We start from the raw sequence: 57,512 nt of genomic DNA, 5'->3' as shown, positions 1-57,512 counted from the left end.
CGGATCTCCTTGATCTTGCCCGTGAGGGGGTCGAAGTCATACCACTCGGCGCCGCGCAGAGCCGTGCCGAGTTTGTTTTTCCAATGGGTCCACTCGATCATGGCCTCGGGGGTGTTGTGGCTGACGATGAGTTTGTCGATGGTCCACTGCGAGCCCAGGGTTTCGACGCACCACTGCCATTTTTTTGCGATGGTGTCGGCGCTGCGCCAGGGAATCTCGGGCAGGCCTGCGGGAAAGTAGTGCACGGCATCAGGCGTGAAGCAGGAAACCAAGGCGTCATAGTCGGAAGTGTTGCAGGCGTCGAAATAACGGCGGATCAGCGCGGCGTGGTCTTCGGGGGTGAATGGGGCATGCATGGGGTGTCCTTGAGGTCCTGGGGAGGGAGCGGGCCGGGGTGTCAAACGCTGGCCGGTTTCGCTGGCGCAATGGCTGGGCGGCCATCGGCAACCCATTGCTTGTGTTGGTCCCGCGTGGCTTGGCTGGGCGGATACAGGCCCCACAGCGCTTCACCGGCCTGCACACGTAGCGCCAGATAGGCCTCGATGTCGTCGCGCTTCTCGCACAGGTCGGCCATTTCTTCGGCCAGGTGGGCCGGGATCACCGTGATGTTGTCGCCGTCTCCGTGGATCACGTCACCGGGGTAGACGGCTACACCGGCGCAGCCAATCGGTACCTGTAGGTCGGCCACGTGGTGATAGCTAAGGCGTGTGGTGGCAGTGACGCCGGTGCACCAGATCGGGAAGTCCATCGCACTGAGCTCGGTGCCGTCGCGGAACGTGCCATCGGTGATCACGCCGCGCGCGCCGCGCATCATCATGCGGGTGATGAGCATGTTGCCCATGGAAGCGGCGCGGCCGTCCTTGTTGCTGTCAATGACCAGTACGTGGCCGGGCTCGATCTGCTCCACGCCGACCCATTGCAGGTTGTCGGCGCTGGGCTCGGTGGTCAGATTACCGTAGACATCCACATCCTCACGCGCGGGAATGAAACGCATGGTGTAGGCACGGCCGGCAAAGGGTTTGATCTTCTTGTTGAGCGCGCTCAGTCCGTGCAGCACGGGCTGGCGGAACCCCTTGATGTAGAGCTGGGTGGTCAGAGAACCGCTGGTGGCCTTGGCCAGGCGGTCCAGTACGGTGTCGGAAACGAACGGCGCCGGTGCGCGCTGCGGAATCGTGGCGAGCGGAGGGACGGAAGTATGGTTCATTGGGCCTTGTCTCAAATGGTGGGAATAAAAGCCGCACCTGCCAGGCAGCAGTGGCTTCGCTCCATCGTAGCCAGCAGCACACGAAAATAGAATGATCCGCACACCGCGCCGGCATTGGAAGGCGTGCCAAGTACCATAATCTGAGACAAAAACGCATGTCGACCACAACTGGAGAAGGCACGGGCTCTTTGGAGAAGGCGCTGGACGTACTCGACGCCATCGGTGCGTCGCCCGAAGGCCTGGGCCAGAGCGAACTGGCCGAACGTTTGTCCCTGCCGCGCACCACGGTTTACCGCCTGCTGGCTACTCTGGTGGCGCGAGGCCTGGTGCGTCGCGATCCGCTGCGCAAGGTCTATTGCCTGGGCTTTCGCTGCTTCGAGATGGCACGCCAGGCTTACGCCATGCCTGACCTCGTGGTCGCGGCCGCGCTCGAACTGCGTGCCTTGCGAGACCTGACCGGCGAGACCACCTATCTCGCCACGCTCGACGGTCGCGAGGTTATCTCGCTGGAGCGCTGCGATGGCGCGCACAGCTTGCGCTCGGCCGCGGTGCTGGGCCAGCGCAAACCCGTGTACTGCACCAGCCAGGGCAAGGCCATTCTTTCCGCCATGCCCGACGAAGCGCGCGACGCCATCGTGCGCGAGGTGGTGCTGAAGCCGCTGACACCGCTCACCATCACCGATCGCCGCCGCCTGCAGGCCGAGCTGCGCATCACCCGCGCACGCGGCTACGCGATCGACGACGAGGAGATCGTGCTGGGCGTGCGCTGTGTCGGCGCGCCGGTGGTTGATGCGTCGGGCCAGGTTCGCGGCGCGATCAGCGTGGCGGGGCCGGCGTACCGGCTCACGCGCGCGCGGCTCGAGCTGCTGGGGCCGGAGGTCGCGGAGGCTGCGCGTCGTATCGGCGCGCAGATCGTTACGGAAACGGTACCCGCAGCCAAAACTGAATCTGCGGTCGTGGCGCTGCCGGGCCCATGGGCCTTCCACGGCGCCCACCCTTTGTGGTCGAGCGACGGCACCCGCATGTGGTGGGCCGATGTGCTTGCGCCATCGGTCAGATGCTGGTCCGACGGACAAGACTCTGAATTGGCCGCAGTCGAGTCGCCTGTGGTCGGTTTGCTCCGACGTGCAAGCGACACAGCGGAGGAGCTGATTGTGGTTTTCGAGAGCAGCGCGGAGCGGCTTGGGCTTGATGGGCACCGAACCCCGCTCACGCCGTGGCTCGTCCAGCCAGTGCTGGCAGTGTGCGAAGACGGTGCCCAAGGCGTGTGGGCGGCCGTGGCACTGCCGGAATCGGGCGCCGCCATCGGCCTGGTGCGCGCAGACGGCACGCTCGATGTGCGCTGGCGCATCGGCGAGCCGGTGCAGTGCCTGGCCTGGAGCGCCGTGGACCAGGCGCTCTACGCCACCGCGCCGCACTCTGGAGCCATTCTGGTGCTCGCGCCGGGGCAGGGGGTGCGCCGACTGGCTTCCGTGCCCAAGGGCTCGGGTCGCGTCAGCGGCCTGGCTTTCGACACCGAGGGCGGCATCTGGACGGCGCTGTGCGATGGTTGGTCGTTGATGCGTTTCACTTCCGATGGTCAGGTCGACCGCGTCGTCGGCCTGCCTGTACCATGCGCAACGGACCTAGCCTTCGATGCCGGTGGCAGCGGGCACCTGATAGTGACTACTGCCCGTCACAGCGTGTCGCTCGACACGCTGGCAAGTGCGCCACTTTCCGGACGATTGTTAATGTTGCCAGCATTTAACCAAAAGGTTGTGGAACCTACGTAGACAAAATAACGAGCATGCTATCCCACAGTATTCAAGCTACGGATAACCTGTGGCTTTGTGCATTCTGGGATCGTATCAGCCACCGAGTGGTCTCCGGTATTTTTGTAGGCAGAAAATGGCCAGCGTAAATAGTCTTTGAGTAGGGGAACTTGCACACCATGGCGCGCAAGACCAAGTGGCAAGCGCTACCGGAGGCGCCGGGTGCGGTACCGGAGTACCTTGAGGCGATTGTAACGCCCGGCGTTCGCACCGACGCGGCTTTTGTGGTGTTGCAGTCGCTAGTTAGCCGTATGGAGGAAATGGCCTCCGGGCCATACTGTGTCGAACATGATCAGTCCAAGAATTTGCTGCAGCGTTACATCAACCACGACCAGGCCATCGAGTTCCGCCAATCCGAGATCGCGATCATCAAGTTTCCGCTCAAGCTCGCATCGGTGACACAGGTGGACTCGAAGACAAGTCCGGCGGTGCAATTGGCTGACGTGATGATCGGTGCCGCCATCGAAGCGGCCAATACGCTGACAGGCCAGCGTAGTACGGGAGGGCAGGATGCTCAAGCGGTGATGGCACTGTATGTCGACCATCAGTTCATCCATATGGTGCCGTCGATCGATTTCGAAGCACAGCGCCGGTTCCGCCAAGGCACGTAGGCTGCGGAGGTGATCGACTATTTCGCCACTCACTTTCACGGTCAGTCCAGAGGCTAGGCGATTCGTTTGATGTGGCACGGAGGAGGGTTCCCTAGTGATGTGCGAAGGGGTAGGGTGCTCTGTGATTGACAATGGTTTCGCAGAAGTCGTCGCCCCGTCTTCCGCGCCAGAGAAGGGACTCCCCTGGTTGGGTAAAAGCAGAAGACATCAGCCATCCTTGCAGACCGTCGATAAATAAGTCCGTTGTGCCGATTTCTTCAGTGAAGAGGCCCAACTTGTTCTTGTGGGGGCTTTGAATGACCTTTTTGTTGATTACTGTGAAGTACAGGCCTGGTGGCTACCAATTCCTCTCCGTCGTACCGGATGTTCGTGCCATTTAGATAGAGATAGGTCTGTGTGATCCCGTGCGCGAGAAGCTGCTGATGCAGAGTCGCCAGATGTAAACGATAGTAATCGGTCGGTTGAAGTGGTACGGTGTAAAGCAGGGTTCAGATGGAGGCTACAGCACCCACCAGGGATGCATCGTTCGCACGGGAGAGTCCGGCTCGCTGCGGGTTGTGGGGCGAGGAGCCGGCAGTTCCTCCACTGGCGTGTTCGGGGTCAGTTGAAGCTCCCAGCGCAATTTGCGCAGGGCTGGTGGGCATGTTGATCGAGGGTAGCTGTGTTAGCGGATTGAGGCGATGAGAGACTCTGGCCGCAGGTTGGTGTAACGTTTGAGCATCTTCCAGTCCTTGTGGCCGCTCACCAGCGCGGTTTGTTCGATGGTGAAGCCGGCTTCGAACAGGCGACTGGCGAGCCTGTCAGAAATTTTTCGTGTGAGGCATAGCATGTCAACAAGGAGCATGAATGCCACGCAAGACAAAGACGACCGCTACGGTGGACAAGGCGGCGCAGCCGCAATTTTCAGCCGAGTTGCTTGAGCAACTCATCCCTAGGCCGGTGACGCCGGCTGAGTTGGAGGGCATCTTCCAGCAGTTCAAGAAGTCGGTGCTGGAGCGGGCGCTGGGCGCCGAGATGAGCCACCACCTGGGTTACGCGCCTGGCCAGGCCAAGCCTGAAGGGGCCGCTGCCAATCACCGCAACGGCAAGAGCGCCAAGACGGTGTTGACCGATGTTGGCGCCCTGCGCATCGACGTTCCCCGCGACCGTGAGGGCACGTTCGAGCCCCAACTCATCGGCAAGCACGAACGCCGCTTCACCGGCTTTGACGACAAGATCATCGCCATGTATGCCCGTGGCATGACCGTGCGCGAGATCCAGGGCTTCCTCGCCGAGATGTACTCGGTAGACGTCTCGCCCGACCTGATCAGCAGCGTCACCGACGCGGTGATGGGCGAGGTCACGGCCTGGCAGACACGCCCGCTGGAGGCGATGTACCCGGTCGTGTTCTTTGACGCGCTGCGGGTCAAGATCCGCGAGGACGGCGTGGTGCGCTCCAAGGCCGTGTATCTGGCGCTGGGCGTGCTGCGCGACGGCAGCCGCGACATCCTGGGGACTATCAGTTTGGCATCGATACAAGCGTGCTCAACTGATCAATTCAAGGTCAGCAGTAACACTGACTCCTCTTTGGGATGCATTGCAAGACGCGATGTGTATCCTGACAAAACTGCCTGCTTCTTTCTATAGCTCGGTGCTGTGCGGAAGAACCATCGAGTGCCCTATGCTGCCGCCAAGGCTGCAATTTGCGCCGCAGTGAGCGCGCCCCTGTAGATGCGGAACTCGTCCACCAGCCCGGTGTACAGGGGATTGCCGCCGTTGTACGAACGACCTATCCAGTTCTGGGTCGTGTTCCCAAGGCGAAATGGTTGGAAGCGCATCGCGGTGTTGGTGCCAACGACCGAGCCATTGAAATACATCGTACCCACGCCACCGGCCAGCGTCACGGCCACATGCACCCAGCTGAAGTCAGACATTCGTGCACCAGACGAAATCAAATCAGATCCGCTTTCTGCGTTGGTAGTGATCATGAAGCGTGCCTTGCCGTCGCTCCATTTCGGACAAAACATCATGAACTGGTCCACACCAGAGCCGAAGTTGAAGACGCATTGCACGTCATTGTGGAGTCCCGTCCAATATGTCCAGAACGAAATCGTGCAATCACCGAGATCTGTCAGCATACCGGTAGGCAGGTTGACATATCCGCTGCTGCCGTCGAGTGACACCGCGCTGCCGCTCTTGCCGCTCGCCCAGGTTGCGTTCACCAGCGTCCCCGTGTTGCCGCTGCCGCTACTGTCCGCCACACTGGTGCCGGTGGCTTCGTTAAAGGCCAGATAAGTGTGCAATTGCGTGGCGGTGACAACGGTCACCTCGTTGGACGCGGTTGTTTCGCCTGACGAGGTCATGGCCGTCACAACGTAGTAGTACGTGCCCGCGGCCATACCGCCATCCGCATAAGTGAGGAGATCGGTAACACCAGTCGCAATACTGGTGTAGGAGCCACCCGCGGAGGTACTGCGCTTGACGGTGTAGCTAGTGGCGTAGGCCGAGCCCCACCACGACAGCGTCACGATCCCCGAGGTCACGGTCGCGGTCAAGCCGCTGGGCGCCGCACCACTAGAGATGGCTTCACGTGTGAAGGCCAATGTGCCGTAACCCAGTTGGTCATAACCACCACTGTTTGGCCCGTAGTTGCCACCACCGCCTTCGGGTGCGGTCAGCGCTGCGAATGCTTTGGAGTAAGGCGCCGCCAGGCCCTTGCGGTTCACATAGTGGTGGTAGATCATGGCCCACTCGGGCCGGACCGAGCCTTGCCCGGTGGTGGAAAAAGCCGTGTCGTCGATGCCGTTGGTCTTGTATTCGGTAAATGGCATCGTGTAGTAGCTGGTGCCGGACTCGATCAGATTGCCCTTGGCCACATACTCGCAACCCGCCAGAACGCGGTTGTTGTCATAGCCGTATAGATCGACGCCCTGGTTCCATGCCATCTCGCAGATGACGGTCAGCAAGGAAATGCTGAGTGTGTTGTGACCTTGATCGCGGCCCGATTCCTGTGTCTGTCCCAGGTAGCCTGGATGGAGGTAGTACACCGTTTGCGCCACTCCGCCATTGCCCTGGCCCGTCTTGAAATAGGTAATCGCCTCATTAAAGATAGTGCTGTTGTCACAAAGCACCCCGATCGCCAGTATCGCTGCGACGCTGCACAGTTGCCAGCTGGAATAGACCGTCAGCGATGTCAACGAAGTGTTCACGCCGTAATCGGCGAGCGGGTAGAAAATGGTCAGCATCATGTTTTGAAAACTGGCGAAATCCACCGCCGCCCAACCTGAATAGCTGCGCATGATTTCACCGGCATTGGCGAACTGGTATCCCTGGATAGCCAGTAAAGCTACGTCGTTATTGCCGCCTAGCCCGGTAAGGGTGGAGGACCAAGCGTTCATGATGGCCACCGCCTTGTCGGCGTAGACGATTTCCCCGGACACCTTCCAGCGCAGTGCACAGGCGTAGGCGGCTGCCACATCGTTGTAGAACAAACCGAAATTCGCGGCGTGCGTACCATCGCTGCCGCGGTAAATCACGGCCACTGGACCCTGGAGTGAATACGTTGAGCTCGCGTGGCTGTTGCCGATCAATGCATTCCAACCGCTAGCCCAGGGTTCTATCGCCAGCTTCGCAACCATCCGGTCAAAATCAGCCTGCGTGTGCAGCAGGCCTGGATGCGTAAAAGCCGTGCTAGTTGATGAAGAAGAATCCGACCTAGAGTCAATCGTGCTGTTAGATGTTGTCGAGGTACTAGATGTAGCTGAAACGGTTGCCTCTGAACTACTGCCCCCACCACAGGCGGACAAACCCAATGCGCCCAAACTCCCCAGGAATAGGCGACGCGAAATATCTTCGCTCCGATCCTCAGCCGATGTACTGAATGCCTTCTCCATCGCGGCCGATCGCTCGGTGGCACCTACATGGACGACAGTGTCCTGTACGGTGGAGTCGGCTGATTTTGAATGCATGCTTTGGTATCCTAAAGTTTGGTTTTGGTTCGCCGCAGTGATTTCTGCAATCATGGATGACACACGTTGCACCTGGGTCACGATTTCCGTCATGGTTTGGCCAGCTTCTTGCACTTGGGCAACGCCAGCCTCCACTTTGGCGACCGAGTCACCGATCAGCGCCTTGATTTCGCGCGCTGCGCCAAACTGCGAAACTCGGACGCGACTACGGCGAAGCCACGCCCTTGCTCTCCTGCGCGGGCCGCTTTCACAGCCGCATTCAGCGCCAGGATATTGGTCTGGAATTAAACCCCTGGAGTCAAGCCAAGCTTTGCGTCAGGGCTTGCTGGGTCGCTGCCACTGACAGGTTTTAGATAAAGCTCGACTTGGCTGCGAAATTGTTCCACTGCAGCGCGGTCACTCATGAATTTACTAAGCGCCGCCGGGTCAGTATTCCTGTAAGCGTTGATGGGCTTCAACCACACAGGCTGAGCCACATCATTGCGCACTGACCACGTCCAACTGGCGATCGCCTCCTTCTGCCCCCGTGCTGACACCAACCAGCTTAGAAACAATTTAGCCGTATGCGGATGCTTTGCCGTCTTGAAAATTGCCGCTCTTTGCACCCAGGATACGAACGGATCGTTGCTATCGAGGATAGCAACAGAAGTTTGACCGGGATCTCCCGCCGTCATGGGGTTCGCGAGGTAAGGGCCGGATGCCACACCAGCGGCGGCATTCGGCAATCCTCGCACCAACGTTGGGTTTTGTTCTGCTAGGACCTTGAGCCAGTCCCAGCCATATTTGTCAACCAGTAGTTTGAAGCCTAGTAGAACTGCATCATCATCATTGGGATAGGTGAAGATAAGTTTGTCCTTGTACTTTGGATCAAGTAGATCGGTTGCTTTGTAGGAAGAGGCCTCGCCGTTGACCGCCTCCTTTTTGACCAATGGGCCAAAGGCTGCATAGAACGCGCCAGTCCAATAGCCGTCACGGTCTTTTGCAACAGGATAGATGTTGCTCCATCCAATCGGCTTGTACTTTAGCAGTACGCCCTTTTGCTTCCAGCGATCAAAATCTTGCAAGGTCTGCAAAATAGCCATATCCGGCACCAACGCCTTGTTAGCTAATTGGTTGTCGATGCGTGCGTCATGGTATTTACTAAGGTCAACGACGATATTGATCTTGATGCCAGGGAAGGCTTTCATGAAAGCGTTGCCAATTGCATCCCATTGACCCGGCGCATCTCCTCCCATGTACACAGTCAGTTTGTCCCCTTCAGTCTTGGCTTGGGAATACAAGGCATTCAATTGCACTTCTTCAGAGGCAGGCTTGGCCACTACATCGGACCTGGCGGTGTTCATGACAAACGATGTAACCAATAACGCAGCAAGCGTCGGGAGTCCTGTCTTGCGGCTAAAGACTATTTTTTTTGGGGTATTGATTTGACAAGGCATTGAGAATATTTCTTAAAGGTATTTACATGGTGGGGCTAGCAACACTCACGGGAGTACTTTCTCAAAACTCCAAGTGCCGGAGCCTGTGATCGACAAAAGGAGGAAACGAAGCAAAACAATACTGCTGACTTGGCATGGGTGACAGGAAGCTGCCTTAGGAGGCCTGTCTAGCTTATTGATTTCCCTTGCGTTAATCTATGGCCCTTCATTCTTCAATCAATTTCCTCCAGAGAAACCCTGGACCGTCTAACCAATTTGCGTGTTTTCCGAGAGGTGGTGGACAGGGGACGTGATCAGCAGAGGCATCTTCACCTGGCTCAAGGACCTGGACAAGAAGCTCATCCGCTACATCCGGCAGCACAACAAGGACGCTACACCGCTGCAGTGGAAGTACAACAATCCTCAGCGCAGGCACCGCCAATTCTTCTGCTTCAGTGGACTAGAACCGAGATCGGTGACAGGCGCAGCGTACTGAAAATAATTTTGTAGGTGTCTTTACGGGCTCGAGAGCGACTCACGTGTACCGTCTAGCGTCAGCGGCGGTCTAGCCTCATGCGATAGCCCGCACCACACCGCCGTCAACCCGCAGCGCTGCTCCCGTCGTTGCAGATGCTTGAGCGCTGCAGACATAGGCGATCATCGCCGCGACCTCGTCCGTAGTTGCGAATCGCTGAATCAATGAGGAAGGACGCGCGGTCGCGAGGAATTCCCGTTCCACGGTCTCGATGTCAAGGCCTCGGCTCGCGGCTATTTGCGCAACAAGGGTACCCGCGGCCTCCGAGGATGTCGGCCCGGGCAGCACGCTATTAACCGTGACACCGGTACCGGCGAGCGTCTCGGCGAGCCCGCGCGCCACGGCGAGTTGCGCGGTCTTGGTCATGCCATAGTGGATCATCTCGGCCGGAATCTGCAACGCCGATTCGCTCGAAACAAAGACGATCCGCCCCCAGTTGCGCGATCGCATGCCGCGCACATAGTGGCGCGAGAGACGGATGCCGCTCAGTACGTTGGCCTCGAAGAAACGCAGCCAATCCTCATCCGAAATTTCCTCGAACGATTTCATTTCGAAAATGCCGAGATTGTTGACCAGTACGTCGATCTCCGGCAGCAAGCCAAGCAGCGCCTCGCAACCTTCACCGCGGCTTAGATCGGCTGCGATCCCGGTGATGGATGCGCCGGGAAGCTCGCTTGCCAACGCATCGATCGCACTGTCAACGCGCGCCTGGGTCCGGCCATTCACCGTGACATAAGCGCCCTCGGCCGCCAGCGCGCGTGCGGTAGCAAACCCGATGCCGGCCGTTGAACCCGTCACAAGCGCCCGTTTTCCCTTTAGTCCCAAATCCATAGTCGATCTCCAGGTTATCTGAAAAAATTTCACTCTATCGGTCTCTTAGCCGCTGAGCGTTGATTCCACTTCCTCAGGGGGGGCTCCCCAGGGCGGGGCGGGATCGCGTGGAACTCCACGGCATCGTCTTACCGCGCGGCGAACCAGGCCGTACCGCGCCGCTGTCAGCCGCCGGCTGGTTCTCTACCTCATGGAGGCGGAATACCTCAACCACCCGTTTCAACTCGTCGGCCTGCGCTTTCAGGCTTGTCGCGGCAGCGGCCGATTGCTCGACCAGTTCGGCGTTTTGCCGCGTCATCCGGTCAAGCTGGCTGATGGCCAAGGTGACTTCACCCAGGCTTTGAGTCTGTTTGATGGCGGTTTGCGTTCTCTCGGCCGCGACGTTACCGAGCCGCTTGATCGAATCGACGATCTGCGTCACCGCGGTGCCGGCCTCTTTCGTCAGCGTTGCGCCCGACTCGATTTTCCGGACGCTGCTGTCAATCAGGCTCTTGATGTTGCTGGCCGCGTTCGCGCTGCGTTGCGCCAGGCCGCGCACCTCGCTGGCTACCACCGCGAAACCGCGGCCTTGTTCGCCGGCGCGCGCCGCCTCCACCGCGGCATTGAGCGCGAGGATATTCGTTTGGAAGGCGATGCTGTCGATCACGCCAATGATGTCGGTTATCTCGCGGGCGCTGACGTGGACGGCCTCCATCGTCACCTCGGCCTCGGCCATCACCCGGCCACCGCGTTGCGCGGCGGCGTGCATCGTCTGCACCAACTCCCTGGCGGCGTTCGACGCATCGGAACCCTGCTGCGCGTGGTCATGCATCTGCGTCAATGAAGTGGCTATCTGTTGCAAACTGCTGGCCGCCTCCTCGGTACGCAGAGACAGGTCCTCGCTGCCGGCGGCGATCTTCCCGCCGGCCAGGACGATCGAGTCGACACCACTGCGTACCCTGCCGACGATCTCGTGCAGAGAGCCCTGCATGATCTTGAGACCACCCAGCACCTGGCCCATCTCGTCGCGCCACAGCGTGCGGATGGGTTGGGTCAAATCACCGTCGGCGATGGTCCGCGTAAAGTTCACCGCCCGCGCCGCAGGCCGGGTGACTGAGCGTGTGATCTGCCAGGCAGTCAATACGCCCACCAGTACGCCCATAAAACCGAAGACGCGCAGCCAACGACCGCCCTCGCCAGACGCCCGTTCCACTTCAGCGGCGGCCTTTGCGGCGAGCTCCCTCTCCTGCTCGGCGAGAGCTCCCAGCGCTTGTACATAAGCATCGAACGCCACATCTACGGCTGCCGGGTTGCCGTCGCCCCCGCCGCTCATCAGCTTCTTGCGTGCGTCCAGCATCTCCTCACGGAGCTGGCCCACCTGGCCGAGCAGCGCGCGTTCATCCGCCGGGGTGATCAACTGCTCGACCGCCTTGTGAACCTCGCCGATCTGCTGGCTGGTTTCCGCGATCATGGGCGCAAACAACACTTTCAGGTTCTCGCTATCGCTTTTCACCACGGCCAGCGTACGGGCGCGATTGAGCAAGGTCATCTGCTGCCAACGCTCGATCGCGCTGCTAGCACGCGCCAGGCGCCCCATCTCCTCGACATTGCGGTTCGAGGTATGCAGTACGCCCAGTCCCACAGCCATCATCGTTAGCATCAATATCAAGAGAATGGCGAAGCCCAGCCCCAGCCGGTATGCCAAAGGCCAGTTGTTTAGTTTGGTCATTTCCGCTCCGTAGAGCTGTTGTCCGCCGCCGCGTTCGGGTGACGACACCCCCATTCATCGAAAAAAGCTGATAAACGCGGGCACACCGAAAGTGTTCTTGACATGAATTTTTTTGAGGGAGCACGGATGGAGAGTCTAAATATATTGACTCTGGATATGAGCGGGATAGCGAGTTTCGGCCATACCGTTATTCAATCCAGCCAACCGTAAGTTCCCCCTTGCCGAGCCTAAAATCTCGCGGTCACGCTCAAGTAGTAACAGCGACCATCTTCGACGAATCCGTAGCTGTCATAGCTGATTTTTTGTCGGTCAGGTTGTAAATGTCCCCCGCGCAAGCTCACGGTCTTGTTGACCTCATAGGTCGTGCCCAAGTCTGCCACCGCCGACGTTACGACTGTCTTTGCCACGGTAGGTCACGCGTGCTCAAGTCGTCAATGCGGCCATGGGCTGGTAGTTCAGCGTGCTGGCGAGCCGGTGGCGCGGGAGTTTGTTGAGTGTCAATCCCGCAAACTGCCCCGTTTGTTGCCGAGAGTAGGTATAGGTATAGCTGCCGTCGAACGTGACGTTACGTACGAGCCAGCGGCAAGGGGTGATGTCGGTTTTTCAGGAAATATCGAAAATGCCGACCTGACTTCATAGCTCATCCGGCGTAGCTTGGATTTTGAAGTCTTCAAGTTCGACACCAGCCTCGATCGCTTCGACCGGCCACCTAGGACGTCGTCCTTTTCCTGTTCGGGAGTTTGGGGTGTTTAAGCGGGCCGCAATGCTGGCCCGAGGTTTGCTTGAAGAGTCGCAATGCCAACTCAAAAAGAGTAATAAATGCAAGCCCATGTGTTCATATTTCTCCCGCAACTGTGACGCATATCACCCCTCCTAATAGACGCCGGCTAATGTTTTGATCAGCCCACCTCGGGACAAAATTTGTCACATCAAGGTTCTGTTTGCTACAAGAATGTCAAGTTGACTATGGGATTAAAGGAAGCCATAGTAAAAACGTGCGAGCGTAGATCTTGCTCCCTGGCGGAAAAAGAAACCACTTCACATAACTGCTACGAAACGCGAACGATCTTTCGCATGACAGGGGTTTGCCAAGCAAGTCGGGGCAATCCATTCGCATCGCTCTTCAACCCAAACCAAACTCTAGGATACAAAAGAATGCATTCAAAATTAGCTGATTCCGCCGCAGTACGTACCCTCGTCCATGCAGATGTTACCGAGATATCTATTCCGGCTGGGAGGGCATTCGGACAATCAGCTACTGACCGGGTGGAAGACATTTCGCGTCGCCTATTCCTGGGGAGTTTGGGCGTATTGGGGTTGTCCGCCTGCGGAGGGGGAAACAGCTCAGATGCATTCGCTGTTACCGCCAGGTCTGACTCATCCTCATCGACCACCACGGCTTTTACGCATCCAGGCTTGCTGCACACGCAGGCCGATTTCGACAGGATGGTTGCGAAAGTTGGCGTAGAACCCTGGGCCAGCGGCTGGAACAAGTTGACAGGGAACAGTCACGCCAGCCTGTCATACACCCCGACTCCGCAGGCAGTGGTCTACCGCAACGACGGTGTGCATAACGACAACGTCTACTATCTATACAACGATGTTGCTGCCGCCTATGCGTGCGCCCTGCGCTGGAAGGTATCGGGCAACACCGCGTATGCCGACAAGGCCGTGCAGATCATGAATGCATGGTCGTCGACCCTCACGGGAATCTCGTGGTATGACGGTCACTACGATGGATTTCTGGTGGCGGGCATTCAGGGCTATCAGTTTGCCAATGCCGGCGAAATCATGCGCACTTATTCGGGATGGGCGGCGGCTGATTTCCTGAGCTTCCAGAACATGATGCGCAACGTGTTCTATCCAATGGATAGCGGCTTCACCGGGAGCACCCCGTCCAGTCTTGCGGTCTACTCCAGTTGGGACCTGTGCGCGATGGCGGCGGTCATGGCCATCGGCGTGCTGTGCGACGACCAGACGATGTTCAACGCGACGGTCTCGTATTTCAAGACCGGACTCGGCAACGGCGCCATTGCGCAAATGCTCTACTGGGTCCATCCTGGCTATCTGGGCCAAACGCAGGAGACCGGCCGCGATCAGGGGCATAACACGCTCAGCCTGACCTTGTTGAGCGCCATCTGCGAGATGGCCTGGAACCAGGGCGTCGATCTGTACGGCTACGACAACAACGCCTGCCTGGCGGCCGCCGAATACATTGCCAAGGGCAATCTGATCGAATCCGGAACGTCCTATTATTCGGTGCCGTTTGCGACCTATGCGAATGGCTACGTCACCGACACCGCATTTTCGACGGCGGCGCAAGGCACCCTGCGACCGGCCTGGGCCTTGATTTATCACCATTACGTCAACCGCAAGGGACTGGCGGCGCCCTACACCCAGAAGATGATGACATTGGTCCAGCCGGAAGGCGGTGCCACGAACAGCGGTGGCTACGACCAGTTGGGCTATGGCACCTTGGCCTTCACACGCGATGCGATTACCAGCGGCGCCGCGCCGAGCGGCCTAACGGCCCTCATCAGCAACGGTGACGTCGTTCTGTCTTGGTGGGGCACGGCCTATGCCACTAGCTACACCGTCAAGCGCAGTACCTCCTCAGGGGGGACTTACACGACCATTACCAGCGGCATCACCGATCTGCTGACGTGTACGGACAGCGGTTTGACGGCGGGGACCTACTACTATGTCGTAACCGCGACAACGCCGTCCGGTGAAACTACCGTGTCGAACGAGGCGAAGGCGGTCACGGATGTACTGCAACTGCAAACCTACCTGGCATTCAACGACGGTAGCGGCACCACCACAGCCGATTCGAGCGGCAATGGACATGCCGGCACACTGGTCGGGGGCGCTAGCTGGACGACTGGCAAAAAGGGCGCTGCGGTGGCACTCAACGGCAGCAATGGCTATGTCAGTCTGCCTGTTGACATGCTGCTCGATGTCAGCGATTTCACGCTCGCGACCTGGGTCTATTGGAATGGCGCAAATAGCGGGGAACGCATCTTCGATTTCGGCTCTGGCCCCACCCACAATATGTATTTGACGCCGCGGGCAGGAAATGGCGTCATGCGCTTCGGTAGCACGCTTACCGGCTGGCGCGGCGAGAGTGGGATCAACAGCAATGCGGCATTACCCTCGGGACAATGGGTACACGTTGCATTAACGCTGGCAGGCACGACCTGCACTCTGTACGTAAACGGCAGCGTGGTCGGCACCAACACGGCAATGCAGTTTGCGCCGTTCCGCCTGCGCAGCACCAGCCAGAACTGGATCGGCCGCTCGCAGTACTCCGGCGATGCGTACTTCGGTGGTTCGATCGACGAGTTCCGCATCTACCGGGGTGCGCTCAGTGCCGCCCAGCTTGCTACGCTGATCGCGTCCTGATGCAAGACGCAAATTATCGATCGTAAGGTTCCACCAATCACCCCCCCTGAATTGATGAATTGAACATTGGTACAAGTGCTTGTTGCCGTCAATCAAATAATTGACCAGCCGGCCGATTGCGAGTGATCAGCCATGAAGTTCGTATGCGCTTGAGTGAGTAGATTTTTTCATGTACTGGGGTGGTCACTGATTTCTGGCGGACTTGGCCAAATTTGCATTGGCATCAACGCGATGTTTGGCCAGACTATTGGCCAGTCCGGTAAAACTCATGCATTTGGCGATACTTTCCAGCTCTTCTGCAGGGCTCTACCGCCGTACCGAACTGACAACAGGCGTTTGCAATGTGAATTGCTTCAGTCGTGAGTATGGACGATTGCGCCCTGTCTGACGTGACGCCAAGACGCCACAATGGCGCAGGCACCGGGAAGCGTGATGAACAGCAAAGCCGAGAAAATAATATGCCCTCCATCTCGGATGCCATCGAAGACACCGGCAAGTGTGTTCAGAATCGCAAGAGCACTACCAAGAATCAGCATGGCCCAATTGGCGCGAGAGGTTCCAATCAACGCGAGCAGGACGGTAACGATCCAGGCGCCATAGAAAGCGGACACCATCCACAACGCGCTTGCGTTAAACGTCATTGCCGGCATCGCACCGTGCGCTACGATATAGTCGTTGACGTAGGAAAACGATTGCAGCGTTACAAACAGCACAGCACCGAGTGCCGCCGTCAACCAAAATAAAGCAATTCTGTTTTGTTCCTTGGTCACCATGTGACAGTTCTCCTGTGGTTGCAAAAAAAGTAAAAAGTCAGGCTCCCGACAGGATCAAAACTTGGCAGTCATGCCCAAGTAGTAGCGACGACCATCCTCGACGAAGCCGTAGCGGTCATAGCCAATCTTTTTGTCGGTCAGGTTGTAAATGCCCCCGCGCAAGCTCACAGTCTTATTGACCTCATAGCTGGCACCCAGGTCGGCCATGGTGTAGGAGGGGGCCTCCACCGGGAAGAGGATGGCGGAAGTGCCGCCGACGTTGCGGCTGTCTTTACCACGGTAAGTCACGCGTACCCAAGTCGTCAGCGCTTCGATGGGCTGGTAGTTCAACGTGCTGGCCAGCAGGTGGAGCGGCAACTTGTTGAGCGGCAGTCCTGCGTATTGGCCCGTCTGCTGCCTGGAGTAGGTATAGGTATAGCTGTTGTCGAGCGTGAGGTTGCGCGCGAGCGATAGGCCGAGAGTGGCTTCTAGGCCTCTGGTGATAGCGCGGCCCACGTTCGCATAGGACTGGGGATAGCCGCCATAGAGGTTGGGAACCTGTGCGCATTGATCGGCGGGACATGCGACGTCGGTAATCTTGTCCTTGAACTGGTTGTTGAACAAAGTCACGCTGCCGCTCAAGCCTTCTTGCTTGTACAGGACACCGATTTCCTGGTTCAGGGATTTCTCGGGCTTCAGATCCGGATTCCCGTAGATCGTCCCCAAGCCACCGATCGAGCCGAAGTTCTTGTCGATCTGGGTAATGCCTGGCGCCTTGAAACCAGAGGTAACCCCCCCCTTAATCGTCCATTGCGGCGCCACGTTCCACACGCCATAGATGCGCGGGCTCCAGTGCTGGCCGTACTGGTCATCGTCATCCACGCGCGCGCCCGTCGTCAGCGTGAAGGTGTCGGTCAGATACCAGGCATCTTCCGCGAAGAGGGATTTTTGCGTACGCTTGATGTCGGTCAGACTGGAGACCTGGTTGGAAAATCCGTCGTGCAGTTCATTGCGGCTCAAACTGCCACCCAGAGTGACGATGTGGTTACCCAACGGCAAGGCCCACGAGGTGCGCACGTCGGTATTCTTGAGATGGATATCTTGCGATGCGATGTCATATTCCTCGTGCTGCACATAGGTTTCCGAGGTGCCGAAAGCCCAGCGCCCGGTATGAGACAGCGACAGGCGATCGACGTCTACCTTCTTGTCGACAGGCAGCGCACATCCGGGGTATGAGTAGGCGCCGCATCCGGGGTCGATACTCTTGCCCGTCTCCTGCTGGATGCGTTGCTCGGTGTGGTTGGCTTCGAGCACGATGTCGTGGTCGCGAGTGGGTGTCAGTGCCAGCTTGGCCGTCAGGTTGTCGCGCTTGCTACCGCGGTAGCCGTTGTAAATCTCGTCTTCGCTGCGCTTGGAATATTGCCCATAGAGTTGCAGGCCCAGTAGATCTTGCTTGATCGGACCGGTCACAAAGAAGTTGCCTTGGTAGACATTGCCGGATTTGGAGTTTTCCTGGAACGTGGCGTCCGTGCCAATCTCACCACCCCATTCCTTGGCGACCTTGCGGGTGATGATATTGATTACGCCACCCATGGCATCCGAGCCGTACAGCGCCGACATGGGTCCCCGGACCACCTCGATACGCTCGATCGCAGATACCGGCGGTGTCCAGGCGTTCATCTGACCCAACCCATCGGACAGACGACTCGTTTCCCGTGAGTCGATCCGTTTGCCGTCGATGAGCGTCATCGTATAGGCCGACCCCATGCCCCGGATATTGACTTCCTTGTGGTCGCCCCCGCCGGTGGTGACCACGCCGGGCACCGAGCTGAGTGCGTCGGCCAGATCGCGATAGGGCTTGCTTTCCAGCTCCTTACGGGTGATCACGCTGATCGACGCCGGGGCGTCCTGGATCTGCTGTTCGACGCCACCCGCCGATGCCGTGACAACTACGGCCGGCAACTCGAATACCGCAGCACCGGCACGGGCCGATTCGATCCGGAACCTGCCATCGGCGCCTGCCACGACGCGCAGATCGTTGGAGCCGATGAGAGCCCGCAGGCCATCAGCCAGCGAATAAGTTCCGGCAATGCCTAGTGTGGTCAGGCCTTGAGCAACGCCAGGTGCGATGGCCAATGTGATGTTTGCTTGTCTCGCGAATACCGGCAACGCTTGGTCGAGTGGCCCCGCCGGGATATTGAATTGCTTCGCAGCCGATATCTGGCTGGACTCAGCGGCGAACACAGGCTGCAGACCCGTCAAGGAAGCGGTCGCCATGGCAAACCCGAGCAGGGCTTGTCGGGTGGCCCGGGCCATCGGTGTCAGGGCTGGGTTTGCGCGGCCCCCTTCTTGACAAAACAAATGGGAAAGCAGGGCAGGGCGTACATATTTCATAAATAACTCTTATTCGCATTTGTAAATGCCCCAATTTACCAATGACTGGCGTGACTAGATAGCGAAATTTGGCCACATCGTTATCCAGTTCAGCCAGTCGCAAGGCTTTTGAATTCCAATCAGTTCTTGCGAATCTGTTTGGCTGAAATGAAGAATATCTTGACCAGATTTCGCAATGTCGATTGCGTGATTCCCTCTTACTCTTCTTGGCATCGTGGCTCCATCCATCTCTAGCGTGCATGGCTTGGCGTCGTCAATAAATCACTTTTGCCAAGGACTGACCCTATGAATTTCCTCCCGAGCGCTGGCCCTGCGCGCATCGCAAAGCCAGTAGCGATTGCAGCTATCGGCTTGATTGCTATTTTTGGGGCGCTGTACACCTGGCGTCAAACCCACGCGGCCCCAGCAGGTCACTTTGAAATGCCGCCGCTGCCGGTATCGACCATTAAGGTTCAACCCCGTAGCGCGACCAATGAACTACAAGCCATCGGCAGTCTGCAAGCGGTACGGGAAGTGCTGCTGGCGCCGGATACGGCGGGACGCGTGACGGCCATCCATTTCGAGGCCGGGCAAACCGTTAAACAGGGCGATGTGCTGGTACAGCTCTATGACGCCCCCGAGCAAGCTGATCGCGCCGCCGCTGTTGTCAAGGCCGACTTTGCGCAACTGCAACTGAAACGCTCGGAGGGCTTGGCACCTAGCGGTGCCGAGCCGCGCGAATTGCTGGAGCAGCGCAAGGCGGAAGCCGACCAGGCGCTTGCAGCGATCAAGCAACTGGATGCACGCATTCAACAGAAAACCATCCGGGCACCGTTTTCTGGCCAGATCGGCATCCGCCGCATCAATCCGGGCCAATACCTCAATGCCGGTGATGCGATTGCCACGCTGACGCAACTGGATCCGCTGTACCTGAATTTCACGCTGCCGCAACAGGAGCTGTCTAAGTTGAAGGTGGGGGCGTCCGTCCGGGTGTCCGTCGATTCCGCGCCGGACCACTTGTTTCAGGCCAAGGTCAGCAGTGTCGAGCCTCGTATCAACGGCGAAACCCGCAATGCCGTGGTGCAGGCACAGTTGTCCAATCCGGACCGCCTGCTTAAGTCGGGCATGTACGCCACTGCGCACCTGCAACTGCCCTCCACGGAAGACGCCATTGCCCTGCCGCTGACGGCTATCCAGACCTCGGCTTCCGGCGACAGCGTTGTGCTGGTGCAGGAGATCAATGGCGAGGGCCTTGGCAAGGCCGTGACGGTGCCCGTCACGACGGGGCGCAGGTTGGGCGAAGAGGTGCTGCTCACCAAGGGCGTGAAGGCCGGAGACGTGGTGGTCACTGCCGGTCAAATCCGCTTGCCGCCTGGTGCGACGGTCAAGATCACACCTGCAGTTGCAAGCGCCGCCCCTGCGGGGAATGTCGCGTCGGCTCGGTAAGGGAGAACGGAATGCATTTCACCGACATCTTCATTCGACGACCTATTTTGGCCTTGGTCGTCAGTCTGCTCACCCTGCTATTGGGCGCGAGCGCGTTCTTCCTCCTGCCTGTGCGCCAGTACCCCAGCCTGGAGAATGCCACCATCACGATCAGCACCTCATTTCCGGGGGCGACGCAAGAGGTGATGCAGGGCTTCGTGACGACGCCGATTGCGCAGTCCATCGCTACAGCGAGCGGCATCGAGTACCTGAGTTCGACCACTACGCAAGGCAAGAGCGACATCAAGGCCCGGCTGGTGTTAAACGCCAACGCCGACCGTGCCATGACCGAGATCCTCGCCAAGGTACAGCAGGTCAAGTACCAGTTGCCGGCGGGGGTGACCGACCCGGTCATCAGCAAGTCCACTGAAGGTGGCACGGCCGTGCAGTATGTGGCATTTTTCAGCGACACATTGTCGATCCCACAGGTGACCGATTTCGCCACACGGGTGGCGCAGCCCATGTTCACTGGCATTCCTGGCGTGGCCTCGGCCGACATCATGGGTGGTCGGACGTTGGCCATGCGCGTCTGGATCGACCCGGTGCGGCTGGCAGCGCGCGGCTTGTCTGCCGGTGAAATATCGGCCGCGCTGCGCGCCAACAATGTGCAGGCCGCCCCAGGACAACTTAAGAGCGCGCTGACCATCACCAACATCAGCGCAGGAACCGATCTGCGTGATGTCGAGGACTTCCGTCAGATGGTAGTCAAGGCCAGCCAGGACGGAGGAGTGGTTCGCTTGTCCGACGTGGCCACGATGGAGATCGATGGTCAGAACTACAACGGAGCAGCCTTCGCTACAGGCACCCCGGCCATCTTCATCGGTATCCAGCCCACACCGGATGGCAACCCAATTGATATCGTCAAACACGCCAACGAACTGATACCCAAGATCCGTGAAATGGCACCACCGGGACTGAAGGTAGAACCCAACTACGATGTTGCGCGTTTTGTGAATGCCTCCATCGAGGAAGTGAAGCACACGCTGATCGAGGCCATCGTGATCGTCATCGTGGTGATCTTCCTGTTCCTCGGCTCCTTCCGCGCGGTGATCATTCCCGTCGTCACCATCCCCTTGTCCCTGGTAGGGACAGCCGCGCTGATGCTGGCCTGTGGCTTCTCGATCAACCTGCTGACTCTGCTGGCCATGGTGCTGGCCATTGGCTTGGTGGTGGACGATGCCATCGTGGTGGTGGAGAACATCCACCGCCATATCGAGGAAGGCCTGACACCGGTGCGCGCGTCGCTGTTGGGTGCGCGAGAGATTGTGGGGCCTGTGATTGCAATGACCATTACGCTGGCCGCAGTCTATGCACCCATCGGGCTGATGGGTGGACTTACCGGCGCGTTGTTCAAGGAATTCGCCTTCACCCTGGCCGGATCGGTCTTGGTGTCAGGTGTGATCGCGCTGACCCTCTCGCCCGTCATGAGCTCGATGCTGCTGAGCCCGAAACAGAACGAGGGCCGTCTGGCGCAGTTCATCGAGCACCGCATGGAGCGCCTGACCGCTGTCTACGGTCGACTGCTGGCGCATACGTTGGCTGCACGCGGCGCAGTGCTGTTGGTCGGCGTGGCTGTGCTGGCTGCGATCGTGGTGTTGTTCAACGGCACCAGCCAAGAGCTAGCGCCGACCGAGGATCAGGGTCTTGTTATCGTCTTTACTAAGGCTCCACAGTATGCGGGGATTGGTTATACCTCCCACTATGCTGCACAGATAGAAAAGCTGTTCGCCAAGATTCCGGAATATGCAAGTGGCTTCATGCACGTGGGCGGCATCGCTGGCGGGCAGAACAATATGTTGGGTGGCGCAATCCTCAAGGACTGGTCCGAGCGCAAGCGCTCGGCCACCGAGATCCAGGGCGAAATCCAAGCGGCAGGCATGGCCATTGAGGGTGAAACGGTAACCGCCCTGCAGTTGCCTTCGTTGCCTGGTTCCAGCGGTGGTCTGCCTGTGCAGATGGTGCTGCGCTCGCCGGACGACTTCAAGACGCTCTACGAGACTGGCGAGAAGATCAAGCAGGCGGCCTATGCCAGTGGTCTTTTCCTCTATGTGCAAAACGACCTGGCCTTCGATAGCGCACAGGCGCGCATCACGATCGATAGCGCCAAGGCCAGCGAGATGGGTGTCACCATGCAGGCCATCGCTGACACGCTAGCGGTACTGGTGGGCGAGAACTACGTCAATCGCTTCAATTTCCACGACCGCTCCTATGACGTGATTCCGCAGGTGCGCGGCAGCGAACGTATGAACCCGGAGGACCTCGGTCGCTTCTATGTCAAGGCCACCTCCGGTGCTTTGGTGCCGCTGTCGACGGTGACCCACGTGGAAATGCATCCGCAGGCTAACCAACTGACCCAGTTCGGTCAGATGAATTCCACAACGCTCGAAGCCTTGCCGCGTCCAGGTGTCAGCATGGGCGAGGCTGTGGCATTCCTCGAATCGCAGCAGTTGCCGGTGGGCACCAGCGTGGACTGGCTCAGCGACAGCCGCCAGTTCGTGCAGGAAGGTAACCGCCTGCTGGTCTCTTTCGTGTTCGCGTTGGTCGTCATCTTCTTGGTGCTGGCCGCGCAGTTCGAGAGCCTGCGCGATCCCCTGGTCATCTTGGTCACCGTGCCGCTGGCCGTCTGCGGCGCGCTGGTTCCGCTGTGGCTCGGCTACGCCACGCTCAACATCTACACGCAAATCGGCTTGGTCACGCTGATCGGGCTGATCTCCAAGCACGGCATTTTGATGGTGACCTTTGCCAACCACATCCAGCATCACGAGAATCTCAGCCGCATCGAGGCGATCGAGAGGGCCGCTGCGGTGCGCATGCGACCTGTGCTGATGACCACCGCAGCCATGGTGGCCGGCCTGGTGCCGCTGCTGTTCGCCGAGGGCGCGGGAGCTGCTAGCCGCTTTGCCATTGGTATCGTGGTGGTGATGGGCATGCTGGTGGGGACGCTGTTCACGCTCTTCGTATTGCCTACGGTTTACAGCTTCTTGGCCAAGGACCACCGGGCTGCGGCGGAAAGCCCGCGTGTCCGCGAACTCGCCTCTGTGGAGGTGTCCAGTGTCTAAATTATTTCGCGACTCTTTCACCCCCATGACCATCTCTCTGTGCTCGGCCCGTTTCCCCTCACGAACCATGGCTGCTACGGCGTTGGCCGCCGCTGCCCTCGCCACCGGATGCGCGAGCGGTCCGGACTACCACGCTCCCACGATGCCTGACACGGCAGTGAGCCCCTTCGTGAGCCGGATTGCGGCGTCCGACACCAGAATTGCGGCTGCCGACACCAATACACCGATGCCGGTAGATTGGTGGAAACTTTACGAGAATCCTACGCTTAACGGTCTGGTGCAAGACGCCTTGTCAGCAAATACCAGTCTTCGGATGGCGCAGGCCAATCTGGCGCGTGCGCGGGCGATCTTCGGCGAGGCACGCAGCGGGCTGTTCCCATCGACCACCGCCTCGGCTGGCGCAAGCTATGGCCGCGACCAGACCTCATGGACCGGCAGCGGCCAGGCCCCAAAGCAGTGGAGCTACAGTGGTGGCCTAGACATCTCCTACGAGGTAGATCTCTTCGGCCGCGTACAACGTGACATCGAAGCCGCGGGCTACGACACCGATGCCGTGGCCGCCGCCGTTGACGCAGCGCGCGTGGTGGTCGTGGCCGAGACAACACGTGCCTATGTGGACGCCTGCACACTGGGCGAGGCGATCGAGGTGGCCAACTCATCCATCGCTTTGGCGCAGCGCAGCCTCGGGATCATTGTCGAGCAGGAGCATGCCGGCTCAGGTTCACGTCTGGACGTGGAACGGGCCGGGGTGACCGTGGCCCAGGCCCAAGCTGCCTTGCCTGCGCTGCAGGGCCAGCGCGAGTCCGCCTTGTTTGAGCTGGCAGCACTCACTGGTCGAACGCCGGCGCAGGTGCCGGATGCGGCACGCGCATGTATCAAAGCTCCGGAAATCGCCAGTGCTCTGCCGGTGGGTGACGGTTCTGCGCTGCTGCGCCGACGCCCTGACGTGCGGCAAGCCGAACGTCGGTTGGCGGCTGACACGGCGCGCATTGGCGTGGCCGTGGCGGACCTCTATCCGCAGATCAGCTTAGGCACATCGGCCAACTATCTGCGCAACGACTTCCTGAAGGGCGACCGTACCTTTTCCTTCGCGCTGGGGCCGCTGATTTCGTGGAGCTTTCCTAATGTGATGGTGGCGCGCAGCCGTGTCGAACAGGCCAAGGCGCAAACCTCGGCCTCGCTGGCCAGCTTCGATGGCACGGTGCTGAATGCCTTGAAGGAGTCCGAGCAGTCCCTCAGCACCTACGGTGCTGCGCTTCTGCAGCGCAACGCATTGATTGATGCTCGGGCACGCGCGGAAAACGCATTCAGGCTGGCAGACCAGCGTTTCCGCAGTGGCTCCATCAGCTACCTGGACGTGATCGTCGCGCAGACGAGCTTCATCAATGCCAGGTCGCAAGTGGCTGCTGCAGACCAACGGGTAGGTTCGGCCCGCGTGTCGGTGTTCAAGGCGCTGGGGGGCGGTTGGGAGGGTGAAGATGTCCAGTAAGCCGCGACTTCATGAGGAATCCAGCATCCCCTTACATATGGAGCATCCCCTGGCAATTGATCTGATGGCTGCGTTCGCCCGCCGCAACACAGTACATACAGATGTCGAGACGAAAGCGCAAGTCGAGAGCGTGAGATCGACATCACCTAGCAACGAGCAAGAGAGGGCTGCTTTACGCCATATAAGGCGCTTACGCACCGTGCAGTTGCGAGCCACTGTCATGCGTGTGCGCGTCCTGAACGTGCTGGAGCAAAGCTCTCCCGATTACCTCGACGTACACCAGATTCTCCATGTATTCCACCAGCGGTTCGGTATCGTCGCGCCAGCAACAGTCTACCGGGCACTCAAAGAAATGACACAGACAGGATTATTGCTTCGCACATGGGGTGAACATGGCCGTGCACGGTACAGCAACGCGCCTGAGGGGCCACATACGCAGATGGATACCTTGGTGTGTCGATGCGGAAAGCGGAAAGTCTTCATCAAGAACCTGAAGTTGCATGCGCACTTGAACGTGCTTGCGAGCCAGGAGGGCTTCGTCCTCCAAAGTGATTCTGTATTCACGATCTCGACGGTCTGCGCAGGATGCAAGGGCGGCCCCCCGACCAGGCCTCGCGCTGCAGGGGCCGCGACGTTAGCGAGCGGTCTATGACGCCGACGCCCGGTGACATTCATTCGATGGAGCAAAAAATATGACTGAATACGCCACACCAGAAGCCGCTCGCAACACGACACCCATCGGCAAGCGCATGGGCCTGCTGGAAACGGCAGTGCAAAAGTTGTTTACGCGGCCAGCCCGCGTGATCACCATTGAGGACTTTGGCGAAAAGTTCAGATTAATCACGCTTGGCGGCGACGCGCTCAAAGGGGGCGAATGGACACCCGGCGACAAGATCCAGTTGCAATTCGGAGGCTGGGTGCAGCGAACCTACACGCCGCTGGATTGGAACCCGACCCAAGGTCGTACCCGAATCCTGGTCTACATGCACGGCGATGGCCCCGGCTCGCAGTGGGCTCGCGGACTGCGCACGGGCGACGGTTGTCTCATCTTCGGTCCGCGCCGATCTATTGACCTCACGAAACTCCAGTCCACCCCCTCCTACATGTTTGGCGATGAGACCTCGTTGGGCTTGATCTCCGCGTTGAATGGCGTTATCCCAGGGACTATGTCAGTGCAAACCTCTCTGGAGATATCGGCGTCCAGCGAGACGCTGGCCGTCATCAAAGCGCTGCGCCTGGATAAGGCTCACATCAGCGTACGCACAGAAAGCGAGGCACATTTGTCGGAAGTGGAGTCGCACGCTCTTGGGCTGCTCCAAACACATTTGGTCACCTCGTTTGTATTGACCGGCAAGACGACTTCCATTCAAAGAATTCGCCAATTTCTGCGCCAGCATCGCGGTAGCAATGGCCAGTACCAGATCAAAGCCTACTGGGCGTTGGGTAAGAAGGGACTGGATTAATAGTGGCAGCCATGCGCGACAGCATGGCGGTTACTTTGGACGAGACGTTAAACGCAAGCAACTAAACGCTTTCGGGCGTTTGGGTGTCCAGTGGCACCACGCACTGCTGCAAGCCCATGCCGGGCTGGTTCAGCACGTTGACCATCATCTCTACCAGTCCCTTGGCCAGTCGCGGCAAGGGATGCGACAGCGTGGCGTCCAGGTCGCCCGCTCGCAGCCCCTGGCGCACGTGCTCTGTGAGTTCCCGCACCACGCAGATCGGCCGGGTGCCAGGTGTAGCGCTGTAGTGCTCGCGCAGCGCCCGCACCACACCGTCGATGCCGCTGCCGGTGACAAATACGCCAACGATGTCCGGGTGCCGGTGCAGCAGATCGCGCGTGCCCTCTTCGGCCAGTTGGTCGCTCTCCAGCGTGAACAGCGGCTCCATCAGCTCGAAGCCCGGCGCGTGTTCGCGTACATAGGACCGAAAACTCATCTCGCACACCTCCTGGCACTGGAAGCGGTGGCTGCCGACGAAGGTCACCAGCTTGCCGGGCGTAGGCGCCATGTGCGTGATCAGCCAGGCCGCGGTGCGGCCCACGCTGCGGTTGTCCAGCCCCGCATAGCCGGCGCGGGCCGGGGTGCTCAGGTCGGAGATCAGCGCAAACACCGGTATGCCTTTGGCCTTAAGGCGCTCGACCTCGGCCCAGATCAGCGGATGGTCTACAGCCACCACGGCGACCGCGTCCACCCGCTCACCCAACTCGCGCAAACGCAGCGACACAGCCTCGGGCGAGAGGTCGTCCATATAGCCAATCTGTGGCTCGGCGCAAAACTCGCTGTATTCCTCGGTGGCAAAGGCCAGCGATTCGCCCAGCTCCTGGTAGAAGGCCGCGTCGGTGCGCTGCAGCAGAAAACCCAGGGTGTGGCGCACGCGCTTGCCGTGCACCCGCTCGCGGATCACGCCGGCCGCATGGAAGCCTATGGATTCGGCCACTTCGTGGATGCGCTGGGCGGTGTCAAGCCGCACGGGTGCCCGGCCATTGAGCACGCGATCGACGGTGGACAGGCTGACGCCAGCGGCTTTGGCCACGTCGGCAATGGTGATTCGGCTCGAATGTACTGTGTTTGACATATAGCTTTCAATACTAACCCTAATGAAATGCTAGTTTATGACAGTTTTCATTTCCTTTTAGAACTTTTTTTCTATCGCACTCCTAGAATTCACCACAGAGCGCGGCCAAGCCAGCGCCGAACAAGGAGACAAAGTGCTGATGAAAGTCAAAACCGACGACCTGGTGCTGGAGATGCGCAAGATCACCAAGTCCTTCCCCGGCGTGAAAGCGCTGGACGGCGTGCAGCTGAAGGTACGCGCCGGCTCGGTGCATGTGCTGGTGGGCGAAAACGGCGCCGGCAAATCCACGCTGATGAAGATACTGAGCGGCGAGCATGCGGTGGATTCGGGCGAGATATTCTTCAAGGGCGTGCAGCTCAGCCACCAGAACACCCGCGCCGCGCTGGAGCTGGGCATCGCCATGATCCACCAGGAACTCAGCCCGGTGCTGGACATGACCATCGCCGAGAACATCTTCCTGGGCCGCGAGCCCATGCAAAGCAAGTGGCTGGGCCTGTTCGTCGACTTTGAGCGCATGGCCAGCGAAACCCAGGCCCTGCTGGACCGCTTGGGCCTGCCTTACCGCGCCGGCCAGAAGATGCGCGAACTCAGCATCGCCGGCATGCAGCTGGTGGAGATCGCCAAAGCCATCTCGCGCAACGCCGCGCTGGTGATCATGGACGAGCCTACCTCGGCCATCAGCGACACCGAGGTGGCGATGCTGTTTCGCCAGATCGCCGATCTGAAGGCGCGCGGCGTGGCCATCATCTACATCACCCACAAGATGGACGAGATCTTCCAGATCGCTGACGACATCACCATCATCCGCGACGGCCAGTACGTCGGCTCGGGCAAAGCGGCCGACTACGACCAGAACAGCTTGATCGGGCTGATGGTGGGTCGCACCATCTCCAGTATCTTCCCGAAGGAAACCGTAGCTATCGGCGAAGTCGCCCTGTCGGTGTGCGGCGCGACCCGACACGGTGTATTCCAAAACATCAGCTTCGAGGTGCGCAAGGGCGAGATCCTCGGCCTGGCCGGGCTGATAGGCGCCGGCCGCACCGAGGTGGTCCGCGCCATCTTCGGACTGGACAAGCTGGACGCGGGCGAGGTTTGGCTGGGTGGTCAGAAGCTGGAGCTGAACAAGCCCACCGACGCCATCCGCCGCGGCATCGCCATGGTGTCCGAAGACCGCAAGGCCGAGGGCCTGGTGCTGTGCCGTTCGGTGCAGGAAAACATATCCCTGGCCAATCTGGAAAAATTTGCGCCACGGTTATGGCTAGATTTAAAAGCCGAAAGCGAATCCGGCCAGCACATGCGCCAGCTGCTGCAAATCAAGACAGCAGATTTAAACACCGTCGTAAATACCCTGAGTGGCGGTAACCAACAAAAAATTGCGATTGCCAAATGGTTGCTGCGTGATTTAACCGTTCTGATATTGGACGAACCGACCCGTGGTATTGACGTGGGCTCTAAATCCGAAATCCACAAACTCATGACCCAGTTTGCCAAGCAGGGTCTGGCCATCATCATGATTTCCTCCGAATTGCCCGAGATATTGGGCATGAGCGACCGTATCGTGGTAATGCAGGAGGGAAAACTGCGCGGTGAAATAAGCCGTGCGGACGCTACGCAAGAAAAAATAATGACTCTGGCCACAGGAGCACACGCATGAGTACCGCAATCCAAAACCTCCAACCCAAAGAGACAAACATGATGCTAGCAAAAATAAGAAATATGGGCTTTGCCGAGATTTACCGAAAATACGGGACCATTTTGATATTCATCGGTATTTTCGTCTTGTCGTCATTTTTGAATGAAACATTTCTGACCACGGGCAATTTGACCAACGTCCTGCGCCAGGTGGTGGTGGTGAGTTTGCTGGCTTGTGGCGTGACCTTCATCATCATCCTGGGCCATATCGATGTGTCGCTGGGTTCGGTGGTAGCGCTGACTGGCACCATCGCCGCCAGCGTGATGTCCCAGACGCAGAACATCTACTTGGCCATTGCCGCCGGAATTGCTGTCGGAATCGTAGTGGGATTGATCAACGGATATGTCATCACATATTTCAAGATCCCATCCTTCATCATGACTCTGGCCATGACCACCGTGGCGCGGGGTGCGATTCTGCTGTACACGGCAGGCGTACCGGTCAGCGGCCTGGGGGATTTTCAAGTGATTGGCCAAGGCAATATCGGCCCCGTGCCTATTTCGGTCTTGATATTGATCTTCGTGGTGATGGTGTCCTGGGTATTATTGAACCGCACCAAGTTTGGCCGTCACGTCTATGCCGTGGGCGGTAATGCCAAGGCCGCGTTGGCATCGGGCATCAACACCGATGGGGTATTGCGTCGGGCCTTTGTATTCAACGGTATCTTGGTCGCCATTGCCGGTATTGTGCTGATGTCGCGAATTAATTCGGGACAGCCCGCCGCCGGTGTGGCTTATGAATTTGACGCGATTACCGCCGTGGTGGTTGGTGGCACCAGTTTAATGGGTGGCACCGGCACGATTACCGGAACGGTGATTGGCGCCATGATTATCGGCGTCATCAACAATATCTTGAACCTGATGAATGTCAGCTCGTACTGGCAGCAAATCGTCAAGGGCGTGATTATCGCAGTGGCCGTGATTCTGGATGTAAAAACAAAATCGGGCAGCGCGCGCAAAAAATCCTGAACTACACCAGTTCCAACTTTGGAGGATTCTCTATCGAGCGACGAAATACCCAGGCTTATCCGGTCATATGGTTTTGAGACAGCCGTGACCCGGTGCATATCTGCACCAAACCATCCATAAATATTCCCAAGGAAATCAAGCCATGAAAAAATTCATTTACACCTTTGCCGCCTGTGCCGTCATGATGGCCGTTACCCCTGGCGCGGCTTTCGCCCAGGCCAAGAAATTCGTCGTCGGCTACGCCAATCTGGCCGATACCGATGTGTTCACCATGAGCCGCAAGACAGCCTTCATCGACGCGGCCAAGGCCAACGCCAATGTCAGCGTGTCGTTTGCCGACGCCAACGGCGACATCAGCAAGCAGCTGGATCAGATCGACAACTTCATTGCCCAGAAGGTCAATGCCATCGTGATCGTTCCAGTCGACTACCAGGGCATCGTGCCCGGCGTGGAGAAGGCCAACAAGGCAGGCATCCCGGTGATCGCGCTGGGCATCGAGTCGGCGGGCGGCAAGTTCACCTTTGTTGGCTCCAAGAACCTGGACGCCGGCCGCATGCAGGGCGAGTTCATGGCCAAGCAGTTGCCCAAGAACGCCCAGATCGTCTACCTGCAGGGCCAACCCGGCCTGTACCACTCCAAGGAGCGCCTGGAAGGTTTCACCAAGGCCATGGCCAGCCGCACCGACGTAAAGGTGCTGGCGAACCTGCCCGCCAACTACGACCGTGCCGAAGGCATGAAAGTGACCGAGGACTGGGTGCAGAAATTCCCCAAGTTCGATGCGCTGATTGCGGCCAATGACCAGATGGCCCTGGGTGCGCTGCAGGCGCTCAAGTCCGCTGGCCGCAAGGGCGTGCTGATTTCCGGCATTGACGGCACCGCCGACGCGCTGGCCGCCATCAAGGCCGGTGACATGGCCCAGTCCATCTTCCAGAACGCCAAAGGCCAGGCTCAGGGTGCGTTCGAAGTCGTGCAGATGATCGAAAAAGGCCAGCCTTTGCCCAAAGAAAAGCTGATCCCGTTCGAGTCCATCGTCAAAGACAACGTCAACAACTACAGCAAATAACTCCCGGCCCGAAGGCAACACCTCCGGGTTTTTCATCCCAACGACTCACCACCCAACGCAGCGCACAACGGATCTCATGCCAGGAACCCGTGGAATCGGCTTTGCCGGGCCACTGGGTTCGCCCCCTGCAAGGGGGGGGGGCGAAGACACGCAGTGCGTAGCCTGGGGGTGAGCCCAACTTAGACAACTCCATGGAACTCCGAATTGGCGTGATTGGTTGCGGCGCAATTGGCCAAGACCACGCACTGCGCATCCACCGCAAACTCAGCGGTGCGCGCATTGTTGCCCTCAATGACATCAACCTGGCTGCGACGCACGCCTTTAACGATACCTCCCGCCTGGGCGCCAAGGTGTACGAAAACTACCAGGATCTGGTCAATGCAGCCGATGTGGATGCGCTGCTGATCGCCTCCTGGGGTCCGGCCCATGCGGACCAACTGCTGGCCTGTATCGCCGCCGGCAAGCCGGTATTCTGCGAGAAGCCCATGACCACCTCGGCCGAAAGCGGTCTGCGGATCGTGGAGGCCGAAGTCAAGGCCGGCAAGAAGCTGGTGCAGGTGGGTTTTATGCGCCGTTACGACGCGGGCTACCGCGCCCTCAAGAAGACATTGGATGCCGGCACGATTGGCGATGCGCTGATGGTGCACTGCGCCCACCGCAACCCCAGCGTGCCCGAGATGTACGTGGGTGATATGTGCATCACTGACACCTTTGTGCACGAGATCGATGTGCTGCGCTGGCTGCTGGACGACGACTACGTCACCGCCCAGGTAGTCGAAGGCCGCAAGAGCCGCAACGCCCATGTCGGTTTGCACGACCCGGTCATGGTGCTGCTGGAAACCAGCAAGGGCATCCGCATCGACACCGAAATCTTTGTCGGCTGCCGCTTCGGCTACGACATCCAATGCCAGGTGGTGGGCGAAGTGGGCGCGGCCCATCTACCCGAACCCGCCAGCGTGGCACTACGCCTGGAAGGACGTGCGTCCACCGCCATTCAGACCGATTGGAAGCAGCGCTTCATCGACGCCTATGACGTCGAATTACAGGAATGGATTGACGACACCCTGCGCGGCCAAGTCAATGGCCCCACGGCCTGGGATGGCTACTTCGCCTCCGCCACCGCCGAAGCCTGCGTGGAAGCGCGCCACAGCAAGGCCATCGTGCCGATCCGTTTGGCCGAACGCCCCGCTTTTTATTCCAAGTAATCTCTCAGGAAACCACCGTGAAACTCTCCATCTGCACCGACGTCTACAACAATCTGTCCTACCCCGACATGCTGGACAAGGTCCAATCCCTGGGCGTGAACGCCGTCGAAATGACCGCTGGTGGCTGGGCCACCTGCCCCCATGTACCCACGGCCCAGCTGCTGGCCAGTGAAAGCAAGCTGCAGGCCTTTCAGGCCGAGCTGGAACAGCGCGGTATGGAAATCGCCGCCCTCAACTGCTCCGGCAACCCGCTCAGCCCCGGCGAAATGGGCGAGAAGCACACCCAATCGACCTACGACACCATCGTCCTGGCGGGCAAGCTCGGGGTCAAGAAGATCGTGATGATGTCGGGTTGCCCAGCAGGCGCTCCCGGCGACAAGACGCCGAACTGGATCACCTCCACGGTATCGTGGCCAGACTATATGGCGCCGGCGCTCGAATACCAGTGGAACGAAGTGGCCATCCCCTGGTGGAAGAAGTTCGCCGAACACTGCAGGGCCCACGGCGTCGAACAGATCGCCATCGAAGAATTTCCCTGCATGCTGGTCTACAACCCAGCCACGCTGTGGCGGCTGCGCAATGCGGTCGGCCCCATCGTCGGCATGAACCTGGACCCCTCGCACCTGATCGCCATGGGCGCCGACCCCATCGCCGCAGCGCGCAACCTCAAGGGCGCGCTGTTCCACATCCACGGCAAGGATGCGCGCATCGAGCGCGGGCTGTGCGATGTCAACGGTCTACTGGAAACCCAGCCCGTCACGGCCGCCGAGAGCCGCAGCTGGAACTACGTGGCCGTGGGCTGCGGCAAGGACCTGCAGTGGTGGAAGGAGTTCTTCTCGGTCTGCCGCATGGGCGGCTACGACGGTTATGTCTCCCTGGAAATGGAAGACCTGACGATGTCGATAGAAGCCGGGGTTCTCACCTCCATCAACGCCTTGCAGCAAACCATCAGCCAGTAAACATAAATCACACAAGGACACGCCATGAAAATTGCCCTCGATCCCTATATGCACCGCCACCTCTCGCTGCCCGAGATCTGCCGCAAGACGGCAGAACTGGGCTACGAGTACATAGAACTTTCGCCGCGCGCCGACTTTCTCGAATGGTGGGCCCAGCCGCGCGTCTACCCCGAGCGCATCCAGGACTTCAAGAAAGCCCTGAAGGACCACGGCGTCAAGCTGGCCACCCTGCAGCCCATGTACCGCTGGTCCAGCCCGCTGGAAGACGAACGCCTGGCAGCGATGCGCTACTGGAAGAAGGCCATCGAGGTGGCGGTGGAAATGGAGTGCGACACCATGATCTCCGAGTTCGGCCGCGGTGCTTCGCCCGAGCGCTCGGCCAACCAGAACTTCAATACGCCCGAGGCTTGCGAGGCGGCATTCTGGCGTTCCATGGACGAACTGATTCCGATCTTCGAGCGCGAAGGCGTGGTGCTGTCGATAGAGCCACACCCGGAGGACTGGATCGAAACCATGGCTCCCGCCATGGATATCGTGCGCTCCATCGATTCGCCGCAGATCAAGCTGTCGTACATCGCGCCGCACACCTACTACTACGGCGACGATATGGCGGCCATGCTGCGTGCTGCCGCCCCGATACTGGCCCATGTGCGTGTTGCCGACACCTTCAACCACAAGGCCTCGTCGGCAATGCGTTATACGGTGAACCCGCCCGGCGCCAAGGTGCGGGTGCACCAGCATCTGGACATGGGCAAGGGCGAACTCGACTGGAACCTGTTTTTCAGCACCTTGGCCGAGATCGGTTTTGACGGCGTGCTGTCCAGTTGCGTGTTCGGCTGGGACGAACGCGCCGATGACTCGTCGCTCTTCATGCGCAGCGAGATCCAGCGCTACCTCGACAAGCACTGCGGCAGTGCAAAGCCGCAGGCCCAAAAGGAAAAATGAAAGACATCTTGATCATGAGCACTTTGAACTTTCCTGAGGGACGTCCCATTGATTTGGCCTGCCTGGGACGCTTGGCTGTAGACCTTTACTCGCAGCAGTTTGGAAGCCGGCTGGAAGATGCCCGCTCCATGGCCATGTACCTGGGCGGAAGTTCGGCCAACCAGGCCTTTGGTGTCGCACGCCTGGGACTCAAAAGCGCGATGATTTCACGGGTTGGCAATGAGCAGATGGGCCGTTTCCTAACCGAAACGCTGGAAAAGGAAGGCTGTGACATTAGCCAAGTGCAAATCGACAATGAGCGGCTGACGGCACTGGTCCTGCTGGGACTCAAGGACCGCGACACCTTCCCCTTGCTCTTCATGCGTGAAAACTGCGCTGACATGGCCATTGATGCCGCCGCCATCAGCGAAGACTTCATCGCCCAATGCAGAGCCTTGGCCATCACCGGCACCCATCTGTCCACCCCTGGCACGCGTGCGGCGTCTGCTGCAGCGCTTGCCTATGCTAAGAAGCACGGCGTCGTTCGTGTTCTGGATATTGACTACCGCCCGGTCCTGTGGGGCCTGACACCCCGCGGCGCTGGTGAAAACCGCTATGTCGCTGATGCCCATGTCACCCAGCAGTTGCAAGAGATGCTGGGTGAGTTTGACTTGTTGGTGGGAACCGAAGAGGAATTCTTCATTGCCGGCGGTATGGCGGATGACCTGGTTGCCAGCCTGCGGGCGGTACGCAAAGTGAGCAATGCAACTTTGGTGGTCAAACGGGGCGCACTGGGTTGCTGCGTGATAGCCGGAGACATTCCGTTCCACATCGATGCTGCGACCACTATCAAGGGCGAGCGCGTAGAGGTGCTCAATGTATTGGGTGCTGGCGACGCATTCCTGTCGGGTCTTCTTGCCAGTCTTCTGCAGGGCAAAGATTGGGCGCAATCTACCCAGGTGGCCAATGCCTGCGGCGCTATCGTGGTGTCGCGCCATGCCTGTTCAGCGGCCATGCCCACGCAGGCCGAATTGGCGCATTGGTTCAGCGGCAGCCGCAACCCCAAGGTGGATGCAGACGCCCAACTAGCGCATTTGCACCGCGTCAGCGTGAAGCGCACGCGATGGGACGAGATGTGCGTCATGGCCTATGACCATCGCAGCCAGTTCAAGGACATGGCCAAGGAAGTCGGTGCCAACGAATCATTGATCCCTTATTTGAAAAAGCTATTGGTTCTCGCAACAGAAAAAGTGGAGAAGGAATGCCAGCTGCAAGGGCACATGGGTGTCTTGATTGACGGCAGCAGCTTGGGATTGGATGCCTTGGCCACGGCGACCGGTCGCGGTTGGTGGGTGGGGCGCCCTGTGGAGCTGCCAGGCTCGCGCCCCTTGCGCTTCGATGAAACCAAATCCATTGGCAGCGCTTTGATCCACTGGCCGACAGAGCACGTTGCCAAGTGTCTGGTGCATTACCACCCGGACGACGCCGCTGAGCTGCGGCTGGAGCAAGAAGCCGCGGTGCAGGAACTATGGGAGGCAACACGAGAGTCCGGCAATGAATTGCTGCTGGAAATCATTTTGCCCAAGGACATGGTCAAGGCGGGAGAGGAAGATTCCGCCGTGCTGTGCGCAATCGAGCGCTTCTACAACCTGGGCATCAAGCCCGAATGGTGGAAGCTCGCACCCATGCAGGAAGCCGGCTGGGCTGCATTGCGAAAGATGCTGGAGGAGCGCGACCCGTATTGCCGCGGCGCGGTGATTTTGGGATTGAACAAGCCTTTGCAATACCTTGCCGACAGCTTTGCGGATGCCACGAATCCTGTGGTGAAAGGGTTTATGGTGGGACGCACCTTGTGGGCGGACGCCTCCAAGCGCTGGCTCAAAAGTGAGCTCAATGACCAGGGCTTCATCGACGAAGTAGCCACCAACTATGCCACCCTGGTGCAAGCCTGGCGTGGACGCAAAAGTGCTGCAACCCGCAATTCCATGAAGAAGGCCGCCTGAGTCTCTGGATATCCCATTATGAAAACCAAACGTCTCACCACGTCCCAGGCACTCGTGCAGCACCTGGCTGGCCTTCGCATTGAAACGGCGGACGGCAGAACAGAACCTTATTGCGGTGGTGTCTTCACCATCTTCGGTCACGGCAATGTTGCAGGCCTGGGGGAGGCGTTGTATGCACAGCACGACTCCTTGCCGACCTTTCGCGCCCACAACGAACAGGGTATGGCCCTGGCCGCAGTGGCGTATGCCAAAGCGAACTTGCGCCAACGCATCATGGCGGTGAGCACCAGCATTGGGCCAGGGGCCACCAATGTGGTGACCGCAGCCGCTGTTGCCTATGTCAACCGTTTGCCGGTGCTGATCTTGCCAGGCGACACCTTCGCCACCCGCACGCCGGATCCGGTCCTGCAGCAGATCGAGAATTTTCAGCAAGGCGACATGAGCGCCAGCGACACCTTCCGTCCGGTGACCCGGTACTTTGACCGCATTACCCGGGCAGAACAAATCTTGACTGCGCTGCCGCGTGCCATTCAGGTGATGACCGATCCTGCGGCCTGCGGCCCGGTGTGCCTGTCTTTGCCACAAGACGTGCAGGCCCACGCCTTTGATTGCCCGCTGGACTTTTTGGAACCGCGCCTGTTGCACTTCCGGCGGCCGCCTGCGGACCCGCGAGAAGTCGCCAGCGCCGCTGCTTTGCTCAAGACATGCAGGAGGCCGTTGATCGTGGCCGGCGGCGGCGTGCTCTACAGCCAGGCATGGGAAGCCCTGCGCGCGTTTGCGGAAAAGCATGGCATTCCTGTGGCGGAGTCCCATGGCGGAAAGAGCAGCCTGAGGTGGGATCACCCTTTGAATGTAGGTGGCATTGGCGTGGATGGTGGCCCCGCCGCGAACGCGGTGGCCCGCGAAGCGGATCTGGTGTTCGCCGTGGGGACACGGTTGCAGGATTTCACCACCGGATCGCATGCCTTGTATGCCCAGGCCAAATTGCTGAGTCTGAACGTTCAGCCTTTTGATGCGGGCAAGTGGGGCGGGCTTGGACTGGTCGCCGATGCGCGAACAGGTCTGGAGCAGTTGACCGAGGCGATGGGCGACTGGAGGGCAGACCCTGCCTGGACAAAAACTGTAAAGCTTCAGGCCTCGGCCTGGGTGTCGCGCGTGACCGAGTTGACCGCTGCCGTCCCCCCAAAAAACGTATTGCCCTACGACGCCGAAGTCATCGGCGCTGTGCGCGACTCGCTCAATGATGCAGGCGGAGACAGTGGCAAGCGCGACGTAGTCGTCTGCGCCGCAGGCACCTTGCCCGCCGAGTTGCACAAGCTGTGGCGGGCCACGCTTCCGGGCAACTACCACGTCGAATACGGCTACTCCTGCATGGGCTATGAAATTGCCGGTGCACTGGGCGCAAAGATGGCCCGGCCCGATCAGGAAGTGATTGTCATGGTGGGCGATGGCTCGTACATGATGATGAACTCCGAGCTGGCCACCTCGGTGCTGCTGGGGCAAAAACTCATCGTGGTGGTGCTGGACAACCGCGGGTATGGCTGTATTGAGCGATTGCAGATCAAATCTGGCAGCGCAAGCTTCAACAACATGCTGGACGACTGCGTGCCCGAGGGCGGCAACAGAAGCACCATCGACTTTGCGATGCACGCGCGCAGCATGGGCGCCGAGGCGATACACGCCAAGGATGTGGATGAGCTCAAAACCGCCATGGTCAAAGCCCGCGCATCGGAGCACACCTTTGTGGTGGTGATCGACACCACGCACCACCGCATCACCGAAGAAGGCGGCTGCTGGTGGGAGGTGGCGATTCCCGAGGTATCCGGCCGTACAGAAGTCAACGACGCACGCTCCCGCTATGCCGCGGCAAAGCTGGCACAGCGTGTCTGAGCGCTTGGCACTTATCCATTCTCATTTTCAGGAAAAAACCATGGTCAGCCCCTTACTCGCCAAAGCCGCGCCCGCCGGGCGCGAAATCGTCAATGTCACGCCCGAGCGCGCGGGTTGGAGCCATATCGGCTTTCGCGCCCTGCGCCTCGGCCCCGGCGACGTGGAATCCGTGCAAACCGGCAGCCGTGAACTGTGTATCGTGGTGCTGGCCGGCACTGTGGATGTGATGGTGGACGGACAGACCCATGCGGGTCTGGGCACCCGCCAAAGTGTGTTTGAGAAGGTATCGCCCGCCGCGGTGTATGTGCCTGCCGGCAAAACGGTGCAGATCGTGGTGGCGGCCCAGTGCGACCAGGGGGCGGAAGTGGCCTTGTGCAGCGCACCGGGCGGAGCCGACAGCGCCCGGCGCCAGGTGCGGGTGATGGATTCCAAGGCCATGCGCCGCAGCGTGCGCGGCCAAGGCACCAACACCCGCTATGTGTGCGACATCCTGCCCCATGACGACCCTACGGCGGCCCACTTACTGGTGGTGGAGGTACTGACGCCGGCCAGCCACTCCAGCAGCTACCCGCCCCATAAACACGACGTGGAGCAGCCTCCGGTGGAAACACTGCTGGAAGAAACCTACTACCACCGCCTCAATCCGCCCCAGGGTTTCGCGTTCCAGCGCGTCTACACCGATGACCGCAGCCTGGACGAGGCCTGTGCCGTCGAAGATCACGACGTGGTGATGGTGCCGCGAGGCTACCACCCGGTGGTGGCACCCCATGGCTATGACCTGTATTACCTCAATGTCATGGCCGGACCCAACCGCTTTTGGGTGTTCAAGAACGATCCAGCGCACGAGTGGATGCTGGCTCCCGCCGTCGTTTAGCCCGCGAAAGCCGAAACCCTCGGGGTGGTGTCGCACAAGACGCAGCAAAAAGAATTTCGGATGGGGGTCGCAAAACACGATCTGCGCAACCGGCGATACGGATAAAAAAACAAGGTGACCGAGATGAAATTCATGCGGAAAAATTCCGTCGCACGCAGGCTTGCACTTTTGTCCCTTTTTGGACTGGCCGCAGTGCTGGTGGCTGTTGGTGCTGCGCTGGGCTTTATCGAACACCAAAGCACCCACGCCTTGATGGTGAATTCCATTGCGGAGCGTGCACAAAGCATTGTGGCCGTGGCCGATGCTTCTGATCAGATCAACCGTGCGCAGGTGTTGCGGTCTTACCGCAGTTTCCGGCGGGATTTTGAAAGCAACCCCGAAGTCGACGAGGCGACGGGCGAGTTCAAAAGCCTGGGCGTGGTGATCAACAACGATTTTGGCTCAGTGGAAAAATACGCCAGGGAAACTGCCGGGGTTGCCACCGTATATGCCAAGAAGGGTGCGGACTTTGTATCCATCAGCACCTCGCTCAGAAAAGACGATGGCACGCGGGCCATGGGCGTGGTGCTGGAGCCCACCCATCCAGCGTACCAGCAGGTACTGTCGGGCAAGGCCTATACCAGTGCCGCTGTGCTGTACGGCAAGTCGTACATGACGCACTACGAGCCGGCAAAGAACGCGGCTGGCACGGTAGTAGGGGTTTTCTTTGTTGCCAGCGACATCTCCTTGCAGCAACAGGTGCTGGAGAAGCAAATTCAGGAAATCCGTTTTTTTGAGACGGGCGGCGTATACCTCATCGACGCCACTGGCCCTTTGACCGAAGCCCGCTTTATCGGGCACCCCAGGGCCAAGGGCAAAAAGGTGCTGGAGGTCTACCCCCAAGCCCAAGCCTTCCTGGAAGCTCTGCAGAACAACCCTGATGGATACGTGCGCAAGGCCTCGAACTTGTTGGGCGAAGACGCGCAAGACACCTGGGCGGTCATGCGCAAAACCAAGGCAGGCAATGGCTGGCTGGTCGCCGAAGTGTCGGAACGTGAATCCATGGCGCAGTACTGGTCCAATATGCGCATCATCTGGGCCTTGCTGCTGGGCACCGCCTTGCTGCTGGGCGCTGGGCTCTTTGTGCTGGTTCGCCGCACGGTAAGTGTGCCCCTGGGGGAACTCACCACGGCAGTCACGCTGGTGGCCCAAGGCGACCTGACCCAGGCATTTCATACCGACCGCAAGGACGAAATTGGCTCTCTGGTCACCGAGGTAGAAGGCCTGCGCCAGTGCTACCTTCGGGCCTTGTCCCAAGTCCGCGCATCGGTGGAAAGCATCAGTAATGCTAGCACCGAGATCGCCAGCGGCAATCAGGATCTGAGTATGCGCACCGAGCAAACCGCCAGCAATTTGCAGCGCACCGCCTCCAGCATGACCCAACTCACCGGCACGGTGAGGCTCTCTGCCGATGCGGCCCGCCAGGCCAACCAACTGGCTGCATCGGCAGCGGCCGTGGCAGCACGGGGCGGCGACGTCGTGGGCGAGGTGGTGTCCACCATGAATGACATCAACCAAAGCTCCAAAAAAATTGCCGACATCACCAGCGTGATCGATGGCATTGCGTTCCAGACCAATATCCTGGCTCTCAATGCCGCGGTCGAAGCCGCTAGAGCGGGTGACCAGGGTCGGGGCTTTGCGGTGGTGGCCAGCGAAGTGCGCAGCCTGGCGCAGCGCAGCGCAAGCGCCGCCAAGGAAATCAAGTTGTTGATCAGTGCCTCGGTCGAGCGCGTGGAGTCGGGTTCCCGCCTGGTGGAAAACGCCGGCAGCACCATGGATGAAATCGTCGGCTCGGTCCAGCGGGTCAGGGACATCATCGGAGAGATCAGCGCCGCAGCAGCCGACCAGTCCGACGGAATAGGGCAGGTCAACAGTGCGGTCAATGAGCTGGACCAAATGACACAACAAAACGCCGCCTTGGTAGAGCAGTCGGCAGCCGCCTCCGAGAGCCTGCGCGACCAGGCGCACAACCTGGCGCAGGCGGTGTCCATTTTTAAACTTAACGCCGTTCCCGCGGGACTATTGCCCTGAATCCCTATCGATTTCAGCGTTGAGCGCTGGAGCTATTGCGCGTCCTAAATCGTGTCCTGCAGCACGATACCTGGAACTGGCGGTTGCTCTCGGATATCACTGGACGCCCCCATGCGTTCAGCAAGGTAGCGCGCTGGCGGCTTGCCAACAGCCTTGCGGAACATGGTGACAAAGCCGCTGGCGTTTTCGTAGCCCAGATCCAGCGCGACGGTCTGCACGCTCTCGCCTTTAGACAGCCGTTGCAGCGACAAGATGACGTGCAATTGCCGACGCCAGCGCCCGAAGCTCATACCGATCTCCTGTAGCAATAGCCGGGTCATGCTGCGTTCGCTCATGCCGATACGGACAGCCCACTCACCAATCGAGGTCTTGTCCGTTGGGTCCGTCAGCAACAGGTCTGCCAAGCGGCGTAACCGAGGATCGCGAGGCATAGGCAAATGCAAGTCTTCGACCGGCGCCACAGCCAGTTCGTCCAGAAGCGTAGCGATCAGTCGGCCTTCGGGTCCCTTGATCGCATACAGCTTGGGAATGCCTGCGGCTTTAAGGAGAAGTTCGCGCAGCAATGGCGAAACGGCCAGCGTGCAGCAGGTCGTGGGGAGGTCTGGCACGGCATTGGGCTCAACGAATAGGCAATAGCATTCTGTTTCGCCCGACCCGCGCGCCGCATGGGGAAGGTTGCCGGGAATCCAAACGGCGCATTGGGGGGGAACGATCCAGACGCCATCCTCCACTTTGCAATTGATGATGCCTCGCACCGTATAGAGCAACTGCGCCTTGCGATGTTGATGCTGTGCATGCTCCCACTCCTTGGTGACCCCCGCAGTCCCCCACGCCATCACGGGACGCGCGACAGCATCGACGTCAATGGTGGTCGTCAGATCGCCGGGTTCTGGCATAGGCACGGTACGTTCGAGACGGTTTGGCACTGGAATTTTTGATTGGCTGGAATGAATAACATTGTGACGTTTTTATGCAATGACGTCTAGTCATGCGCCAGCTATTCTGACGGCATCTTTAATCAAGGAGTCTCAATTCATGTTTATCGACAGCTCTACCTTTCCTCTTGTTTGGATGCGACAAATCGCCTTGGCCGAAGACCCCGCTCAAGCACCTTTTGACGAGTTTGCCAACTTGCTCGCACGCAAACAAGCTTTCGTCCTTCTAAGTGACGAGGGATTTAACGACCATGAACACACTCAAGAAGAGCGCAAAAAAACTTCGCTCTGGATGAAGAAGAACAAAGCCGAAATTCGAGCATTCATCAAGGGGATGATTCTGATCGAACCGAATGCGGGGAAGCGGTTCGCGAGTAAGGCCTTTGCCATCATGTTCGGCAAGTTCTGGGGTTATCCACTGCTGGTTACGGCCACCCAAGAAGAAGCAATGGGAACGGCGCAGAGGCTCCTAAAGGACTGACCAGAGCGTCGCAACTCCTCATGTTCTGGAACTGAGGGGCGCACGGCAACATCTTGCTATCCCGAGTTACGCATACCGTGGAGCTCAGTTCCGCGGTGAAGGCAATCAATCCACGCAATAGCGTAGTGATTCTTATTAATTTTAAAAGAGATGACATCATGAACACCACAAAAATACTGGCTTCCACCGTAATCGCCTTGGCTTCGGCAATCGCCGGAAGTGCTTTTGCGCAAACCTCTGACAACCAGTATCCCATCACTGATTCCAGATCAGGTACTCTGACGCGGGCACAAGTGCAGGCCGAGCTGGCTCAGGCAAAGGAAAACGGCACATGGTCAAGCTTGGACAATGACAGCAGCTATCCCGTCGTCGTTAATACTGGAACGCCAAAAACTCGTGCGGACGTACGGGCTGAGTTGGCTCAGGCAAAAACAAACGGCACATGGTCAAACTTGAATAATGACAACAACTATCCCGTTGTCGTTAACCCAGGAACGCCTAAAACCCGTGCGGAGGTGCAGGCTGAACTGGCGATAGCGCAGAAGGACGGCACCATGCCTTACTACAAGAATTAAGGATGTTCTGGTGCCCGCATCGATTAAATATTGAGCCGGGACACGTTGCCAATTGTTGAGTCATCAACCATAGATAGGTCAGACAACATGGAGCTACGTCATCTTCGTTGTTTTATCGCAGTGGCCGAAGAGTTGCACTTCGCCCGTGCAGCTGAACGCCTGCACATTGAGCAGTCGCCGTTGTCACGGACTATCAAGGAACTGGAATCTTACTTGGCCGTGCAGTTGTTCGAGCGGACGACGCGAAGCACACGGTTGACCTGGGCGGGTAAGGTCTTTCTGGAAGAGGCTCATCGCATCTTCGCAGCTATCGATCAAGCCAAAACCAGCGTAAAGGCGGCGGCTACCGGTTATCACGGTCGGCTGCGCATCGCGCTGTCCGATGGCATCGCCCAGCCACGATTGTCGGCTTTGCTTGCACAGTGCCGCGAAGATGAACCAGAGGTGGAGATTCGTTTGTCAGAAACACCGCTGTCGCAGCAGATAAAGGGGCTGCACGGCGACCTGTATGACGCGGGGTTTGCACTATCTGATGAAGTAGGCGAAGGGCTCATCGCCGAGGCCATATGGAGCGAACCACTGGTAATTGCTGTGCCGGCGCGCCATCCACTCTTGGTGCACCGGCGCATCCCGCTCGACGAGGTGTTGCGATATCCGCTGGTGTTGTGCCATCCCGAAATTTGCGAAGGCTTCTGGCAGCAGGTCAATCGGGTGCTGCGCACGGTAAATGCGAAACCCATCGTGGCGGATCGTGTGCCGACGCAGGACTTGATGATGACGTTGGTCGCAGCCGGTTACGGGTTGGGGTTCACGGGCGAAAGCCAGATCGCCGCATGCCGCAATCATGATGTGATTGCTCGTCCGCTGACTGGTCGCTCGCCAATGCTAACCACCTACCTCCTGCGACCAGACGCCGAGCCCTCCGAACAGTTGAGCCGCTTCATCGACAGGGTGAGCCCTGTCGATGGCCAAGCATCGAACTCCGCTACCGTTCAATGAAAGGTCATGCCGTGAAGATGATTGATGTCCTGATGCTCGCGGTACTATTGACCGCCTGCGGCCAGTCTGCCCCCACGGAGACGGTCGATTCACTGGCCGCCAACCCCGAGCGGCTAAAGGAACTGCGCGCGCAGTGCAAAGCCGATCGTTCCAAGCTGGGCGATGCGCTGTGTAATGCAGTGGCCGAAGCCACACGCAAGCGCTTCATGGGTAACGGCACGCCCTACACCCCCAAGCCGGTCCCCAAGAACTGATCGTCTCGTGCAGATAGTGACATTACGACTGGCCAGTGCCTGTCGTATGGCCCCGTGTGTATCGATTCTTTGCGTCGGCAAAAATATTTCAATAAATCACCATACACGCCGCAATGCGCATCCGCTTGCGGCGTTTTTCTTGTCTACGCCCCTGCTGGGAATCTTTCTTTTTCTCCATGGATTGTGCCGATAACGGTCTTTGACCGGCACTGACCCAACCTCGAACCTCATGTCTGCGGCACGTCTTTGTGCGCGCGCTGTGCAGAAGAAATTCGGAGGTCAGGATGCAAGGGACCAGTGTGCTGTTCGGTCAGGTGTTGACGGTGTTCAGCATCGTCATAGCCGGCGTGTGGGGTGCCACACAATGGACCGCCGCCGCACTGGGCTACCAGCTACGCCTTGGTACTCCCTGGTTCGACTTCTTCGGCACGCCGGCCTATCACCCGTGGCGGATGTTCGAGTGGTGGTTCTCTTTCGACGCTTACGCACCGCACGTCTTCAACACAGGTGGCGCCATCGCTGGCGCAAGTGGGCTGGTTGCCATGGTGGTCGCCATCGGCATGTCGATATGGCGCTCGCGGCAGTCCAGGCTGGTCACGACCTACGGCTCGGCACGCTGGGCCGATGCCAAGGAAATCCACAAGGCAGGACTGACTGGCCCGGCCGGTGTCTTTCTCGGCTTGCATGACAGTCAGTATCTGCGCCACGAAGGGCCGGAACATGTCCTGACCTTTGCACCGACACGCTCGGGCAAAGGCGTGGGCCTGGTCGTGCCGACGTTGTTGTCGTGGCCTGCATCCGCTGTCATCCACGACATCAAGGGTGAGAACTGGAACATCACCGCTGGCTGGCGCTCGCGCTTCTCGCATTGCCTGCAGTTCAATCCAACCGATCCCAAATCAGCCGCGTACAACCCACTGTTGGAAGTCCGTCGCGGCGCACATGAAGTGCGCGATGTGCAGAACATCGCCGACATCCTGGTTGATCCCGAAGGCGCGTTGGAGCGACGCAACCACTGGGAGAAGACTTCGCATGCGCTGCTGGTCGGCGCGATCCTGCATGTGCTGTATGCGGGCGAAGACAAGACGCTGCGCGGCGTTGCCAACTTCCTCTCCGATCCGGCGTGCCCCTTCGAGGTGACCTTGCACCGGATGATGACGACGCGGCATCTGGGCGAGAACACCCATCCAGTCGTTGCATCGGCCGCACGCGAAGTTCTCAACAAGTCGGACAACGAGCGCTCGGGCGTGCTGTCCACGGCCATGAGTTTTCTGGGGCTGTATCGCGATCCTACCGTGGCGGAAGTCACGTCGCGCTGCGATTGGCGCATTGCCGACCTGATCTCTGCCGAACATCCGGTGTCGTTGTACCTGGTGGTTCCGCCTTCGGACATCAGCCGCACCAAGCCGCTGATCCGACTGATCCTGAATCAGATCGGTCGGCGACTCACCGAATCGCTGGACGGCAGCGATGGCATCGCTCGCCGCCACAAGCTGCTGTTGATGCTCGACGAATTCCCTGCACTGGGCAGACTTGATTTCTTCGAGACGGCCCTGGCATTTATGGCCGGTTACGGCATCCGTAGCTTTCTCATCGCGCAGTCGCTCAACCAGATCGACAAAGCCTACGGCCAGAACCATTCGATTCTGGACAACTGCCATGTGCGCGTGACCTTCGCCACCAACGACGAACGCACGGCCAAGCGCATCTCCGAGACGCTGGGCACCGCCACCGAGCTGCGCGCACAGCGCAACTACGCGGGCCATCGTTTGGCACCGTGGCTGGGCCACCTGATGGTGTCGCGCCAGGAGACAGCACGGCCACTGCTGACCCCAGGCGAAGTCATGCAACTGCCGCCCGATGAATCGGTGGTGATGGTCTCTGGCCAGGCACCGATCAAGGCGAAGAAGCTGCGCTACTACCTCGACCCCAACTTCAAGCGGCGCGTACTGCCGCCGCCCACGTTGATGTTGGGACGCTACGGCGACGTGCCTGCCGCACGCGCTGACGACTGGAGTGCCTTGGCTGTGCCTACTGTGCCGGCCGCTTCCGCCACGGCTGGATTGGGTGAATCGGCCGATGACGGCGGCCCGCGTCAGCAGCCCGAGTTGTCCGAAGTCGCCACCTACAGCCCCGAACCCGATCAGTCGGCCAGCGACCTTTCGCTGCTTGATGACGACGATTTCCCGCTTCCCATCCCATCCCAGTTCGACCCGCGCTTGCAGCGCACGGCACGGCTGGCCGCTCTCGACTCTGACGACGGAATCCAGCTATGACCCAAGCCCGCTTGAATCTCTTTATCCAACATGACCATGCCAAGCGCCTGGACGAACTAGCCGCCAAGAAAGGCGTGTCCAAGTCCTCCATCGTCGCGGCGGCGCTCGTGTCCTGGTTGTCGCCGGACGCGGGCGACCAGCGCGAGGCGGCCACCGCCAAACGGCTGGACCGGCTGTCGCGCCAATTCGAGCGTCTGGAGCGTGACCAGAACATCCTGATCGAGACGATGGCGCTGTACGTGCGCTACTACCTCACAGTAAGCACGCCGGTGCCGGAGGCCCTTCAGGAGGCCGCGAAAGCACAGGGCAAGGCGCGCTTCGAGCAGTTCATCGAGCAACTTGGCCGGCATCTGCTGCGCGGGCGTAGCCTGGTCAAGGAAGTCTACGAGGAAATCCAGCCCGATGCTGCACGGCTAGCAGAAGCGGCCATGCAGGAGGACGGAGCATGAGTGCCGTCCCAAAATTGCCACCCGAGTTGCAGCTTAAGCCGCCGTCATCTGCCGCCACGTCGCTGGACCGGCGTATCCGAATGCTGCGCACGGCGATGGGGCCACTGATTGCCGCCGCACTGGAAGACCCTGACGTGGTGGAGATCATGCTCAACCCAGACGGCTCCTTGTGGATTGACCGGCTGTCGTCAGGCCGTTCACCGACCGGTGTCAAGCTGTCCGAGGCCGATGGCGAACGCATCATCCGGCTGGTTGCTGCCCATGTCGGCACCGAGGTGCATCGCGGCCAGCCACTGCTGACCGCCGAGCTGCCGGAAACGGGTGAACGCTTCGAGGGCATCTTGCCGCCCGCCGCGCCGGGGCCGGCTTTCGCCTTGCGCAAGCGCGCCGTGAGCATCATCGGTCTGGAGCGCTATGTTGCCGACAGCATCCTGACCGAGGAACAAGCCGAGTTTCTGCGTCGCGCGGTGCGCGAGCGGCAGAACATCCTGATCGCCGGGGGCACCAGCACCGGCAAGACCACGTTGGCCAACGCGCTATTGGCCGAGATTGCAGCCACCGGCGACCGGGTGCTGGTGCTTGAAGACACCGTGGAGCTTCAGTGTGCCGCCCGCGACCACGTATCGCTGCGCACGCGCGTCAACGTGGTGTCGATGGCCGAACTGGTGCGGGCCACGATGCGACTGCGGCCGGATCGCGTGATCGTCGGCGAGGTACGTGGCGGCGAGGCACTGGACCTCATCAAGGTATGGGGCACCGGCCACCCCGGCGGTATCGCCACGATTCACGCCAGTTCCGCCCACGGCGCGCTGCTGCGCCTGGAACAACTGATCCTTGAAGTCGCTTTGACACCGCCGCGAGCGCTGATCGCCGAGGCGGTGAATGTCGTCGTCTTCATCGCCGGGCGCGGCCGTGCCCGCCACGTTCAGACCATCGCCCGCGTGGTCGGTTTCGACGGCCACGGCTACCAGCTCGATGACGCGCTCGCCCCGCCGCTTTCGACCATCTCGCTTCCTTCCTCAACCACCCCTGGAGAATTGCCATGACCCGTACCCCTGCGCAGACAGTATTTTCGACTTCCCGCTTTTCTGTAAATCCGCATCTGCGGCTGGCGTTGCACGTTGCCGTGCTCGCCGCGCTGATGTTGTGCCTGGCAACGACTACCCACGCGGCTGGCTCCAGCATGCCCTGGGAAGGGCCGCTGCAATCCATCCTTGAGTCGATCCAGGGGCCGGTGGCCCGGATCGTCGCGGTGATCATCATCATTTCAACCGGCCTGGCGCTGGCCTTTGGTGATACGTCGGGTGGCTTTCGCAAGCTGATCCAGATCGTGTTCGGCCTGTCCATCGCGTTCGCCGCGTCCTCGTTCTTCCTGTCGTTCTTCTCATTCTCGGGCGGGGCGGTGGTCGCATGAGTGCCGCCAATGATTTCGCGGCGGGTTTCACCAGTGGTTTCGAGATTCCGCTGCATCGCTCGCTGGCCGAACCGATCCTGCTGGGCGGTGCGCCGCGCACCGTGGCGATTGCCAACGGCACGTTAGCCGCCGCCGTCGGCTTGGGCCTGCAACTGTGGATACCCGGCCTGGTGCTGTGGATCGTCGGCCATTCGCTGGCGGTCTGGGGTGCGCGGCTCGATCCACAGTTCATGGCCGTGTTCGCCCGGCACATCAAGCACCGTCCGCTGCTGGATGTGTAAGGCGAATGAGGAGAACACGCCATGATGAATCTCGCTGAATACCGCAAGCGTCCCGCACTGCTGGCAGACTGGTTGCCCTGGGCCGGACTGGTCGCGTCGGGCGTTGTACTCAACAAGGATGGCTCGTTCCAGCGCACGGCGCGCTTTCGCGGGCCGGACCTGGACAGTGCCACGCAGGGCGAAATGATCGCCACGTCGGCGCGTTTGAACAACGCGCTACGCCGGTTGGGGTCAGGCTGGGCCTTGTTCGTGGAAGCCGAGCGACGTGCTGCCGCCAACTATCCGCATTCCGACTTCCCGGAACCGCTGTCTTGGCTGGTGGACGAAGAACGCCGGGCCTCGTTCGAGGAAGACCACAGCCACTTCGAGAGCAGCTATCACCTGACGCTGGCATATCTGCCGCCCGAGGAATCGCGCGCTCGCGCGGCCAAGCTGCTGTACGAGAACACACCGCAGGGCGGCGTGGACTGGCGCGAGCGGCTGGAGTCGTTTGTGTCAGAGACGGATCGCTTCTTCGACTTGCTCGATGGAGTTATGCCAGAAATCGTCTGGCTGGACGACAGCCAGACGCTGACCTACCTGCATGCGACGGTCTCGACCCGGCGCTATCGGGTAGCGGTGCCAGAGCATCCGTTTTACCTTGATGCCTTGCTGGCCGATTCCGCCTTGGTAGGTGGTTTGGCCCCCATGCTGGGCGACCAGCACTTGCGCGTGGCATCGGTGCGCGGCTTCCCGACCTCGACCTGGCCGGGGCTGCTGGACGACCTGAACCGCCTGGGCTTCGCCTACCGCTGGTCCACGCGCTTTCTCTGCATGGACAAGGCCGAGGCGGAAACGGAGTTGGGCCGACTGCGCCGCCAGTGGTTCGCCAAGCGCAAGAACGTGGTGGCACTACTGCGCGAAACGATCTTCCAACAGGAAAGCCCATTGGTCGATACCGACGCCTCGAATAAGGCGAACGATGCCGATGCCGCCTTGCAGGAACTGGGCAGCGATCAAGTCGCCTTCGGCTATGTCACCGCGACGGTGACGGTGCTCGATTCAGATCCTTCGGCTGCTGATGAAAAGCTGCGTCGGATTGAGCGTGTCATCCAGGGCCGTGGCTTCGTCACGATCCCGGAAACGCTCAATGCCGTGGAGGCGTGGCTGTCCTCGATTCCGGGCAACGCCTACGCCAATGTGCGGCAACCCATCATCTCGACGCTGAACCTGGCGCACCTGATGCCGGTATCGGCGGTGTGGGCCGGACCGGAGCGCAATGCGCATCTCGATGGGCCGCCATTGATCGTGACGCGCACCGACGGTGCCACGCCGTTCCGGCTGGTGACGCATATCGGCGACGTAGGCCACACGTTGGTGGTCGGCCCGACGGGCATGGGCAAGTCGGTGCTGCTGGCGGCCTTGGCAATGCAGTTCCGTCGCTATCCCGGCTCGCGCATCTTTGCCTTCGACATGGGGTGCTCCATGCGCGCCACCATCCTGGGCCTGGGCGGCGAGCACTATGACCTGGGCAAAGGATGGGAGGAAGGTGGCGAAATCGCCTTCCAGCCGCTGGCCCGCATCGACCAGGAAGGCTACCGCACCTGGGCTGCCGAATGGTTGGAAGGTCGCTTGCTGCATGAAGGCGTGACCGTCGGTCCCGAGGAGAAGGCCGCAGTCTGGTCGGCGCTGGGGAGTCTGGCGGGTGCGCCGGTGGAGCAGCGCACCTTGACCGGCTTGTCGGTACTGCTGCAATCCAATGCGCTACGCCAAGCCTTGCAGCCCTACGTGCTCGGCGGCGCGCACGGCAAGCTGCTGGATGCGGATTCGGACCGCCTGGGGTCTGGTTCCGTCCAGTGTTTCGAGATGGAAGAACTGATGCACAGCAAGGCCGCCGTGTTGGCCGTGCTGGGCTATCTGTTTGCGCGCTTCGACGAACGCTTCGATGGCGCGCCGACCTTGCTGATTCTGGACGAGGCCTGGTTGTTCCTCGACGACCCGGTGTTCGCCGCACGCATCCGCCAGTGGCTCAAGACGCTGCGCAAAAAGAACGTCAGCGTCATCTTCGCTACGCAGTCGCTGGCGGACATTCAGAACTCGTCCATCGCCCCGGCCATCGTGGAGAGCTGCGCCAGCCGCATCTTCCTGCCGAATCCGCAGGCGACCGAACCGCAGATTCGCACGATCTACGAAGGCTTTGGTTTGAACCGTCGCCAGATCGACATCGTGGCCGAGGCGGTTCCCAAACGCGACTACTACTACCAGTCACGGCTGGGCAATCGCTTGTTCGACCTGGACCTGGGGCCGATCACGCTGGCCTTTGCCGGTGCCTCGACACCGCAGGACCAGCGCGACATTGACGCGGTATCCCGTTCGGTGCCGTCTCCCGACTTCGCAGCCGCCTGGCTGCGCCATCGCGGCCTCGACTGGGCCGCCGACCTTGTTCCGTCCTTTCCGTCCCTTTCGTCAGTTCAACAGGAGTACCCATCATGAAAAAGACCATCCTCGCCATTGCCGCCGCAACGCTGGTAACCCTCATGCCCGCCGCATACGCGCAGTGGGTTGTCATCGATCCGACCAACCTTGTGCAGAACATCATGACGGCCGCCAACACTCTGGAGCAGATCAACAACCAGATTAGGCAGCTCCAGAATCAGGCGCAGTCGCTGATGAACCAGGCGAAGAACCTCACCGGTCTGGACTTCAGCGCGTTGAATGAATTGCGTGCGTCGCTATCGGCGACCAACCAGCTCATCCAACAGGCGCAGGGATTGGCGTTCAACGTGTCGCAGATGGAGAACGAATTCCAGCGGCTCTACCCTGATGCGTATTCCGCTTCCACCTCGGGAACCCAGATGGCGATCGATGCGCGTTCGCGCTGGCGCAACTCGCTCGAAGCGCTGCGCACCGCGACCAAGGTGCAGTCCCAAGCGGTGCAGAACTTCGTGTCCGATGAGCAGACGCTGACAGACTTGGTGAACCGCAGCCAGTCGGCCGTCGGCGCTTTGCAGGCCACCCAGGCGACCAATCAGTTGTTGGCCTTGCAGGCGCGGCAATCCATCCAGGCGCAGCAACTGCAAATCACGCAGGACCGCGCCACCGCGCTGGAGCAGGCGCGCGTCGTTGCGGTGCAGGAGCGTGCGCGCGAAGTGCGGCGGCGCTTCATCGGTGACGGCACACCGTACACCCCGCAGACCGTCGATTTCTACGGCAACTGAGGGGCCGCCATGAACGACGTTTCCGTCATCGACCATTTCCTCAACGTCTTCTCGCACTACATCGACTCTGGTTTCGGTTTGCTGCAAGGAGAAGTTGCTTTCCTGACAACCACGCTGGTGGTGATCGACATGACGCTGGCCGGGCTGTTTTGGGCCATGAGCCATGCCAGCGGTGGCGGCGACGACATCATGGGCAAGCTCATCAAGAAGGTGCTGTATGTGGGCACCTTCGCCTACATCATCGGCAATTTCAATCTGCTGGCCGGCATCGTGTTCCGGTCCTTTGTCGGTTTGGGACTGGTGGCATCCGGCTCGACGATCACACAGGCCGAGTTCCTGCAGCCGGGGCGGCTGGCCAAGGTGGGCATCGACGCGGGCGCGCCGATCTTGAAGCAGATCGGTGACATGGCGGGCTTCCCCGAAGTGTTCGTGAACCTTGACGCGATCGTCGTTTTGTTCCTGGCCTGGTTCGTGCTGATCGTGAGTTTCTTCGTACTCGCGGTGCAGCTCTTTGTCACCTTGATCGAATTCAAGCTGACCACGCTTGCCGGCTTTGTGCTGGTGCCGTTCGCCCTGTGGAACAAGACCTCGTTTCTCGCCGAAAAGGTGTTGGGCAACGTGGTGTCGTCGGGCATCAAGGTGCTGGTGCTGGCGGTCATCGTAGGAATTGGCACGGGCTTGTTTGCCGAGTTCCAGGTGACGCCAAATGAACCCTCCATCGACCACGCGCTGACCATCATGCTGGCCGCACTGTCGATGCTGGGCCTGGGGATCTTCGGGCCAGGCATCGCGACCGGGCTGGTGTCTGGGGCGCCGCAGTTGGGTGCAGGTGCCGTTGCCGGAACCGCGTTGGGCGTAGCGGGAGCAGCGGTGGCCGTAGGTGCTGCCGCCACGGGTGTCGGCAGTGCCGTTGCTGCCGGTGCGCGCATGGCACCGGGGGCCGCAAAGATGGCCGCGAGCGGTGCCAGTTCGATGGCCTCAACCGCCAGCAGCGCGAAGTCCGCATTCCAGGCCGGTTCTGCCGGTGCAGGTGGCGGGCTCAAGGGTGCGGCGGCAGGTTTGGGCAACGTCGCCAGGACGGGCGCGCAATCGGTGGGGCAGAAGGTCGCAGCCGGAGCCAAGTCCATGAAGGACCGGGCTGCTGCTGCTATCAAACCGGATGCCCCGGCATCCGGGTCTGGCGCTGGTTCCGGTTCGGCCAGCACAGCCAGTGGTCCGGCCGCGCAAGGCGGCAACGATGCCACACCCACCGATACCCAACAACCCACGTGGGCCAAGAGTCTGCATCGCCGCCAGCAAATTAGTCATGCCGCTTCGACCGTCGCCCACACGCTGCGCGGTGGGGATGGTGGCGGCGCAGGCAGCAGCCCCAGCCTGCGCGACCCGTCGGATTCATAAGGAGAACATCTCATGCGATTCAAACGTCCACTGGTGCGCTATGCGGACACGCCGCAGCCTGCCACCCCGTATCAATCCGCCGAACAGGTCTGGGACGACCGTATCGGTTCATCCCGCGTGCAGGCAAAGCACTGGCGGCTGATGGCCTTCGGCTGTCTCACGCTGGCCCTCCTGATGGCGGGCGGCCTGGTCTGGCGCTCGGCGCAGTCCATCGTCACGCCCTTTGTGGTGGAGGTGGACAGCGGCGGGCAGGTGCGCGCTGTCGGTGAAGCGGCCACGCCGTACAAACCCAACGATGCACAGACCGCACATCACCTGGGGAGCTTCGTCACGCTGGTGCGCTCGCTGTCCATCGACCCCATCGTCGTGCGGCAGAACTGGCTGGATGCCTACGACTACACCACCGACCGAGGCGCGGCGGTGCTCAACGACTACGCGCGCACCAACGATCCATTCGCGCGTATCGGCAAGGAGTCGGTGACGGTGCAGATCACCAGCATCGTGCGCGCCAGTGATGCGTCGTTCAACGTGCGCTGGACCGAGCGCCGCTATGTCAACGGCGCAGCCGCTGGACTGGAGCGCTGGACGGCGGTTGTGTCCGTCGTCCTGCAAACACCGCGCACCGAGGAACGGCTGCGCCGCAATCCGCTGGGTATCTACGTCAATGGGTTGTCGTGGAGCCGTGAACTCGATTCTTCTGAAGGAACCAAACTATGAAACCGTCTTTACGCATTTACGTATTTCTGTCCCTGCTGGTGGCCGCATCCGTGACGCTTTCGGGCTGCGCCACCCAGGTCAAGCCGCCGCCCACCATCACGCTGGATGAGGCGGTGCAGGCGCAGCCTTTGCCGGAGCCGCCCAAGCCGGTTGAAGTGGTGACCGTTCCACAGCCTGTGCCACTGCCCGAGCAGTTGAAGCCCTTGCCGGTCCATGCCGATGAAAAGTCCGAGCCGGAACCCGCCGACGAAAAGCTGCGCGTGTCCCGCGCCAATCAGGAGGCGCGCATCGCGCCCACCCGCGAGGGCTACCTCAATGCGATCCAGGTATGGCCGTTCACCGACGGTGCGCTGTATCAGGTCTATGCCAGTCCGGGCCGGGTGACGGTGGTTTCGCTCCAACCCGGCGAGGAGCTGATGACGGTCGCGGCCGGAGACACCGTGCGTTGGATCGTGGGTGACACGTCCAGCGGTACGGGAAGTGACCTGCGCGTGAGCGTGTTGGTCAAACCTACGCGCAGCGGTCTCAAGACCAATCTGGTTGTGACAACCAACCGGCGCACCTACCTGATTGAGCTAACGTCGACCGAGAAGGCTTGGATGGCGTTGGTGTCCTGGGACTATCCGAAGGACCGCATGCTGGCCTTGCAGCGCCAGTCGCAAGCGGCGCAGGTCGCCGCGCCGGTGGATGCGGGGCTGTCGCTGGAGAGGATTCGCTTCCGCTACGCGATCACGGGTAGCAATCCGCCGTGGAAGCCCTTGCGTGCCTTCGATGATGGCGAGAAGGTCTATATCCAGTTTCCCGGTGGCATCGCCCAGGGCGAGCTGCCGCCGTTGTTTGTCATCGGCACCCAAGGTGATGGGCAACTGGTGAACTACCGTTTCCGCTCGCCGTATTACATCGTGGATCGGCTATTCGGCGCAGCCGAACTTCGCCTGGGCGCAGATAAGGGCGACGTGGTGCGCATCGAGCGCACCGATGGACGGAGGAACTGACCATGCGCCAAGACGATACCGCCGATATTCCGGTGTCGGACGTGCCGCCCAAGGTGGCCCCGGAGAACGTGACCTTGCGTGCCCAGCCGCGTGCGGTCACGCGCTTGAACCGGCGCATGCTGGCCGTCCTCGCTGGCGGGCTGGCGGCTGCCGTACTTGGCGGCACTATCTGGTCGTTGCAATCAACGCAGCGCCGTGGCGCTGGAGACCAGAAGGAGTTGTACAACGTTGATCGCGTGTCACGCTCGGAAGGGCTTGATCGACTGCCAGCGGACTATTCCAAGCTACCGCCGGCCTTGCCTCCTGCCGTACCTCAGCTTGGCGCGCCGCTGCCAGGCGACTTGGGCGGGCCGATCCACAAGGCTGAGCAACAGGCGCAGGGTTATGGCTATCAGCAGCCCGGCCATGATCCGGCCGAAGCCGAACGCCTGGCGCGCCTGAAGCAGGCCGAGGAGGCTGCTGCTTCGTCGGTGTTCTTCCGTTCAGGTGGTCAAAAGGTGGACACTGCCGCGCAGCCGCAGGCCTTGCCTGCGGCCACAGCGTTGGCCGCGAATGCCGCCTTTGATCCGATGGCCGCTGGTCCGGCCTCGACAGCAGCGCAGTCCGGTGATCCCACGACGGTACAGAACCGGCAAGACCAGAAGGAGGCGTTTCTGTCCAAAGCCGGTTCTACGGAAACCCGTAATTCCGGCTCCCTGCAAATGCCTGCATCGCCGTATCAGGTCATGGCTGGCACGGTGATCGCCGCTGCGCTGGTCACGGGCATCAAGTCCGACCTGCCGGGCGATGTGATCGCCACGGTGACGGAACCGGTCTACGACACGGCCACCGGCAAGTACGTGCTGATCCCGCAGGGCTCGCGCTTGCTGGGCAAGTACAACAGCCAGGTCAGCTATGGGCAGAGCCGCGTGCAGGTGGTGTGGAATCGGGTGATCCTGCCGGATACGTCTTCGTTCCAGCTCGACAAGCTGGTCGGCACCGATCCAGCGGGCTATTCGGGTCTGGAAGATGGGGTGGACTGGCATTGGGATCGCGTGTTCGCCGGGGCCGCGCTAACTACCTTGTTGGGCGTCGGGGCCGAGTTGGCCGCACCGGAGAGTCGTAATGGTGGCGATCGCGTGATCATCGCCGGACGCGACAGCCTGAAGGACTCTGTGAACCAGGTGGGCCAGGAGATGACCCGGCGCAATATGAACATGCAGCCGACGCTGACCGAGCGACCCGGCCTGCCGGTGCGCGTCATCGTCAACCGTGATCTTGTGCTGCGGCCGTATCAGCCACTCTTTTTCAATAGAGGTGCGCCACGATGAGCGCGAACAAGCTGCGGCTCGGGCCGCTGCCGAAGACCGAGACTGTCAAACTAACATTCGCCTGCCCGGCGGGCTTGAAGGTGGAGCTCGACCGCTACGCCACGCTGCATGCTCAGACCTACGGCGAAGCGGTGGATGCGGTGGCGCTAATTCCGCATATGCTGGAGGCGTTTATCGCAGGGGATAGGGGATTTAGGAAAGGCGGAGTGTCAAAGTTTGGTTCGCAAAGGCCAATTCGCCGAGATACGTCTTAAATCTGGAGAAACTAGTGTTTCGCAAGGCATTCAAGGTGGGGCGCTTAATCGGCTCTTCCACCAGGTGGCGATGGAAAAATTCCATTGCTCAAAGACGGCCCCCATAAGCAGCATGGGTGTTTCACGTTTGGGGTACAAAAAGTCATCACATCTTGCCCGCAAGAACGGGATGATATGTAAAGAGTGATAACTGTCTTAGACGTTGAACTAGCTCTTCGCAACCTCGCTGAGGAGGGATGCGTACCGATCTGAGCAGTCTTTTAAAAGCCGGGACAGCGAGCCTATGTATCGATTCGTATGGAGTGCAAATTGCTTAGTGCGCTTATTCCCGGTCATTTCTGCATTAATCCTTCGGTCGGCATGTTCTTTCGGATCGCATAAATGTCTGAATGCAATATCTTTAACTGGTAGTGCCGCTGTGCCGGCCAAGAATGGAGCATCAAGCAATGAACGCTGAAGTTCAACGAATTTGTCCCAGCCAGGCAATTGAAATGGTGAAACTTCTTCTGATCTACCCGCGTGAAGCGCGGCATGTAGTTTCTGGCGTAGCGCGTAGCCTTCTTTGCCGCCCCATACGTAGTTTTTTAACGAAGTCTCAAATTTTCCAAGAGGCATTCCTTGGTCAAAGACGGCATTAAACGCCCGTGTCATTGCACTCATAAAGATAAGCGCTTGGCTCACTACTAAACCGTAAAGCATGAGATGAGCCGGCTTGGTCGCATCAAATTCACCTTCAGCTTGTTTTAATCTCGCAAGTAGGCTGCGAAATCCGGCTGTAGGGTCATCTTCAAATGGGGCTTCGCTGGTCAGGAAAACCACGAGGGGGGCAATTTTTACTGAAGAATTGCGCAACGCAAAAAGCGTATCCCAAGCACCTAAATCATCTAAATAAGTTATTCCTTCGATGTAGTCGATGGAGGATGATTTTGCGAATTCATCAAACAATTTTTCCGAAAATAGGTGGACGGAGATTTCTCCCGCCGCAAGACGATGCCCCTCGGGGGCCGCTTTGGATAAAATCACAAAGGCCTCATCAGCACTGACCATGCGAAGCAGGCCTGCAGCCCAGAGTGCCCTTGACACACCACTTATTTTGGCTTGAGTTTTGCAATCAAACAAAACCCTTCGA

48 protein-coding genes and 3 pseudogenes (2 of these 51 cut by a window edge) are annotated in these 57,512 nt (G+C 59.8%); 36 read left to right on the top strand and 15 right to left on the bottom strand.

What is annotated here, in order from left to right; genetic code table 11:
* A protein-coding gene (locus AC07O2_RS06215; RefSeq protein WP_495074873.1) for a nuclear transport factor 2 family protein crosses the window boundary here: on the bottom strand, window positions 1-356 show its 5' portion. 97 nt of this gene lie to the left of the window's left edge; the window shows 356 of its 453 coding nt (coding positions 1-356); its start codon is at window positions 354-356; its stop codon lies off the left edge, out of view.
* Window positions 357-397: 41 nt separating this feature from the next.
* Window positions 398-1,204 (bottom strand): RraA family protein, encoded by an 807-nt coding sequence (locus AC07O2_RS06210; RefSeq protein ID WP_495074872.1) that lies wholly within the window; start codon window positions 1,202-1,204, stop codon window positions 398-400.
* A gap of 155 nt (window positions 1,205-1,359) precedes the next feature.
* Between AC07O2_RS06210 and AC07O2_RS06205 the strand changes: the two genes are divergently transcribed.
* Both AC07O2_RS06205 and AC07O2_RS06200 read left to right on the top strand, forming a co-directional pair.
* Window positions 1,360-2,976: an IclR family transcriptional regulator domain-containing protein gene (locus AC07O2_RS06205; protein WP_495074871.1), complete on the top strand. Its 1,617-nt coding sequence runs from the start codon at window positions 1,360-1,362 to the stop codon at window positions 2,974-2,976.
* A gap of 158 nt (window positions 2,977-3,134) precedes the next feature.
* Window positions 3,135-3,626 (top strand): DUF3800 domain-containing protein, encoded by a 492-nt coding sequence (locus AC07O2_RS06200; protein ID WP_495074870.1) that lies wholly within the window; start codon window positions 3,135-3,137, stop codon window positions 3,624-3,626.
* 488 nt (window positions 3,627-4,114) lie between these two features.
* On the opposite strand, the gene AC07O2_RS06195 is transcribed toward AC07O2_RS06200, so the two are convergent.
* Together AC07O2_RS06195 and AC07O2_RS06190 are read right to left on the bottom strand one after the other, a co-directional pair.
* Entirely contained in the window at window positions 4,115-4,270 is a 156-nt protein-coding gene (locus AC07O2_RS06195; RefSeq protein WP_495074869.1) for a hypothetical protein, read from the bottom strand.
* Window positions 4,271-4,290: 20 nt separating this feature from the next.
* Complete coding sequence (locus AC07O2_RS06190) at window positions 4,291-4,470, bottom strand: hypothetical protein (RefSeq protein WP_495075096.1); 180 nt, start codon at window positions 4,468-4,470, stop codon at window positions 4,291-4,293.
* 2 nt (window positions 4,471-4,472) lie between these two features.
* Between AC07O2_RS06190 and AC07O2_RS06185 the strand changes: the two are divergent.
* A pseudogene (locus tag AC07O2_RS06185) lies at window positions 4,473-5,120 on the top strand (IS256 family transposase); the annotation flags it as partial.
* Between the two features lie 164 nt (window positions 5,121-5,284).
* Here the strand turns inward: AC07O2_RS06185 and AC07O2_RS06180 are convergent.
* The 3 genes and pseudogenes from AC07O2_RS06180 to AC07O2_RS06170 all read right to left on the bottom strand — a co-directional run bounded on the left by AC07O2_RS06180 (window position 5,285) and on the right by AC07O2_RS06170 (window position 9,009).
* Window positions 5,285-7,498: a LamG-like jellyroll fold domain-containing protein gene (locus tag AC07O2_RS06180; RefSeq protein ID WP_495075085.1), complete on the bottom strand. Its 2,214-nt coding sequence runs from the start codon at window positions 7,496-7,498 to the stop codon at window positions 5,285-5,287.
* 72 nt (window positions 7,499-7,570) lie between these two features.
* Window positions 7,571-7,857: pseudogene (locus AC07O2_RS06175) on the bottom strand (methyl-accepting chemotaxis protein); the annotation flags it as partial.
* Window positions 7,858-9,009, bottom strand: coding sequence for an ABC transporter substrate-binding protein (locus AC07O2_RS06170; RefSeq protein WP_495074868.1), 1,152 nt, complete (start codon window positions 9,007-9,009; stop codon window positions 7,858-7,860).
* 289 nt (window positions 9,010-9,298) lie between these two features.
* Between AC07O2_RS06170 and AC07O2_RS06165 the strand changes: the two genes are divergently transcribed.
* The gene (locus AC07O2_RS06165) at window positions 9,299-9,484 is read left to right on the top strand and encodes a hypothetical protein (RefSeq protein WP_495074867.1); all 186 of its coding nucleotides are present in this window, start codon (window positions 9,299-9,301) and stop codon (window positions 9,482-9,484) included.
* Window positions 9,485-9,559: 75 nt separating this feature from the next.
* Here AC07O2_RS06165 and AC07O2_RS06160 read toward each other — a convergent pair whose 3' ends face one another.
* The 3 genes and pseudogenes from AC07O2_RS06160 to AC07O2_RS06150 form a co-directional block, all read right to left on the bottom strand.
* A complete protein-coding gene (locus tag AC07O2_RS06160; RefSeq protein ID WP_495074866.1) occupies window positions 9,560-10,354 on the bottom strand; it encodes an SDR family NAD(P)-dependent oxidoreductase in 795 nt (264 codons plus the stop codon).
* 307 nt (window positions 10,355-10,661) lie between these two features.
* Window positions 10,662-11,447, bottom strand: a pseudogene (locus tag AC07O2_RS06155) (methyl-accepting chemotaxis protein); the annotation flags it as partial.
* 1,248 nt (window positions 11,448-12,695) lie between these two features.
* The gene (locus tag AC07O2_RS06150) at window positions 12,696-12,893 is read right to left on the bottom strand and encodes an H-NS family nucleoid-associated regulatory protein (protein ID WP_495074865.1); all 198 of its coding nucleotides are present in this window, start codon (window positions 12,891-12,893) and stop codon (window positions 12,696-12,698) included.
* Window positions 12,894-13,217: 324 nt separating this feature from the next.
* Here AC07O2_RS06150 and AC07O2_RS06145 point away from each other — a divergent pair, with 324 nt between their 5' ends.
* Window positions 13,218-15,464 carry a LamG-like jellyroll fold domain-containing protein gene (locus tag AC07O2_RS06145; protein ID WP_495074864.1) on the top strand — a complete coding sequence of 749 codons (2,247 nt, stop codon included), beginning with the start codon at window positions 13,218-13,220 and terminating at the stop codon, window positions 15,462-15,464.
* A 353-nt stretch (window positions 15,465-15,817) separates the two neighbouring features.
* Here the strand turns inward: AC07O2_RS06145 and AC07O2_RS06140 are convergent, their stop codons facing one another.
* Together AC07O2_RS06140 and AC07O2_RS06135 are read right to left on the bottom strand one after the other, a co-directional pair.
* Window positions 15,818-16,237, bottom strand: a complete 420-nt coding sequence (locus tag AC07O2_RS06140) for a hypothetical protein (RefSeq protein WP_495074863.1) — start codon at window positions 16,235-16,237, stop codon at window positions 15,818-15,820.
* 54 nt (window positions 16,238-16,291) lie between these two features.
* Window positions 16,292-18,610 carry a TonB-dependent receptor domain-containing protein gene (locus AC07O2_RS06135; RefSeq protein ID WP_495074862.1) on the bottom strand — a complete coding sequence of 773 codons (2,319 nt, stop codon included), beginning with the start codon at window positions 18,608-18,610 and terminating at the stop codon, window positions 16,292-16,294.
* 285 nt (window positions 18,611-18,895) lie between these two features.
* On the opposite strand from AC07O2_RS06135, the gene AC07O2_RS06130 reads away from it, so the two are divergent.
* The 5 genes from AC07O2_RS06130 to AC07O2_RS06110 are packed head-to-tail and all read left to right on the top strand — an operon-like array spanning window position 18,896 to window position 26,085.
* Entirely contained in the window at window positions 18,896-20,035 is a 1,140-nt protein-coding gene (locus AC07O2_RS06130; RefSeq protein WP_495074861.1) for an efflux RND transporter periplasmic adaptor subunit, read from the top strand.
* Window positions 20,036-20,046: 11 nt separating this feature from the next.
* Window positions 20,047-23,133, top strand: coding sequence for an efflux RND transporter permease subunit (locus AC07O2_RS06125; RefSeq protein WP_495074860.1), 3,087 nt, complete (start codon window positions 20,047-20,049; stop codon window positions 23,131-23,133).
* 25 nt (window positions 23,134-23,158) lie between these two features.
* Window positions 23,159-24,622 carry an efflux transporter outer membrane subunit gene (locus AC07O2_RS06120; RefSeq protein WP_495074859.1) on the top strand — a complete coding sequence of 488 codons (1,464 nt, stop codon included), beginning with the start codon at window positions 23,159-23,161 and terminating at the stop codon, window positions 24,620-24,622.
* Window positions 24,612-25,274 carry a Fur family transcriptional regulator gene (locus tag AC07O2_RS06115; RefSeq protein WP_495074858.1) on the top strand — a complete coding sequence of 221 codons (663 nt, stop codon included), beginning with the start codon at window positions 24,612-24,614 and terminating at the stop codon, window positions 25,272-25,274. The genes AC07O2_RS06120 and AC07O2_RS06115 overlap by 11 nt, the downstream gene beginning before the upstream one ends.
* Window positions 25,275-25,314: 40 nt before the next feature.
* Window positions 25,315-26,085, top strand: coding sequence for a siderophore-interacting protein (locus tag AC07O2_RS06110; RefSeq protein WP_495074857.1), 771 nt, complete (start codon window positions 25,315-25,317; stop codon window positions 26,083-26,085).
* 61 nt (window positions 26,086-26,146) lie between these two features.
* On the opposite strand, the gene AC07O2_RS06105 is transcribed toward AC07O2_RS06110, so the two are convergent.
* A complete protein-coding gene (locus AC07O2_RS06105; RefSeq protein WP_495074856.1) occupies window positions 26,147-27,199 on the bottom strand; it encodes a LacI family DNA-binding transcriptional regulator in 1,053 nt (350 codons plus the stop codon).
* Between the two features lie 139 nt (window positions 27,200-27,338).
* Between AC07O2_RS06105 and AC07O2_RS06100 the strand changes: the two genes are divergently transcribed.
* From AC07O2_RS06100 to AC07O2_RS06055, 10 genes are all read left to right on the top strand, one after another.
* A complete protein-coding gene (locus tag AC07O2_RS06100) occupies window positions 27,339-28,853 on the top strand; it encodes a sugar ABC transporter ATP-binding protein (protein ID WP_495074855.1) in 1,515 nt (504 codons plus the stop codon).
* Window positions 28,850-29,860, top strand: a complete 1,011-nt coding sequence (locus AC07O2_RS06095; protein WP_495074854.1) for an ABC transporter permease — start codon at window positions 28,850-28,852, stop codon at window positions 29,858-29,860. The genes AC07O2_RS06100 and AC07O2_RS06095 overlap by 4 nt, the downstream gene beginning before the upstream one ends.
* Before the next feature lie 142 nt (window positions 29,861-30,002).
* Entirely contained in the window at window positions 30,003-30,923 is a 921-nt protein-coding gene (locus AC07O2_RS06090; protein WP_495074853.1) for a sugar ABC transporter substrate-binding protein, read from the top strand.
* 191 nt (window positions 30,924-31,114) lie between these two features.
* A complete protein-coding gene (locus AC07O2_RS06085) occupies window positions 31,115-32,128 on the top strand; it encodes a Gfo/Idh/MocA family protein (RefSeq protein ID WP_495074852.1) in 1,014 nt (337 codons plus the stop codon).
* 17 nt (window positions 32,129-32,145) lie between these two features.
* Complete coding sequence (locus AC07O2_RS06080) at window positions 32,146-33,087, top strand: sugar phosphate isomerase/epimerase family protein (protein ID WP_495074851.1); 942 nt, start codon at window positions 32,146-32,148, stop codon at window positions 33,085-33,087.
* Window positions 33,088-33,111: 24 nt separating this feature from the next.
* Window positions 33,112-34,032 (top strand): sugar phosphate isomerase/epimerase family protein, encoded by a 921-nt coding sequence (locus AC07O2_RS06075; protein ID WP_495074850.1) that lies wholly within the window; start codon window positions 33,112-33,114, stop codon window positions 34,030-34,032.
* A 14-nt stretch (window positions 34,033-34,046) separates the two neighbouring features.
* A complete protein-coding gene (locus AC07O2_RS06070) occupies window positions 34,047-36,014 on the top strand; it encodes a bifunctional 5-dehydro-2-deoxygluconokinase/5-dehydro-2-deoxyphosphogluconate aldolase (RefSeq protein ID WP_495074849.1) in 1,968 nt (655 codons plus the stop codon).
* 18 nt (window positions 36,015-36,032) lie between these two features.
* Window positions 36,033-37,904 carry a 3D-(3,5/4)-trihydroxycyclohexane-1,2-dione acylhydrolase (decyclizing) gene (gene iolD, locus AC07O2_RS06065; RefSeq protein ID WP_495074848.1) on the top strand — a complete coding sequence of 624 codons (1,872 nt, stop codon included), beginning with the start codon at window positions 36,033-36,035 and terminating at the stop codon, window positions 37,902-37,904.
* A gap of 40 nt (window positions 37,905-37,944) precedes the next feature.
* Entirely contained in the window at window positions 37,945-38,778 is an 834-nt protein-coding gene (gene iolB, locus AC07O2_RS06060; protein WP_495074847.1) for a 5-deoxy-glucuronate isomerase, read from the top strand.
* Between the two features lie 168 nt (window positions 38,779-38,946).
* Window positions 38,947-40,848 carry a methyl-accepting chemotaxis protein gene (locus AC07O2_RS06055; protein WP_495074846.1) on the top strand — a complete coding sequence of 634 codons (1,902 nt, stop codon included), beginning with the start codon at window positions 38,947-38,949 and terminating at the stop codon, window positions 40,846-40,848.
* Window positions 40,849-40,892: 44 nt separating this feature from the next.
* Here the strand turns inward: AC07O2_RS06055 and AC07O2_RS06050 are convergent, their stop codons facing one another.
* Complete coding sequence (locus tag AC07O2_RS06050) at window positions 40,893-41,744, bottom strand: AraC family transcriptional regulator (protein WP_495074845.1); 852 nt, start codon at window positions 41,742-41,744, stop codon at window positions 40,893-40,895.
* Window positions 41,745-41,883: 139 nt separating this feature from the next.
* On the opposite strand from AC07O2_RS06050, the gene AC07O2_RS06045 reads away from it, so the two are divergent.
* The 16 genes from AC07O2_RS06045 to AC07O2_RS05970 all read left to right on the top strand — a co-directional run bounded on the left by AC07O2_RS06045 (window position 41,884) and on the right by AC07O2_RS05970 (window position 56,383).
* A complete protein-coding gene (locus tag AC07O2_RS06045) occupies window positions 41,884-42,264 on the top strand; it encodes a hypothetical protein (RefSeq protein WP_495074844.1) in 381 nt (126 codons plus the stop codon).
* 158 nt (window positions 42,265-42,422) lie between these two features.
* Complete coding sequence (locus tag AC07O2_RS06040; RefSeq protein WP_495074843.1) at window positions 42,423-42,839, top strand: DUF4148 domain-containing protein; 417 nt, start codon at window positions 42,423-42,425, stop codon at window positions 42,837-42,839.
* Window positions 42,840-42,926: 87 nt separating this feature from the next.
* On the top strand, window positions 42,927-43,838 hold the full coding sequence (locus tag AC07O2_RS06035) for a LysR family transcriptional regulator (protein ID WP_495074842.1): 912 nt from the start codon (window positions 42,927-42,929) through the stop codon (window positions 43,836-43,838).
* An 11-nt stretch (window positions 43,839-43,849) separates the two neighbouring features.
* A complete protein-coding gene (locus tag AC07O2_RS06030; RefSeq protein ID WP_495074841.1) occupies window positions 43,850-44,092 on the top strand; it encodes an EexN family lipoprotein in 243 nt (80 codons plus the stop codon).
* A gap of 284 nt (window positions 44,093-44,376) precedes the next feature.
* The gene (locus tag AC07O2_RS06025) at window positions 44,377-46,368 is read left to right on the top strand and encodes a conjugal transfer protein TraG (protein WP_495074840.1); all 1,992 of its coding nucleotides are present in this window, start codon (window positions 44,377-44,379) and stop codon (window positions 46,366-46,368) included.
* On the top strand, window positions 46,365-46,817 hold the full coding sequence (locus tag AC07O2_RS06020) for a CopG family transcriptional regulator (protein ID WP_495074839.1): 453 nt from the start codon (window positions 46,365-46,367) through the stop codon (window positions 46,815-46,817). Before AC07O2_RS06025 ends, AC07O2_RS06020 begins: the two co-directional genes overlap by 4 nt.
* Window positions 46,814-47,863 (top strand): P-type conjugative transfer ATPase TrbB, encoded by a 1,050-nt coding sequence (gene trbB / locus AC07O2_RS06015; protein WP_495074838.1) that lies wholly within the window; start codon window positions 46,814-46,816, stop codon window positions 47,861-47,863. The genes AC07O2_RS06020 and trbB overlap by 4 nt, the downstream gene beginning before the upstream one ends.
* Window positions 47,860-48,231: a TrbC/VirB2 family type IV secretion system protein gene (locus AC07O2_RS06010; RefSeq protein WP_495074837.1), complete on the top strand. Its 372-nt coding sequence runs from the start codon at window positions 47,860-47,862 to the stop codon at window positions 48,229-48,231. Before trbB ends, AC07O2_RS06010 begins: the two co-directional genes overlap by 4 nt.
* Window positions 48,228-48,512: a VirB3 family type IV secretion system protein gene (locus AC07O2_RS06005; protein ID WP_495074836.1), complete on the top strand. Its 285-nt coding sequence runs from the start codon at window positions 48,228-48,230 to the stop codon at window positions 48,510-48,512. The genes AC07O2_RS06010 and AC07O2_RS06005 overlap by 4 nt, the downstream gene beginning before the upstream one ends.
* 21 nt (window positions 48,513-48,533) lie before the next feature.
* Window positions 48,534-50,984 carry a conjugal transfer protein TrbE gene (trbE, locus tag AC07O2_RS06000; RefSeq protein ID WP_495074835.1) on the top strand — a complete coding sequence of 817 codons (2,451 nt, stop codon included), beginning with the start codon at window positions 48,534-48,536 and terminating at the stop codon, window positions 50,982-50,984.
* Window positions 50,981-51,709, top strand: coding sequence for a P-type conjugative transfer protein TrbJ (trbJ, locus tag AC07O2_RS05995; RefSeq protein ID WP_495074834.1), 729 nt, complete (start codon window positions 50,981-50,983; stop codon window positions 51,707-51,709). Before trbE ends, trbJ begins: the two co-directional genes overlap by 4 nt.
* A 9-nt stretch (window positions 51,710-51,718) precedes the next feature.
* Entirely contained in the window at window positions 51,719-53,107 is a 1,389-nt protein-coding gene (gene trbL / locus AC07O2_RS05990) for a P-type conjugative transfer protein TrbL (RefSeq protein ID WP_495074833.1), read from the top strand.
* Between the two features lie 12 nt (window positions 53,108-53,119).
* On the top strand, window positions 53,120-53,824 hold the full coding sequence (gene trbF, locus AC07O2_RS05985) for a conjugal transfer protein TrbF (protein WP_495074832.1): 705 nt from the start codon (window positions 53,120-53,122) through the stop codon (window positions 53,822-53,824).
* A complete protein-coding gene (gene trbG / locus AC07O2_RS05980; RefSeq protein ID WP_495074831.1) occupies window positions 53,821-54,819 on the top strand; it encodes a P-type conjugative transfer protein TrbG in 999 nt (332 codons plus the stop codon). Before trbF ends, trbG begins: the two co-directional genes overlap by 4 nt.
* A 2-nt stretch (window positions 54,820-54,821) precedes the next feature.
* A complete protein-coding gene (locus AC07O2_RS05975; RefSeq protein ID WP_495074830.1) occupies window positions 54,822-56,129 on the top strand; it encodes a TraB/TrbI/VirB10 family type IV secretion system protein in 1,308 nt (435 codons plus the stop codon).
* The gene (locus AC07O2_RS05970) at window positions 56,126-56,383 is read left to right on the top strand and encodes a DUF2274 domain-containing protein (RefSeq protein WP_495074829.1); all 258 of its coding nucleotides are present in this window, start codon (window positions 56,126-56,128) and stop codon (window positions 56,381-56,383) included. Before AC07O2_RS05975 ends, AC07O2_RS05970 begins: the two co-directional genes overlap by 4 nt.
* Before the next feature lie 207 nt (window positions 56,384-56,590).
* Here the strand turns inward: AC07O2_RS05970 and AC07O2_RS05965 are convergent, their stop codons facing one another.
* On the bottom strand, window positions 56,591-57,512 hold the 3' portion of the coding sequence (locus AC07O2_RS05965) for a hypothetical protein (protein ID WP_495074828.1). Its footprint extends 170 nt past the window's final position; only the last 922 of its 1,092 coding nucleotides appear in the window; its start codon lies off the right edge, out of view; its stop codon occupies window positions 56,591-56,593.

It is taken from the genome of Rhodoferax sp. GW821-FHT10B06, from assembly GCF_059415605.1.
This window is presented reverse-complemented; position numbering and strand designations above follow the sequence as displayed.

Bases quoted from the DNA above. Each gene is read 5' to 3' on its own strand.
- AC07O2_RS06210 (WP_495074872.1), bottom strand. From the start codon at position 1,204: ATGAACCATACTTCCGTCCCTCCGCTCGCCACGATTCCGCAGCGCGCA.
- AC07O2_RS06205 (WP_495074871.1), top strand. From the start codon at position 1,360: ATGTCGACCACAACTGGAGAAGGCACGGGCTCTTTGGAGAAGGCGCTG.
- AC07O2_RS06200 (WP_495074870.1), top strand. From the start codon at position 3,135: ATGGCGCGCAAGACCAAGTGGCAAGCGCTACCGGAGGCGCCGGGTGCG.
- AC07O2_RS06195 (WP_495074869.1), bottom strand. From the start codon at position 4,270: ATGCCCACCAGCCCTGCGCAAATTGCGCTGGGAGCTTCAACTGACCCC.
- AC07O2_RS06190 (WP_495075096.1), bottom strand. From the start codon at position 4,470: ATGCTCCTTGTTGACATGCTATGCCTCACACGAAAAATTTCTGACAGG.
- AC07O2_RS06180 (WP_495075085.1), bottom strand. From the start codon at position 7,498: ATGGAGAAGGCATTCAGTACATCGGCTGAGGATCGGAGCGAAGATATT.
- AC07O2_RS06170 (WP_495074868.1), bottom strand. From the start codon at position 9,009: ATGCCTTGTCAAATCAATACCCCAAAAAAAATAGTCTTTAGCCGCAAG.
- AC07O2_RS06160 (WP_495074866.1), bottom strand. From the start codon at position 10,354: ATGGATTTGGGACTAAAGGGAAAACGGGCGCTTGTGACGGGTTCAACG.
- AC07O2_RS06150 (WP_495074865.1), bottom strand. From the start codon at position 12,893: ATGGGCTTGCATTTATTACTCTTTTTGAGTTGGCATTGCGACTCTTCA.
- AC07O2_RS06145 (WP_495074864.1), top strand. From the start codon at position 13,218: ATGCATTCAAAATTAGCTGATTCCGCCGCAGTACGTACCCTCGTCCAT.
- AC07O2_RS06140 (WP_495074863.1), bottom strand. From the start codon at position 16,237: ATGGTGACCAAGGAACAAAACAGAATTGCTTTATTTTGGTTGACGGCG.
- AC07O2_RS06135 (WP_495074862.1), bottom strand. From the start codon at position 18,610: ATGAAATATGTACGCCCTGCCCTGCTTTCCCATTTGTTTTGTCAAGAA.
- AC07O2_RS06130 (WP_495074861.1), top strand. From the start codon at position 18,896: ATGAATTTCCTCCCGAGCGCTGGCCCTGCGCGCATCGCAAAGCCAGTA.
- AC07O2_RS06125 (WP_495074860.1), top strand. From the start codon at position 20,047: ATGCATTTCACCGACATCTTCATTCGACGACCTATTTTGGCCTTGGTC.
- AC07O2_RS06120 (WP_495074859.1), top strand. From the start codon at position 23,159: ATGACCATCTCTCTGTGCTCGGCCCGTTTCCCCTCACGAACCATGGCT.
- AC07O2_RS06115 (WP_495074858.1), top strand. From the start codon at position 24,612: ATGTCCAGTAAGCCGCGACTTCATGAGGAATCCAGCATCCCCTTACAT.
- AC07O2_RS06110 (WP_495074857.1), top strand. From the start codon at position 25,315: ATGACTGAATACGCCACACCAGAAGCCGCTCGCAACACGACACCCATC.
- AC07O2_RS06105 (WP_495074856.1), bottom strand. From the start codon at position 27,199: ATGTCAAACACAGTACATTCGAGCCGAATCACCATTGCCGACGTGGCC.
- AC07O2_RS06100 (WP_495074855.1), top strand. From the start codon at position 27,339: ATGAAAGTCAAAACCGACGACCTGGTGCTGGAGATGCGCAAGATCACC.
- AC07O2_RS06095 (WP_495074854.1), top strand. From the start codon at position 28,850: ATGAGTACCGCAATCCAAAACCTCCAACCCAAAGAGACAAACATGATG.
- AC07O2_RS06090 (WP_495074853.1), top strand. From the start codon at position 30,003: ATGAAAAAATTCATTTACACCTTTGCCGCCTGTGCCGTCATGATGGCC.
- AC07O2_RS06085 (WP_495074852.1), top strand. From the start codon at position 31,115: ATGGAACTCCGAATTGGCGTGATTGGTTGCGGCGCAATTGGCCAAGAC.
- AC07O2_RS06075 (WP_495074850.1), top strand. From the start codon at position 33,112: ATGAAAATTGCCCTCGATCCCTATATGCACCGCCACCTCTCGCTGCCC.
- AC07O2_RS06070 (WP_495074849.1), top strand. From the start codon at position 34,047: ATGAGCACTTTGAACTTTCCTGAGGGACGTCCCATTGATTTGGCCTGC.
- iolD (WP_495074848.1), top strand. From the start codon at position 36,033: ATGAAAACCAAACGTCTCACCACGTCCCAGGCACTCGTGCAGCACCTG.
- iolB (WP_495074847.1), top strand. From the start codon at position 37,945: ATGGTCAGCCCCTTACTCGCCAAAGCCGCGCCCGCCGGGCGCGAAATC.
- AC07O2_RS06050 (WP_495074845.1), bottom strand. From the start codon at position 41,744: ATGCCAGAACCCGGCGATCTGACGACCACCATTGACGTCGATGCTGTC.
- AC07O2_RS06045 (WP_495074844.1), top strand. From the start codon at position 41,884: ATGTTTATCGACAGCTCTACCTTTCCTCTTGTTTGGATGCGACAAATC.
- AC07O2_RS06040 (WP_495074843.1), top strand. From the start codon at position 42,423: ATGAACACCACAAAAATACTGGCTTCCACCGTAATCGCCTTGGCTTCG.
- AC07O2_RS06035 (WP_495074842.1), top strand. From the start codon at position 42,927: ATGGAGCTACGTCATCTTCGTTGTTTTATCGCAGTGGCCGAAGAGTTG.
- AC07O2_RS06025 (WP_495074840.1), top strand. From the start codon at position 44,377: ATGCAAGGGACCAGTGTGCTGTTCGGTCAGGTGTTGACGGTGTTCAGC.
- AC07O2_RS06020 (WP_495074839.1), top strand. From the start codon at position 46,365: ATGACCCAAGCCCGCTTGAATCTCTTTATCCAACATGACCATGCCAAG.
- trbB (WP_495074838.1), top strand. From the start codon at position 46,814: ATGAGTGCCGTCCCAAAATTGCCACCCGAGTTGCAGCTTAAGCCGCCG.
- AC07O2_RS06010 (WP_495074837.1), top strand. From the start codon at position 47,860: ATGACCCGTACCCCTGCGCAGACAGTATTTTCGACTTCCCGCTTTTCT.
- AC07O2_RS06005 (WP_495074836.1), top strand. From the start codon at position 48,228: ATGAGTGCCGCCAATGATTTCGCGGCGGGTTTCACCAGTGGTTTCGAG.
- trbE (WP_495074835.1), top strand. From the start codon at position 48,534: ATGATGAATCTCGCTGAATACCGCAAGCGTCCCGCACTGCTGGCAGAC.
- trbJ (WP_495074834.1), top strand. From the start codon at position 50,981: ATGAAAAAGACCATCCTCGCCATTGCCGCCGCAACGCTGGTAACCCTC.
- trbL (WP_495074833.1), top strand. From the start codon at position 51,719: ATGAACGACGTTTCCGTCATCGACCATTTCCTCAACGTCTTCTCGCAC.
- trbF (WP_495074832.1), top strand. From the start codon at position 53,120: ATGCGATTCAAACGTCCACTGGTGCGCTATGCGGACACGCCGCAGCCT.
- trbG (WP_495074831.1), top strand. From the start codon at position 53,821: ATGAAACCGTCTTTACGCATTTACGTATTTCTGTCCCTGCTGGTGGCC.
- AC07O2_RS05975 (WP_495074830.1), top strand. From the start codon at position 54,822: ATGCGCCAAGACGATACCGCCGATATTCCGGTGTCGGACGTGCCGCCC.
- AC07O2_RS05970 (WP_495074829.1), top strand. From the start codon at position 56,126: ATGAGCGCGAACAAGCTGCGGCTCGGGCCGCTGCCGAAGACCGAGACT.